The sequence below is a fragment of the Oceanicaulis sp. UBA6590 genome, from assembly GCF_002433705.1.
GTDB lineage: Bacteria > Pseudomonadota > Alphaproteobacteria > Caulobacterales > Maricaulaceae > Oceanicaulis.
Genome location: NZ_DJIQ01000006.1, coordinates 1 through 54,618, shown reverse-complemented (window position 1 = coordinate 54,618; position 54,618 = coordinate 1). Strand labels below are relative to the sequence as shown.

Annotated in this window: 58 protein-coding genes and 2 tRNA genes; 29 read left to right on the top strand and 31 right to left on the bottom strand. The window is 64.5% G+C overall.

Annotated elements, in window-relative coordinates:
• Positions 1-11: 11 nt before the first annotated feature.
• The 7 genes from B2Z70_RS01470 to B2Z70_RS01440 all read right to left on the bottom strand — a co-directional run bounded on the left by B2Z70_RS01470 (position 12) and on the right by B2Z70_RS01440 (position 4,844).
• A complete protein-coding gene (locus tag B2Z70_RS01470; protein ID WP_009803312.1) occupies positions 12-629 on the bottom strand; it encodes an energy transducer TonB in 618 nt (205 codons plus the stop codon).
• Between the two features lie 9 nt (positions 630-638).
• The gene (locus B2Z70_RS01465) at positions 639-1,043 is read right to left on the bottom strand and encodes an ExbD/TolR family protein (RefSeq protein WP_009803311.1); all 405 of its coding nucleotides are present in this window, start codon (positions 1,041-1,043) and stop codon (positions 639-641) included.
• A 23-nt stretch (positions 1,044-1,066) separates the two neighbouring features.
• Entirely contained in the window at positions 1,067-1,477 is a 411-nt protein-coding gene (locus tag B2Z70_RS01460) for an ExbD/TolR family protein (protein WP_009803310.1), read from the bottom strand.
• A 3-nt stretch (positions 1,478-1,480) separates the two neighbouring features.
• Positions 1,481-2,002: a MotA/TolQ/ExbB proton channel family protein gene (locus B2Z70_RS01455; RefSeq protein WP_009803309.1), complete on the bottom strand. Its 522-nt coding sequence runs from the start codon at positions 2,000-2,002 to the stop codon at positions 1,481-1,483.
• 12 nt (positions 2,003-2,014) lie between these two features.
• Positions 2,015-3,412, bottom strand: coding sequence for a MotA/TolQ/ExbB proton channel family protein (locus tag B2Z70_RS01450; RefSeq protein WP_009803308.1), 1,398 nt, complete (start codon positions 3,410-3,412; stop codon positions 2,015-2,017).
• A gap of 22 nt (positions 3,413-3,434) precedes the next feature.
• Complete coding sequence (locus B2Z70_RS01445) at positions 3,435-4,196, bottom strand: DUF3450 domain-containing protein (RefSeq protein WP_241760717.1); 762 nt, start codon at positions 4,194-4,196, stop codon at positions 3,435-3,437.
• A 573-nt stretch (positions 4,197-4,769) separates the two neighbouring features.
• Positions 4,770-4,844 (bottom strand) — tRNA-Gln (locus tag B2Z70_RS01440).
• Positions 4,845-4,994: 150 nt separating this feature from the next.
• Here B2Z70_RS01440 and B2Z70_RS01435 point away from each other — a divergent pair.
• Both B2Z70_RS01435 and B2Z70_RS01430 read left to right on the top strand, forming a co-directional pair.
• A tRNA-Pro gene (locus B2Z70_RS01435) sits at positions 4,995-5,071 on the top strand.
• Positions 5,072-5,278: 207 nt separating this feature from the next.
• Complete coding sequence (locus B2Z70_RS01430; protein ID WP_292980171.1) at positions 5,279-7,066, top strand: S49 family peptidase; 1,788 nt, start codon at positions 5,279-5,281, stop codon at positions 7,064-7,066.
• Here the strand turns inward: B2Z70_RS01430 and B2Z70_RS01425 are convergent.
• Both B2Z70_RS01425 and B2Z70_RS01420 read right to left on the bottom strand, forming a co-directional pair.
• Positions 7,063-8,457, bottom strand: coding sequence for a DUF3667 domain-containing protein (locus tag B2Z70_RS01425; protein ID WP_292980169.1), 1,395 nt, complete (start codon positions 8,455-8,457; stop codon positions 7,063-7,065). The genes B2Z70_RS01430 and B2Z70_RS01425 overlap by 4 nt on opposite strands.
• Before the next feature lie 23 nt (positions 8,458-8,480).
• Positions 8,481-10,100: a peptide ABC transporter substrate-binding protein gene (locus B2Z70_RS01420; RefSeq protein WP_009803304.1), complete on the bottom strand. Its 1,620-nt coding sequence runs from the start codon at positions 10,098-10,100 to the stop codon at positions 8,481-8,483.
• A gap of 198 nt (positions 10,101-10,298) precedes the next feature.
• Between B2Z70_RS01420 and B2Z70_RS01415 the strand changes: the two genes are divergently transcribed.
• On the top strand, positions 10,299-10,913 hold the full coding sequence (locus B2Z70_RS01415) for a hypothetical protein (RefSeq protein ID WP_009803303.1): 615 nt from the start codon (positions 10,299-10,301) through the stop codon (positions 10,911-10,913).
• A gap of 72 nt (positions 10,914-10,985) precedes the next feature.
• Here the strand turns inward: B2Z70_RS01415 and B2Z70_RS01410 are convergent, their stop codons facing one another.
• From B2Z70_RS01410 to B2Z70_RS01400, 3 genes are all read right to left on the bottom strand, one after another.
• Positions 10,986-11,891, bottom strand: coding sequence for an ABC transporter permease subunit (locus tag B2Z70_RS01410; RefSeq protein ID WP_009803302.1), 906 nt, complete (start codon positions 11,889-11,891; stop codon positions 10,986-10,988).
• Positions 11,891-12,823, bottom strand: a complete 933-nt coding sequence (locus B2Z70_RS01405) for an ABC transporter permease subunit (protein ID WP_009803301.1) — start codon at positions 12,821-12,823, stop codon at positions 11,891-11,893. The genes B2Z70_RS01410 and B2Z70_RS01405 overlap by 1 nt, the downstream gene beginning before the upstream one ends.
• A 134-nt stretch (positions 12,824-12,957) precedes the next feature.
• Positions 12,958-13,158, bottom strand: a complete 201-nt coding sequence (locus B2Z70_RS01400) for a hypothetical protein (protein WP_009803300.1) — start codon at positions 13,156-13,158, stop codon at positions 12,958-12,960.
• 134 nt (positions 13,159-13,292) lie between these two features.
• Between B2Z70_RS01400 and B2Z70_RS01395 the strand changes: the two genes are divergently transcribed.
• Positions 13,293-14,222: an ATP-grasp domain-containing protein gene (locus B2Z70_RS01395; protein WP_292980165.1), complete on the top strand. Its 930-nt coding sequence runs from the start codon at positions 13,293-13,295 to the stop codon at positions 14,220-14,222.
• Between the two features lies 1 nt (position 14,223).
• On the top strand, positions 14,224-15,123 hold the full coding sequence (locus B2Z70_RS01390) for an MBL fold metallo-hydrolase (RefSeq protein ID WP_292980163.1): 900 nt from the start codon (positions 14,224-14,226) through the stop codon (positions 15,121-15,123).
• A 9-nt stretch (positions 15,124-15,132) separates the two neighbouring features.
• On the opposite strand, the gene B2Z70_RS01385 is transcribed toward B2Z70_RS01390, so the two are convergent.
• Positions 15,133-15,954, bottom strand: a complete 822-nt coding sequence (locus B2Z70_RS01385) for a DUF1499 domain-containing protein (RefSeq protein WP_009803297.1) — start codon at positions 15,952-15,954, stop codon at positions 15,133-15,135.
• A gap of 62 nt (positions 15,955-16,016) precedes the next feature.
• Entirely contained in the window at positions 16,017-16,685 is a 669-nt protein-coding gene (gene pdxH / locus B2Z70_RS01380) for a pyridoxamine 5'-phosphate oxidase (RefSeq protein WP_292980161.1), read from the bottom strand.
• 98 nt (positions 16,686-16,783) lie between these two features.
• Between pdxH and B2Z70_RS01375 the strand changes: the two genes are divergently transcribed.
• Both B2Z70_RS01375 and aroC read left to right on the top strand, forming a co-directional pair.
• Positions 16,784-17,374 (top strand): J domain-containing protein, encoded by a 591-nt coding sequence (locus B2Z70_RS01375; RefSeq protein ID WP_009803295.1) that lies wholly within the window; start codon positions 16,784-16,786, stop codon positions 17,372-17,374.
• A 62-nt stretch (positions 17,375-17,436) separates the two neighbouring features.
• A complete protein-coding gene (gene aroC / locus B2Z70_RS01370) occupies positions 17,437-18,525 on the top strand; it encodes a chorismate synthase (RefSeq protein ID WP_292980158.1) in 1,089 nt (362 codons plus the stop codon).
• A gap of 275 nt (positions 18,526-18,800) precedes the next feature.
• On the opposite strand, the gene B2Z70_RS01365 is transcribed toward aroC, so the two are convergent.
• Positions 18,801-20,072, bottom strand: a complete 1,272-nt coding sequence (locus B2Z70_RS01365; RefSeq protein WP_292980156.1) for a class I SAM-dependent RNA methyltransferase — start codon at positions 20,070-20,072, stop codon at positions 18,801-18,803.
• 164 nt (positions 20,073-20,236) lie between these two features.
• Between B2Z70_RS01365 and B2Z70_RS01360 the strand changes: the two genes are divergently transcribed.
• Positions 20,237-21,358: a hypothetical protein gene (locus tag B2Z70_RS01360; RefSeq protein WP_292980155.1), complete on the top strand. Its 1,122-nt coding sequence runs from the start codon at positions 20,237-20,239 to the stop codon at positions 21,356-21,358.
• Between the two features lie 279 nt (positions 21,359-21,637).
• Complete coding sequence (locus B2Z70_RS01355) at positions 21,638-22,441, top strand: hypothetical protein (protein ID WP_292980153.1); 804 nt, start codon at positions 21,638-21,640, stop codon at positions 22,439-22,441.
• Here B2Z70_RS01355 and B2Z70_RS01350 read toward each other — a convergent pair.
• On the bottom strand, positions 22,435-23,172 hold the full coding sequence (locus B2Z70_RS01350) for a TlyA family RNA methyltransferase (protein WP_292980151.1): 738 nt from the start codon (positions 23,170-23,172) through the stop codon (positions 22,435-22,437). The genes B2Z70_RS01355 and B2Z70_RS01350 overlap by 7 nt on opposite strands.
• A 100-nt stretch (positions 23,173-23,272) precedes the next feature.
• On the opposite strand from B2Z70_RS01350, the gene B2Z70_RS01345 reads away from it, so the two are divergent.
• Both B2Z70_RS01345 and B2Z70_RS01340 read left to right on the top strand, forming a co-directional pair.
• A complete protein-coding gene (locus B2Z70_RS01345) occupies positions 23,273-23,860 on the top strand; it encodes a TetR/AcrR family transcriptional regulator (protein ID WP_292980149.1) in 588 nt (195 codons plus the stop codon).
• A gap of 63 nt (positions 23,861-23,923) precedes the next feature.
• Positions 23,924-25,309 carry a S41 family peptidase gene (locus B2Z70_RS01340; RefSeq protein ID WP_292980147.1) on the top strand — a complete coding sequence of 462 codons (1,386 nt, stop codon included), beginning with the start codon at positions 23,924-23,926 and terminating at the stop codon, positions 25,307-25,309.
• Here the strand turns inward: B2Z70_RS01340 and dxs are convergent.
• The 9 genes from dxs to B2Z70_RS01295 all read right to left on the bottom strand — a co-directional run bounded on the left by dxs (position 25,306) and on the right by B2Z70_RS01295 (position 32,380).
• Entirely contained in the window at positions 25,306-27,213 is a 1,908-nt protein-coding gene (gene dxs, locus B2Z70_RS01335) for a 1-deoxy-D-xylulose-5-phosphate synthase (RefSeq protein WP_292980145.1), read from the bottom strand. The genes B2Z70_RS01340 and dxs overlap by 4 nt on opposite strands.
• Positions 27,214-27,249: 36 nt before the next feature.
• Positions 27,250-28,140, bottom strand: a complete 891-nt coding sequence (locus B2Z70_RS01330) for a polyprenyl synthetase family protein (protein WP_009803287.1) — start codon at positions 28,138-28,140, stop codon at positions 27,250-27,252.
• A complete protein-coding gene (locus B2Z70_RS01325) occupies positions 28,137-28,493 on the bottom strand; it encodes a tRNA-binding protein (RefSeq protein WP_009803286.1) in 357 nt (118 codons plus the stop codon). Before B2Z70_RS01325 ends, B2Z70_RS01330 begins: the two co-directional genes overlap by 4 nt.
• Positions 28,494-28,497: 4 nt before the next feature.
• Positions 28,498-28,746 carry an exodeoxyribonuclease VII small subunit gene (locus B2Z70_RS01320; RefSeq protein WP_009803285.1) on the bottom strand — a complete coding sequence of 83 codons (249 nt, stop codon included), beginning with the start codon at positions 28,744-28,746 and terminating at the stop codon, positions 28,498-28,500.
• A 75-nt stretch (positions 28,747-28,821) separates the two neighbouring features.
• Positions 28,822-29,409 carry a histidine phosphatase family protein gene (locus B2Z70_RS01315; RefSeq protein ID WP_292980141.1) on the bottom strand — a complete coding sequence of 196 codons (588 nt, stop codon included), beginning with the start codon at positions 29,407-29,409 and terminating at the stop codon, positions 28,822-28,824.
• 318 nt (positions 29,410-29,727) lie between these two features.
• Positions 29,728-30,156 carry an SET domain-containing protein gene (locus B2Z70_RS01310; RefSeq protein WP_009803283.1) on the bottom strand — a complete coding sequence of 143 codons (429 nt, stop codon included), beginning with the start codon at positions 30,154-30,156 and terminating at the stop codon, positions 29,728-29,730.
• A gap of 170 nt (positions 30,157-30,326) precedes the next feature.
• Positions 30,327-31,199, bottom strand: coding sequence for an SDR family oxidoreductase (locus tag B2Z70_RS01305; protein WP_292980138.1), 873 nt, complete (start codon positions 31,197-31,199; stop codon positions 30,327-30,329).
• Between the two features lie 75 nt (positions 31,200-31,274).
• Positions 31,275-32,030, bottom strand: a complete 756-nt coding sequence (lepB, locus tag B2Z70_RS01300; protein ID WP_292980136.1) for a signal peptidase I — start codon at positions 32,028-32,030, stop codon at positions 31,275-31,277.
• Positions 32,027-32,380 carry a YbjQ family protein gene (locus B2Z70_RS01295; RefSeq protein WP_009803280.1) on the bottom strand — a complete coding sequence of 118 codons (354 nt, stop codon included), beginning with the start codon at positions 32,378-32,380 and terminating at the stop codon, positions 32,027-32,029. The genes lepB and B2Z70_RS01295 overlap by 4 nt, the downstream gene beginning before the upstream one ends.
• A gap of 216 nt (positions 32,381-32,596) precedes the next feature.
• Here B2Z70_RS01295 and B2Z70_RS01290 point away from each other — a divergent pair, with 216 nt between their 5' ends.
• Positions 32,597-32,986 carry a DUF4870 family protein gene (locus B2Z70_RS01290; protein WP_009803279.1) on the top strand — a complete coding sequence of 130 codons (390 nt, stop codon included), beginning with the start codon at positions 32,597-32,599 and terminating at the stop codon, positions 32,984-32,986.
• A 3-nt stretch (positions 32,987-32,989) separates the two neighbouring features.
• Here the strand turns inward: B2Z70_RS01290 and B2Z70_RS01285 are convergent, their stop codons facing one another.
• Complete coding sequence (locus tag B2Z70_RS01285) at positions 32,990-34,774, bottom strand: acyl-CoA dehydrogenase (RefSeq protein ID WP_292980133.1); 1,785 nt, start codon at positions 34,772-34,774, stop codon at positions 32,990-32,992.
• A 146-nt stretch (positions 34,775-34,920) separates the two neighbouring features.
• Between B2Z70_RS01285 and B2Z70_RS01280 the strand changes: the two genes are divergently transcribed.
• The 9 genes from B2Z70_RS01280 to B2Z70_RS01240 all read left to right on the top strand — a co-directional run bounded on the left by B2Z70_RS01280 (position 34,921) and on the right by B2Z70_RS01240 (position 42,479).
• On the top strand, positions 34,921-35,532 hold the full coding sequence (locus B2Z70_RS01280) for a YceI family protein (RefSeq protein ID WP_292980131.1): 612 nt from the start codon (positions 34,921-34,923) through the stop codon (positions 35,530-35,532).
• Positions 35,533-35,535: 3 nt separating this feature from the next.
• Complete coding sequence (locus B2Z70_RS01275) at positions 35,536-36,141, top strand: cytochrome b (RefSeq protein WP_292980129.1); 606 nt, start codon at positions 35,536-35,538, stop codon at positions 36,139-36,141.
• Between the two features lie 117 nt (positions 36,142-36,258).
• Positions 36,259-36,813 carry a YceI family protein gene (locus tag B2Z70_RS01270; RefSeq protein WP_292980127.1) on the top strand — a complete coding sequence of 185 codons (555 nt, stop codon included), beginning with the start codon at positions 36,259-36,261 and terminating at the stop codon, positions 36,811-36,813.
• A 37-nt stretch (positions 36,814-36,850) separates the two neighbouring features.
• Positions 36,851-37,834 carry an L-threonylcarbamoyladenylate synthase gene (locus tag B2Z70_RS01265; protein ID WP_292980125.1) on the top strand — a complete coding sequence of 328 codons (984 nt, stop codon included), beginning with the start codon at positions 36,851-36,853 and terminating at the stop codon, positions 37,832-37,834.
• A 49-nt stretch (positions 37,835-37,883) separates the two neighbouring features.
• Positions 37,884-38,207, top strand: a complete 324-nt coding sequence (locus tag B2Z70_RS01260; RefSeq protein ID WP_009803271.1) for a GrlR family regulatory protein — start codon at positions 37,884-37,886, stop codon at positions 38,205-38,207.
• Positions 38,208-38,266: 59 nt separating this feature from the next.
• Positions 38,267-39,667 (top strand): FAD-binding oxidoreductase, encoded by a 1,401-nt coding sequence (locus B2Z70_RS01255; protein WP_292980122.1) that lies wholly within the window; start codon positions 38,267-38,269, stop codon positions 39,665-39,667.
• Between the two features lie 82 nt (positions 39,668-39,749).
• Positions 39,750-40,529, top strand: a complete 780-nt coding sequence (gene yaaA, locus B2Z70_RS01250) for a peroxide stress protein YaaA (protein ID WP_292980120.1) — start codon at positions 39,750-39,752, stop codon at positions 40,527-40,529.
• A 106-nt stretch (positions 40,530-40,635) separates the two neighbouring features.
• Positions 40,636-41,436 (top strand): 3-hydroxybutyrate dehydrogenase, encoded by an 801-nt coding sequence (locus B2Z70_RS01245; RefSeq protein WP_009803268.1) that lies wholly within the window; start codon positions 40,636-40,638, stop codon positions 41,434-41,436.
• A 2-nt stretch (positions 41,437-41,438) separates the two neighbouring features.
• The gene (locus B2Z70_RS01240) at positions 41,439-42,479 is read left to right on the top strand and encodes a patatin-like phospholipase family protein (protein WP_292980118.1); all 1,041 of its coding nucleotides are present in this window, start codon (positions 41,439-41,441) and stop codon (positions 42,477-42,479) included.
• A 58-nt stretch (positions 42,480-42,537) separates the two neighbouring features.
• On the opposite strand, the gene B2Z70_RS01235 is transcribed toward B2Z70_RS01240, so the two are convergent.
• Positions 42,538-43,236: an SOS response-associated peptidase gene (locus tag B2Z70_RS01235; protein WP_292980116.1), complete on the bottom strand. Its 699-nt coding sequence runs from the start codon at positions 43,234-43,236 to the stop codon at positions 42,538-42,540.
• Between B2Z70_RS01235 and B2Z70_RS01230 the strand changes: the two genes are divergently transcribed.
• The 3 genes from B2Z70_RS01230 (at position 43,235) to B2Z70_RS01220 (ending at position 46,145) form a co-directional block, all read left to right on the top strand.
• Entirely contained in the window at positions 43,235-43,636 is a 402-nt protein-coding gene (locus B2Z70_RS01230) for an NUDIX hydrolase (protein ID WP_292980114.1), read from the top strand. The genes B2Z70_RS01235 and B2Z70_RS01230 overlap by 2 nt on opposite strands.
• 104 nt (positions 43,637-43,740) lie before the next feature.
• Positions 43,741-45,705, top strand: coding sequence for a methyl-accepting chemotaxis protein (locus B2Z70_RS01225; protein ID WP_292980112.1), 1,965 nt, complete (start codon positions 43,741-43,743; stop codon positions 45,703-45,705).
• A 47-nt stretch (positions 45,706-45,752) separates the two neighbouring features.
• Positions 45,753-46,145: a TIGR02301 family protein gene (locus B2Z70_RS01220; RefSeq protein ID WP_156776279.1), complete on the top strand. Its 393-nt coding sequence runs from the start codon at positions 45,753-45,755 to the stop codon at positions 46,143-46,145.
• 2 nt (positions 46,146-46,147) lie between these two features.
• Here B2Z70_RS01220 and B2Z70_RS01215 read toward each other — a convergent pair whose 3' ends face one another.
• The gene (locus B2Z70_RS01215; protein ID WP_292980109.1) at positions 46,148-47,110 is read right to left on the bottom strand and encodes a glycosyltransferase family 9 protein; all 963 of its coding nucleotides are present in this window, start codon (positions 47,108-47,110) and stop codon (positions 46,148-46,150) included.
• 91 nt (positions 47,111-47,201) lie between these two features.
• On the opposite strand from B2Z70_RS01215, the gene ygfZ reads away from it, so the two are divergent.
• The 4 genes from ygfZ (at position 47,202) to B2Z70_RS01195 (ending at position 50,964) form a co-directional block, all read left to right on the top strand.
• Positions 47,202-48,029, top strand: a complete 828-nt coding sequence (ygfZ, locus tag B2Z70_RS01210) for a CAF17-like 4Fe-4S cluster assembly/insertion protein YgfZ (RefSeq protein ID WP_292980107.1) — start codon at positions 47,202-47,204, stop codon at positions 48,027-48,029.
• Between the two features lie 68 nt (positions 48,030-48,097).
• Positions 48,098-48,664, top strand: coding sequence for a DNA-3-methyladenine glycosylase I (locus B2Z70_RS01205; protein WP_292980105.1), 567 nt, complete (start codon positions 48,098-48,100; stop codon positions 48,662-48,664).
• Positions 48,665-48,755: 91 nt separating this feature from the next.
• A complete protein-coding gene (locus B2Z70_RS01200) occupies positions 48,756-49,901 on the top strand; it encodes a beta-ketoacyl-ACP synthase III (RefSeq protein WP_292980103.1) in 1,146 nt (381 codons plus the stop codon).
• 1 nt (position 49,902) lies between these two features.
• Positions 49,903-50,964, top strand: a complete 1,062-nt coding sequence (locus tag B2Z70_RS01195; protein WP_292980101.1) for a zinc-binding metallopeptidase family protein — start codon at positions 49,903-49,905, stop codon at positions 50,962-50,964.
• A gap of 101 nt (positions 50,965-51,065) precedes the next feature.
• Here the strand turns inward: B2Z70_RS01195 and B2Z70_RS01190 are convergent, their stop codons facing one another.
• The 3 genes from B2Z70_RS01190 to B2Z70_RS01180 form a co-directional block, all read right to left on the bottom strand.
• Entirely contained in the window at positions 51,066-52,277 is a 1,212-nt protein-coding gene (locus B2Z70_RS01190) for an ammonium transporter (protein ID WP_292980099.1), read from the bottom strand.
• A 217-nt stretch (positions 52,278-52,494) separates the two neighbouring features.
• Positions 52,495-52,875, bottom strand: coding sequence for a hypothetical protein (locus B2Z70_RS01185; RefSeq protein WP_009803256.1), 381 nt, complete (start codon positions 52,873-52,875; stop codon positions 52,495-52,497).
• 34 nt (positions 52,876-52,909) lie between these two features.
• Complete coding sequence (locus tag B2Z70_RS01180) at positions 52,910-53,746, bottom strand: universal stress protein (protein ID WP_292980096.1); 837 nt, start codon at positions 53,744-53,746, stop codon at positions 52,910-52,912.
• A gap of 95 nt (positions 53,747-53,841) precedes the next feature.
• On the opposite strand from B2Z70_RS01180, the gene B2Z70_RS01175 reads away from it, so the two are divergent.
• On the top strand, positions 53,842-54,498 hold the full coding sequence (locus B2Z70_RS01175; protein ID WP_292980094.1) for an HD domain-containing protein: 657 nt from the start codon (positions 53,842-53,844) through the stop codon (positions 54,496-54,498).
• Positions 54,499-54,618: the final 120 nt, after the last annotated feature.

Sequence of the window (54,618 nt, the reverse complement as noted above, 5' to 3'; positions counted from 1 at the left end):
CGCCGCACTGCTTAGTCAGCCAGCTGGTAGTCGAGGCGCGTCTGCACGCCGCGACGCCACACAGCATTGCCGTTCTGGATCTTCGGCTCGTACCGCCAGCGTTCCACGGCCCGTACGGAGGAGCGTTCGAACAGCGAGCTGGAGCAATCCAGCGCGATGATGTTCGTCGGCGTCCCGTCCGGGGTCACGTCGAACTGCATCAGGCAGTACCCTTCCGTGCCGCGCTCGGCCGCCCGGGGCGGGTATTGCGGCGGAATGCGGACCATCGGCTGGGCGTCACGGTCGGACACGTCAAAGCTGACGTCGCCGCTGCCCAGGTCCGGAGCGTCGAATTCCGGGATTTCACCGGCGATGGTGTTCATGTCCTCGGACGGAGCCTCGGCCACCTGACGCTCGATCTGAGGCGGCGGGGGCGGAGGTTCGACGTCGTTCACGTCATCCATCGTCACTTCGCGCTGACGGACCTGCAGATCTTCCACTTCCTCGGAAATGGAAATGCGCAGCTCGTCACCAGCCTCTTCGATCTGGACCTCTTCGGTCAGGATCAGACGCTGCATCAGCATGAAGAGCAGGAAGGTGATCACGGCGGCGATCGGCACGCCGACGAGAAGACGGATTAAGCTAGCCATCGCGTCCTCCTATCCTTCCTCGGTTGAGATTTTGACGGGGATATCCATGTCCATGAGCAGTTCCTGGATATCGAGAACCGTACCGGCCGGCGCGCCAAGATCACCCTGGATCATGGCTTCGGCGCGGGGGTTCTCCTCCCGGAGCTGTTCGAACACGTTACGAAGCTGCGCGAGCTCGTAAACGTCCCCATCCACGTAGATTTCGTCATTGGCCGATACGGCCACGAGCAGGGTCGGCTTCTCGCGTTCCTGAAGTTGGGTTTCAGGACGTTCGACTTCGATCCCCGGCTCTTTAACGAACACGGCTGTCACGATGAAGAAGATGAGCAGGATGAACACGACATCGAGCATCGGCGTCATGTCCAGCTGGACCTCTTCATCATCTCCCAGCACGCGGCTTTGTCGGCGAGCCATAGCTTGTCTCCTCTCCCGATCCGTTATCCCTCGCCGCCTTCGGCGCGAGTGATTGAAACGGGAATGCTGTTCGCCTTCATCTCATCCCAGATCAGCACGATCGTGCCGTGACGAGCTTCGTCAGCGACTTCGATCAGCACTGCGGAGTCAGGCTGTTCAGCCCGAATCCGGGACACAGCCGCCAGAACCCGCAATTCACTGGTGGGTTCCTGGTTGACGAAGACCTGATTGCGGTCGTTCACCTGGACCAGGATCACAGGATTGCTTTCAGAAGGCGGCGTATCCGAAGGAGGCGGCGGGCGCATGTCGACGCCCTGCTCCTGCAGGAATGTGGCGGTGACGATGAAGAAGATGAGTAGGATGAAGACGATGTCCAACATCGGCGTCATGTCGATGTCGGCCTGATCGTTTCCGCGTTTTGAACGTCTACGCATGGCCTAGTCCACCTCCAGCTCGTCTGCGAGTTCATGGACCTTCTGTTTGGCCATGCGCTCGATCTGGTTGGAGAAAAGCAGTCCGGACAAGGAAGCGACCATGCCCGCCATGGTCGGGATGGTGGCGCGAGCCACCCCCGCCGACATGGCGCGAGCATCGGATGAGCCGGAGATCGACATGACGTCGAACACCGAGACCATCCCGGTCACTGTGCCCAGCAGACCAAAGAGGGGAGCGACCGCGACAAGCGTCTTGATCAGTTCCACATTCTGGTCGGCCTTGGCCTTAACTTCGCTAATGAGCTGATCCCGGATGGCGTGGGCGTGCCAGGAATGGTGATCGCTGCGCGCGCCCCATTCCTGTCTTGCCCGATCGGCTGCGCCCTTATGAGCGAAACCGAAATACGCCAGACGTTCCAGGATAAACGCCCACATCACGAAGGTCAGGGCCATGATCCAGGTCAGGATCGGACCACCGCGTTCCAGGAACTCCTGGAGACCTGTGAGGGCGCCTGAAATATCCATAGGTCTGTTTCCTTAACCTGCGGATTTCTCTTCGGCGTGACGGGCGATGATGCCAGCAGCTTGTTCTTCCAGGGTCTGCTGTGCGCCACGAGCGAAGCTGGCGGCGAACGAGTGGATGAACAGGAGCGGGATCGCCGCGATCAGACCGGACACCGTGGTCACCAGGGCCTCGGAGATGCCGCCCGCCATGATGCGGGGATCGCCGGTGCCGAAGAGGGTGATCTGGGTGAAGGTCCGGATCATGCCGGTCACGGTGCCGAGCAGGCCGAGCAGCGGAGCCACGGCAGCCGCCAGCTTGATGAAGTTCAGGCCGAATTCGAGCTTCGGAGTCTCGCGAAGGATGGCTTCGTCGATCTTCAGCTCGATGGTTTCGGTCGGACGGTCCTTGACCTCTTCGTACGCCAGCATGATGCGGCCCAGCGGGTTGGAGTTCGACGCGGTCGAACGACGCTTCTGGGCGTTGATCGCCGAGTTGGTCAGCAGCAGGCTCACCAGACGGAACAGACCGAACACGGCGGAGAAGATCAGCAGGACGGCGATGATCTTGGCGACGATGCCGCCTTGCTCGAAGCGCTCGGACAGGCTCGGCACGTCACGATAGATGCGCAGCAGCGCGCCACGGGACGGGTCGACCGGACCGGAGACGATTTCGCCCGGCTCGGCATTGATCAGGTTGGACGCCGCGCTCAGCAGACGGGCCGGGGGCTGACGCTCCAGGTTGGCCAGACGATAACCCGCCGCAGCGTTGTTCTCGTCGGAGGTCCACTGCACGTAGACCGGGCCGCCGTCATCAGCCATGGCGATGAACGGACCCACGCGGGTCACGGCCACCGGCTGACCTTCGTTCAGGCCCAGCACGCGGGTGTTGAAGGTGGTGACTTCAGCCTGGCCGCGCATCTCGTTGAGAACGGTCTGCCAGATGGAGTCCAGCTCGTAGCGTTCCGGCAGGGTGCGGCTCTGCGCCAGATCCTGCAGCGGCTCGGCGCGGCCCGGATACTGGGCGGACACCAGGGACGCTTCGATGGTGGAGCCGAATTCGCCGGCCGCCTGACGGGCGGCGCCGAACAGTTCGCCGAAGGCGCCCTGTGCTTCACGCAGCTGAGCGTCGAGCTCGGCGATCTGCTGGTCGTTGGCGTCGAACTGCTCCTGCAGACGCGCGGACTGGGCCTCGAGGGACGCCAGTTCGTTGCGGGCCTGGCTCAGCAGGGCGGCCTGACGGTCGCGCTCGGAGCGGAACTCCTGCAGGCGACGCTGGTTCTCCGCCTGCGCGTCGCGGCTGTCTTCACGGACGCGCTCGAGCAGTTGGGAAATGGAAGAGACCGGTTCGCGGTCGGCTTGTGCGAAGGCCGGAGCCGACGCCGCACCGGCGATCAGCGAGACGGCCGCAATCGAGGTAAGAATGCGTTTCATCGTAAGGATCTCCCGTCTCAAACTATTGCGCCGTCGGGCCCGGCAGCGGGGCCTCGAAGACTTCCGGGGTGGTCACTTCGTTCGCGATCCGGAAGGCGCGCTGAACGTTGGACGCCATGGAGGACGGAACCGGACGCCAAGTCTGGTTGTCGTGGGTCATGATGGCGAGATCGTCGCCAACCTGACGGATCATGGCCACACGGCCGATCTGCAGGATGTTGGCTTCCTGCGGCACGCCGTCGACGAGCACTTCTTCCGAATAGGCGTTCAGCGAACGGCCGTACGCGGATTCAATCTCGAAAGCGTTCAGCAGCAGGCGATACTTCTCGGCCGGAGACACGTTGGCCTCGCCCAGAACTTCGCGAATGTTGTCCAGACGCTGGGTGCGCTGGTCGAGACGGAACGGCAGGTCCGACGCGATGAAGTCTTCCAGCTCGTTGAACATCTGGAGCATCATCGGGGCCAGGTCGACCTCGATGTTGCCCACGCGCTCGAGCTGGCTTTGCAGACCGGCGAGCTCGTTTTCCTGCGAGCGCAGGAACACGTTCTGCTGCGCGATGAACACGCGCTGGGATTCGATCTGCTCACGAACCGCCAGATATTCGCGTTCCGCGTTGTCGGCGGCGTCCGCCAGCGTGTTGATCTGCTCCTGAGCGCGAGCGCCGTCCTGAGTGGACTGACGCGCCACTTCAAGCGCTCGGTCGAGCTGCGCATGCGCAGCGCCCGCAACAACGAGCGCGGCGGCGCTCGCCGCAAGCGTCGTGCGGATTCCTTTGAACGTCATGGACATATTTTGCCTCACAGTAGCCGGCGCGATCACAATGACTGCGCGCTCCGTTTCCCTCGCTTAATCGGTGCGCCGATCGTCTCCGCGACGGCATCGGCCCCCCAAAACACAAATACCGCGGCGCACCGCGCGATGATCCCTGAACCTCAGGGACCAATAAACAGTAAACGAGACCGACGTCATGGGACGTCGCCCTCATCAGATAACGCGGCGTGGTCCGCCGTCTCTATAGTTTGGTTGAACGCTAGCACCGGCTGAGTTCGCCAATCAACCGCTCAAACACGAAGCCCCCTGTCCCCAACGGGCGCCGCTTAAGCTTCTAGCGAGGGTCCATCATGGTTTTACGACGATGTTCCATATTACCGGATCGTCAGAAATCGCCTGTGAATCAAAGGCGATTTGACGCACCCGCAAGTTCCGGGCGCGGTTTCGAGCGCGCTTGAAAATCGCCCGCGACATTAACTGCAATTGCCTGAAAGAGTGACGTTCCGAGCCCTCGCGTGGCCCAATGGCAACGCGAATCCGACCGCGACGCGGCGTAATATTCTCATACGGAGCAAGGAAAAAGGTTGGCTGGGGCGCCAGGATTCGAACCTGGGAATGGCGGTACCAAAAACCGCTGCCTTACCACTTGGCGACGCCCCAACCGGGTGACCGCTTGGTCACGGGCCGCGGTATTTATCCCGGCCCGCGGCAGGATGCAACGGCTCTGCTGCACTTTCATCAGCTGCATTCCAGCTGCGAAGATATCATTGCCTTTTTCCGGGGCTTCGGTCTATAAGCCCGGCCTCGGTTCGGAGTATAGCTCAGCCTGGTAGAGCACTGTCTTCGGGAGGCAGGGGTCGCAGGTTCAAATCCTGCTACTCCGACCATCTATTTCCCGCCCTGTTTACAGGACATGCGCGCCCTCCTTCGGAAGGCGCGTTTTTGTTTGTCCTGACCGTCTGAGTCGCCTGCGGGCCACACTGGCCCGGCAACCGCCCCGCTCCGGCGCCGCCCCTGTCGACCCGCGACTCACGCTTCGTTAAGGTTCAGGCAAGGTTCTAGGGGGGCATGCAGGTCAGGCCTGCATGGCGGGCATGAAACAGTTCTGGCTTACAGTCTTCGGGTCCATTGTCGGCGTGATCGCCGGCGCGCTGATCTGCATCACTTTCCTGATTTTCCTGATCGGCGGACTGATCGGCGCCGCGCTTGAAGACGCCGGCGACGCCGCCCTGACCTCGCCGGGCCGCAATATGGTCCTGACCCTTGATCTCAGGACGCCGCGGCTCGACCAGCCCTCCGCATCTCCCTTCGCCTTCGCTGAACCGCTTTCCATGGTGGAGCTGTCCCGGGCGCTCGAGCACGCCCGGACGGATTCGCGCGTGTCCGCCGTCTTCGTGCGCGCCAACACGCTGAGCCTGCCCGCCGCCCAGGCGGAGGAGATCAGCGCCCTTCTGGCGGCGCTGTCGGACGCCGGCAAGCCGGTGATCGCGCATGCCCAGGGGTTCGAGGGCGGCTCTGTCCTGCCCTATCTGGCCGTGGGCGGGGCCGACGAGATCTGGATGCAGGACACCGCCAGCTTCACGGCGGTCGGCCTGGCGGTCGAAACCCTGTTTCTGGGCGGCCTGTTCGAGCAGTTCGGCGTGGAGCCGCAGATGATCCAGCTGCATGAATACAAGAACGCCGCCGATACGCTGACCCGGGACGGGTATACCGACGCCCATCGCGAAGCCACGCTGAGCTGGCTGGGCTCGATCTATGAGGTCGCGCTTGAAACCATCGCCCCGGCGCGCGGTCTGGAGGTTGAAACCCTGCGCAGCCGCCTCGAGGCGGGCCCCTATTCCGCGGAAGAGGCGCTGGATCTGGGTCTGATCGACCGGCTTGGACATGCCGCCGAGGCCCGCCAGAGCGTGCTCGACCGGGCCGGGTCCGGATCCTCCCTCGTCGAGATTGCGGTCTATCACCGCCAGATGACCCCGCCCGCCGCGCCGCAGGCGCCGGTCATCGCCCTCATCGAAGCCCAGGGCGACATTGTCACCGGCGCGTCCGAGGCCGGGTTCGGCGCTGTCAGCGTGGGCGGGGACACTCTCGCGGACGCCCTCGACGCCGCCGCCCGGGCCCCGGACGTGGCCGCCATCATCCTGCGGATCGATTCGCCCGGCGGCTCACCCATCGCCTCTGACCAGATCTGGGACGCCGTCATGCGCGCCCGCCAGTCCGGCACGCCCGTGATCGCCTCGATGGGCGCGATGGCGGCGTCGGGCGGGTATTACATCGCCGCGCCCGCTGACCGGATCATCGCCAACGCCTCCACCCTGACCGGGTCGATCGGCATGTTTGGCGGCAAGTTCGTGATTGACGAGGCGCTGGGCCGGGTCGGCCTCAATCTCGAGCCGCTGCATGTGGGCGGCGAATACGCCCTCGCCCAGTCCGTCTCCCAGCCCTGGAGCGAAGCCCAGGAGGCCGGCTATCGCGCGCTGGCCGAGGATGTCTATGAGGATTTCACCCGCAGGGCGGCTGAAGGGCGGGACCTGCCGCTGGCGCGCATCCAGACCCTTGCCCGGGGCCGGGTCTGGACCGGTCGTCAGGCGCTGGAGCTGGGCCTGGTCGACGAGATTGGCGGGTTCGGCGCTGCGCTCGCCAGCGCCCGGGAGCTGGCCGGTCTGAGCGCAAACCAGCCGGTGCGCCTGAAGCGATACCCGGCCCGGCCCGACGGGCTGGAGGCCCTGCAGGCCCTTCTGGGCGTCAGCGTCGAGGGGGTGGAAAGCGCCGCCGCGCTGAACCGGCTAATCCGGAGCCCGCAAGCTCAGGCGCTGTTGCGCGCCCAGTCTCGCCTGGAGGCTGAAGAGGCCAGCCTGACCGCGCCGCAGGAGGCGCCCCGCTAGCCCAGGATCGCGCCCAGCAGGAAGACGGCGAACAGGCCCAGCATGAGCACGAAGCCGTACATCATGGTCAGGACGAGCGTGCGCACGACGGACTGGAAGCGGCCGCGCTCATAGACCACGCGATGCAGCTTGTAGAGATAGGCGTTGGAATAGCAGATCATCGCGAAGGTGGCCCAACCCGCGCCGATCAGCAGACTCGCCTTGCTCAGGATCGCCATGGACAGGAACAACGCGGCATGAAAATGCAGCGATACGATCATGTGATCATAGAGATAGAAGCCGCGCCGCCAAGCATAGACCAAGCCCAGCAGCAGCGCATAGACCGGCACCATCACGAACATGACCCGCGGCACCCAGTCGACCGCGGATTCCAGCCAGTCTCCCGGATCGTTGGCCACATGGGCGAAGCGCTGTCCCAGATACCGGCGCAATTCCAGGGGCCAGACCGTCTGCGGCGCCGGCTCGCCGAAATCCTCCGGCGCGAAGAAGCGTTCGATCCGCTCTCCGTTCACTGACAGGTCGAGCGGACCGCTGCCCTCATCGCCCCCCTCGCCCGTCATGGGCTCTGCCCCTGTCACGACAATGTCTCCCGCCTCGGCAGGCGGGTTTTCCGTCAGGGCGAGCTTGTCCTCGAAGCTGAGGGCGAGCGGATCGGGGACGGGAGGCGCGAATCCGGCTTCAGCCGTCTTCTCAAGGGGGTCGAGCCGCTCGGCCCCGCCGGGGATTTTGGGGCCATAGGGCGTCAGATGGGTGATCTCGGCGCCTTCCCCCTCTTCCCCGAGCCGCACACCCATCATGCCCAGCGTGTTGAAGGTGGCCAGCGCACGCTCGGCGTCTTCTTCAGACATTGTGCCCGCCGCCACCTGATCGTCGATCGCGGCGCGCGCTTCATTCATGCCACGGGCGGCCGCTTCCTGCCCGGTCTCGGCGTTGTTCCAGCCTTCGCGCATGTCGCTGGCCGCCTGATCGAAGCCCGAATTCAGCGGGACGAGCAGGAAGAAGATCAGCGAGGCGATGATGTAGACCCGGAAGGGCGGCATGTAGCGCATGCGCCGGCCCTTCAGGAAGGACCGCGTCACGCGACCCGGAAACAGCAGCAAGGCCGGGATCGTCCGGGCGACGCGACCGTCCAGAGCGAAGAGCCCTTCGATGATTTCCGAGAACAGGCCGCGGACCGGACGGTGGTATTCATCGTCGACCTGGCCGCACATATGGCAGACCGGGCCTTCCAGCCTGGTCTCGCAATTGGCGCACACCCCCTCGGGAGTGTCCGCGCGCAGGACGGCCGGGCGGGAGGGGCGGCGACGCGCGGATCCGCGGCCGGCCGCAATTCCCATGGCGATGGCGTGGTCGGCGACGACTTGCGCCGAAGGATCAAAATTGTCGCTCACACGCCCCCCAGCCCTGACGCGGTCTAGCCTGCGTCAGCCTTGCACAGATAACGGGTGCGGTGAATGTGGGTCAGATTGTCTTCCCACCCCGTGACATTCGGGTTCACCAGCGCCTTGTTCACGTAATAGACGATCGGCATGTACGGGCTCTCGTCGAGCAGGATCTGCTCGGCGTCCGACAGCAGGTCGCCGCGTTCCTCGGCGTCCAGCGTCCGGTTGGCCTGCTCGACCAGCGCGTCATATTCGGGGTTGGACCAGCGCGCATAGTTCATCGGCACCGAATCCGTCTCGCCCAGGAACAGGAAGTTGTAGGCGTCATTGTAATCGCCGATCCAGCCGCCATCGCCCAGGGTGTAGTCCCCGGCTCGCAGATTGGCGTAGTGGATCTGGGTCTCGATGCCGACGATTTCAGGCTGCACCCAATCGGCGATCAGCGACCAGTCCTGCTGGACCACCGGCGCCACTCGCGGATTGTCGCCCGTCGTGCGGTGGGAATATTCAAAGCGCAGCGGATTGTTCGGGCCGTACCCCGCTTCGGTCAGCAGCTCGCGCGCCATCTCGCGGCGTTCTTCCACCGGGATCTCCTCCCAGGTCACCCGCGCATCGCCCGGATAGCCGTTCACGCCTGGCGGCACGAAGGAATAGGCCGGAATCTGGCCGGCGCGCAGGATGTCGGTGGCGATGAAGTCGCGATCGACCGCCATGGACAGCGCATTGCGCACGCGCGGATCGTCGAAGGGCGGCTCGGTGGTGTTGAACGCAAAATAGACGATGCCGAGATAGGGGTGCACGCGGACATAGTCCGGGATTTCACGCTGCAGGAATTCGAGATTCTGGCCGGCGAACTCGGTGTTCAGGTCCAGCTCGCCATTGCGCACGCGGCGCTCGGCGGCGGGATTGTCCACGGTCGGATAGTAGAACACCTCGTCCACGCAGACATTGGCGTTGTCCCAGAACAGCGGGTTGCGCTCGACATACACGAAGTCGTTCGCGCGCCAGTTCACCAGCTTGTAGGGACCATTGGTGACGATGTTCTGCGGCTGGACCCAGGCGTCGCCATACTGCTCCACCACGTGCTGGGGCACGGGGAAGGTGGTGTAGTGGGTCAGAAGGCCCGGCAGATAGGGCGCCGGAAATTCCAGGTCGATGCGCAGGGTGTGGTCGTCAATGGCGGTGACGCCCAGCTCTTCAGGCGGCAGTTCGCCGGAATTGACCAGACGCGCATTGCGGATCGGGTACAGAAGCGAGGCGTAGTTCGCGAGGGTCGCCGGGTCGAGAATGCGGCGGAAGGCGTATTCGAAGTCAGACGCCGTGACCGGCTCGCCATCGCTCCACACCGCGTCGCGCAGGGTGAAGGTCCAGCTCAACCCGTCCTCGGTGACGTCCCAGTCGGTCGCCATGCCCGGAACCGGCTCGGCGGCGGCGTTCTCGGTGAACAGGCCGATGAACATGTCGCCGATGATATTGTTTTCCCAGGTGCCCGACGCCTTGTGCGGGTCGAGCGTCAGCGGTTCGGCCACATTGCCCCGGTGCAGCACGACCAGATCACTGTCAGCATTGTCGCCGCCTCCTCCGCATGCGGTGAGAGCGAGCGCGGATGCGCCTGCCGCTAGAAGTAGGCTCAGCTTACGAGTGATGGTCATTATGATCAGGCTCCCCAGAGATCTGTTTTCGCTTCTGCGTGCAATTGACCGCGTTCCATAGCATCATCGCGTCGAGATGATGCTGAACCTAGCTGCCTTGCCCAGTCAATTCACCGGGTGATGTAAGCGCTATGGTTGACGCCTTCTTAATTTCCTAGGGAAATGGGTGAGAATTCAAGTGAAAATCGGACACGAGACATGCATCTGAGACCGCTGGCCGCCGCTTTTGTCCTGCTGGGCGCAGGTTTTCCGGCCCTGGCGCAGGATGTTCGCACCGATTCCGACACCCTCAACAGCCTGCTCGCCTGCCGCGCGATCGGCGATGACGCGGCCCGGCTCGCCTGTCAGGACGAACAGCTCGACGCGCTGGCGCAGGCGACCGAGGCCGGCCGGGTGGTGGTGGTCGAGCGCCAGGCGCTGCGGCAGGTGGAGCGGGAGGGCTTTGGTCTGAACCTGCCCAGCATGGGGCGCCTGGGCGCTTTCCTGCGCGGGTCGGACGCCGAACGGGTCGCTGCGGCGGACAGCGAGACCTTCGAGGATGGCAGCATCGCCACCTATAACGCGGAAGGGTCTCTGGAAGCTCTGACCGGCCTGCCCGTCGAGACGGTGGAGCGGGTGCGCGGCAAGCTGCGCGTCACGCTCGCCAACGGCCAGGTCTGGGCCCAGACCGATTCCACCCGCCTGCCGACGATTTCCGACCGCGATGTGCGCAATGGTCTGACCGCCGAGATCGAAAGCGGGCTGATGGGCGCCCATTTCATGAGCCTGAGCAGCAATACCCGCCGCCGGTTCCGCGCCGAACGCATCCGCTAGCCGGACGGGGCGCAAGAAAAAAGCGGCGCTGATCCAGCGCCGCTTTTGCATGTCCGGGTCTGTCCGGGCGGTCTATCGATCCTTGGGATCGATGGCGTCGCGCAGACCGTCGCCGATGAAGTTGAAGCAGAACAGCGTCAGCATCATGGTCAGGGCGGGGAAGATCAGCGTCCAGGGCGCGATTTCCATGTCGCGCGCGCCGTTCGAGATCAGATTGCCCAGCGAGGTCAGCGGCTCCTGCACGCCAAGGCCCAGGAAGCTCAGGAAGCTTTCCGCCAGGATCACCACCGGAATGGTCAGCGTCACATAGACCACCACCGGTCCCAGCACGTTGGGCACGATATGGCGGCGGATGATGGCGCCCTGGGACACGCCGGCGGCATGGGCCGCCTCGACGAATTCCATGCTCTTGAGCGCAATGGTCTGACCGCGCACGATCCGCGCCATGGTCAGCCATTCCACCGCCCCGATGGCGACGAAGATGAGGATGATGTTCCGCCCGAACACCACCATCAGGATGATGACGAAGAAGATGAAGGGCAGCGAATACAGAATGTCGACCACGCGCATCATCAGCTGGTCGAGCTTGCCCCCGACAAAGCCGGCGATCGCACCCCAGGTCACCCCGATCAGCAGCGACACGAAGGTCGCCACCACGCCCACCATCAGGGACATGCGCAAGCCCACGAGCACGCGGGCGAACAGGTCGCGCCCCTGGGCGTCCGTGCCGAATATGTGCAGGTCCGTCAGGGTCGGGGCGATCTGCACCTTGTCGCGATAGATGAAGGTGCTGTCGTGCACCCAAATCAGCGGGCCGACCAGCGCCAGAAGGACGAGAACGCCCAGCAGGATCAGGCTGGCCACCGCCGCCTTGTTGCGCAGCAGGCGCGTGCGCGCGTCATCCCAGAGCGAGCGGCCCTTGACGGCGCTCTGTTCCATCAGCTCGGCTTTTTCTTGCGGCGTGGAGGTCAGAACCATCAGTCGAACTTCACTTTGGGATTGAGCACCGCATACAGCAGGTCCGCAATCAGATTGAGAAGGATGATCAGGCTGGCGTAGAGGATCACGACCCCCATCACCACGGTATAGTCGCGCTGCAGCGCGGCGAAGACGAACTGTCGCCCGACGCCCGGCAGGGAGAAGACCTGTTCGATGACGATGGAGCCGGTCAGCAGCGCAGCGGTCGCCGGACCCAGATAGCTCACCAGCGGCAGGATCGCGGCGCGCAGGGCGTGACGTGTGATCACCGCGAACGGGCTCAGACCCTTGGCGCGCGCGGTGCGGATGAAGTTGGAGCGGATCACCTCGATCATGCTCGCCCGCATCAGGCGCGAGATGATGGCGATCTGCGGCAGGGCCAGGGTCACCACCGGCAGGATCAGGCGCTCCAGCGTCATGCCATGCCTTGGATCCAGACCGCCCGAGGGCAGCCAGCCCAGATAGATGCCGATGACCAGCGCCAGAATGGGTCCCACCACAAAGGGCGGGATGACGATGCCCACTGTGGCGAAGCCGACCACCCCGTAATCTGCAGCCGTGTTTTGCCTGAGCGCGGCTATGGATCCGAGCGCGGTGCCCACAATCACCGCCAGCGCCATGGACAGAAGCCCCACGGTGGCGGAAACCGGAAAGCCTTCGGAGATGATCTGGGCGACGGTCTTGTCGCGGAATTTCAGCGACGGGCCCAGATCGAACTGCGCCAGATCGACCAGATAATCGAGATATTGCTTGGCGACCGGCTGGTCCATGCCATAGCTCGCCAGCAGGTTCTGACGCGTCTGTTCCGGCATGGGACGCTCAAGATCGAACGGCCCGCCGGGCGCAAAGCGCATCATGAAGAACGCCAGCGTGATGATCACCAGCAGGGTGGGGATCGCAACGAGAATACGGCGGGCGATGTAACCGATCATGGGGCGCTTTTTGACATCTGGATGAAGACCGCTTTGTGGGCGTTACACTCTATCGGATCAAGGACGACCCGCAGTCAGCAACATTTAGAATTGTTTTTCAACAACTTCTCTGTGAACACATAGTCTATGCCGGGTCAGTTTTTGTCCGGACTTTGAGCGCGTTCAGCGTTTGAATCACGCACGATATCCGCTCCCGCATGAACCGGTCCTGACTGAACCGGCCCGGTCGCAGGCGGCTCGAGTCCCAGTTTGAGACACCCGATCACCACCGCCGCCATCACCAGAAGGCGCATGCGGCGGCTGACGAAAACGCTGGCGGCGTTCAGGCGTGTCATGGCGGCGGTCCTCGGCGGCGTCTCAAGGGCGGACACGAAAGCGTGACGCAAAAAGCGCGCCGGTGTGATCAGGCGTGAATTGCGCCCCTCCGGTGGCGCGGTATCGTGTAACCGGAATCGAGAGGGGCAGCTCTATGACGACGACCGCCTGGTGGCGCGACTTTCATCTGGACGGACATGTGGTGCAGGTCAGAAAGACCGGCGCCCGCATCCCGATAGATGGCGGGATCGTTTCTGAATGCGTGGCCTGGCTCGGCTATCATGCCCGCATCGAACTGGCGCGACGCTCCGTGCCGTCAGACGGGCCGCGAGTGTGGTTCACCCCGGACCGGCCGCGTCCATGGTATCTGATCTGGCCGGTCGTGCAGCTGGCCGGCCTGCAGATGGCGGCCTCGCCCGAGGCGGCGGATCTGGTCTTCAGCTTCGAGGACGTGACCTGTGTCCCCGAAGCCGCCCCCTTTGCGCGCCCGCATCTGAACGCGCACTGCCTGGACACCTCCAAATCCCGGGTCGCCGCCGTGTTTGAAGCCGTCAGCGGACGCGCCCTGGCCGTGGACCCCGCACGCTGGGCCGGACCGATGGCGGTGAAGTCTGAAACCAACGGCGCCCATGACGGGCGCGTGCTGACCGGGCCGGTCGCGCCCGAACCCGGTCTCGCCTATCAACGCCTGATCGACAATGTCGCGGAAGACGGCTGCGTCGAGGATTTGCGTTGCCCCACGGTGGGCGGCGAGGTTCCGGTCGTGTTTCTCAAGCGGCGTCCCCTTGAAGACCGTTTCGCCAATCACAACAGCGAAGTGCGCCTGCTGGATCCTGACGCCGTCTTCACGCCCGAGGAACGCGACCTGATCCGCCGCTTCTGCGCCGGGATGCGCCTGGACTGGGGCGGCATAGACGTCCTGCGCGACCGCAAGACCTCTGATCTGTGGATCGTGGATGTGAACAAGACCGATATGGGCCCGCCCATCGCCCTGCCGATGGCGGACAAACTCAAGGCGACCCGCACGCTGGCGCACGCCTTGCGCGCCCATGTGGACGCCCGCCTGACCTCTGTGGAGACCTGATATGAGCGCCATCCCCTTCGTGCGAGACTTTGATTTCGAATACGGGCGCTGTGACCGGATGAGCCCGCGCATCCGCCGGGTCATCGCCCCCAATCCGGGCAGTTTCACCTTCACCGGCACCGGCGTGTTCATCATCGGGACCGGCGAGGTCGCCGTTCTGGATCCCGGTCCGGCCATGCCTGAACACGAGGCCGCGCTGGACGCCGCCCTGAAGGGCGAGCGGGTCAGCCATGTCTTCGTCACCCACCATCATCTCGACCATTCCCCCCTCGCCCACACCCTGGCGCAAAAGCATGGCTGCAAGGTCCATGGCCGCATGCCGAAGGTCACCGAACCGGAAGGCGGCGAGGTGCGCATGGAGGCGGGCGATGATCTGGGCTTCCGCCCGGATGTGCAGATCGAGGATGGCGACGTCTTCACCGGTCCGGACTGGACGCTGACGGCGCTCCACACCCCGGGGCACACCTCCAATCATCTGTGCTATGCGCTGAAAGAGGAGAACGCCCTGTTCTCGGGCGATCATGTGATGGGCTGGTCCACGTCTGTCGTCAGCCCGCCCGATGGGTCCATGAGTGATTACATGGCTCAGCTGCGGCGCATCCGGCTGATGGATTTCGACACGATCTGGCCCACCCACGGCCCCCAGATCACCGACACGAAGCCCTTTCTGGACGCCTATATCGCGCACCGTGAAAACCGCGAGGCCCAGGTGCTCAAACAGCTCGAGAACGGCCAGACCACCATCAAGGCGATGGTCTCGGTGATGTACGCCGATGTGGACAAGCGCTTGCACCCGGCCGCGGCCCATTCGGTGCTGGCGCACATGATCCATCTGGTGGAGCAGGGCAAGGCGGTCTGCGAGGGCGCGCCGGGGCTGGACACCCGCTACGCCCTCGCCTGACCGGTTCGCCTAGGCGCCCTCGCCCAGCGAGCTGCGCAGGCGCGTTTCGAACTGTTCCAGACGCGCGGCGTTCGCGCCCAGATCGGACACGCCGACCCGGCTGACCGAGCGGGCGTCGACCCGGCTGCCGCCGTCTTCGAGCGCGGTCACGCGCACCACGACATCATCCTTGAAGCCGAACCAGAAGGTGGTGTCGGTCGCTTCGAACAGGCCCGCTTCGGGCGAATCCGTGCCGATCTTCCATCCCAGATCACGCGCCGTGTTCAGCGCCGCCTCGTAAACCAGCTCGGGTTCGACCGCGAAGGTCATGGGTTGGATCTGCGGATAGGCCTCGGCCTGCACTTCGGGCAGCGGGCGTTCGGAGCGCGGATCGATCTTGCTGGCGTAATCGATCGAATTGGCGTCCGGGCCCCGCCGGTCGATCAGGGCCGCGGAGAATTGCGGCGGGTTCTGGGTGTCGGTGGTGATGTCATGAATGGGCGGTATCGTGGACGCGTATTCGCGCACCGACGCAGCGTAGCCCAGCCCGCCTGCGCCAACCGCGATGGCCAGCACCGCCGCGACCCAGCCGCCTGCGCCCGGCGCATTCGCCTTGCCGAAGACGAAGCGGAAGACGATCAGCAGCACGAGGCTGAGAGCGCCCGCCCCCAGAGCGGCGAACAGGAAGCGCGGTCCCCATTCAAACGTCATCACGCCCAGACCGAAGCGATAGCTCCAGAAGTCAAAGCGGGTGCCCAGCCCTGCAGCCGCAAACCAGAGCGGTGTGAAAATGGCGAGCGCCGCGGTCACACCGACCACGAGATGCCGAATGGCGCGAAAAACCGAAATCATGACAAAGCCCCGAGCGTCACTGAATGGATGTGATGGCAGTCTAGTCCGACACCCGCCCCGTTTTAAGGATAGAGCCGGCTCACCGACCATGTTTCACGCGATTGTGTCCGTTCGAACACCATCCGGTCGTGCAGGCGGAAGGCGCGATCGCGCCAGAATTCGATCCGTTGCGGATCGAGCCGGTATCCGGTCCAGTTCTCCGGGCGGGGAATTTCGCCGATATTGAACTTCGCCGCGTACTGAGCGACGCGCTTCTCCAGCGCGAACCGGCTTTCCAGTTCATGGGACTGCTTGGACGCCCAGGCGCCGATCCGGCTGTCGCGTGCGCGGGACTTGAAATAGGCGTCCGCCTCTTCAGCGCTGACCTGGCTGATCGGGCCGCGAATCCGGATCTGGCGGCGCAGGCTCTTCCAGTGAAAGCACATGGCCGCATTGGGATTGGCCTCGAGCTGCAATCCCTTGGCGCTGTCGGTGTTGGTGTAGAAGACAAAGCCGCGCGCATCAAAGCCCTTCAGGAGCACCATGCGCACATCGGGACACCCCGCCTCATCCGCGGTGGCCAGCGCGACCGCATTGGGGTCGTTGGGCTCTTTCGCCTTCGCATCCTCGAGCCAGTGCTCGAACAGGGCGAACGGGTCCTCTCGCGCGAAGATGTCTTCGGGCGGATTCGCCTCGGACTGTTCATAGTCATGCTGGCTGGGGCTGGGCGGGATGACGGACTTGTCGCTCATGGCACGCTCCTCAGGCCCGATCGCGGGCTGACCCTGAATTAGTCACGCCTCGTTAGAGATCAACGATTCGACAATAAAAGCCGTTTATTCTGTACAGTATGAGTGAGCCGCACGAAGCGATAGTCAAAGCGTACAAGGTGTTCGGCCTTGAGGGCGACGAGGATTTCTCCGTCGTCCGTGATCGCTTTCGCAACGTGATCAAGGAGGTTCACCCCGACACCGCCAAGGATGGCGACGCCAAGACTGTGGCCAGGCTTCAGCGCATGCTGAAGGCTTATGAAGTGCTGCGCCGGTTCGCGCCGCGCCGGCATGACATCACCATTACGCCTGAAGAGGCGCGCAAGGGCGGCATCCGCACCATCAAGATCCATGACCGTGAAGCGATGATCCGCATTCCGGTGGCGGTGAAGAACGGCACGGTCGTCGTGCCCATCGGCGACCCGCTCTGGCGCGTGCATATCAAGGTTCAGGACGTCATGGTGGACGCCGACCTCAACCAGCAGGGCGAGGCCGAGCTCAAGCGTCTGGCGGCGATGAAGAAGAAGTTCGAGGACACCAAGGTCAGCGAGGCCGAGGAAGACGCGGACGCGCATACGAACCTTTTGAAGGCCTTCTGCGAGCGCTTTGTGAAAGCCTCGCCCGCCGCCCGCTTCGCCAAATGGGTTCGCGGGGGCAGCAACGCGGCGTGACGGCTGCGCAAAGCCTCTCTAGAGTGCCGCGCCTGTAACGAAGTCTGCCTGGCGTCTGCATCATGTCCCATAATTCCTTCGGTCATCTGTTCCGCTTCACGACCTGGGGCGAAAGCCACGGCCCAGCGCTCGGCTGCGTCATTGACGGCTGCCCGGCGGGGATCAGGCTGACCGAAGACGATATCCAGCCCTGGCTCGATCTCAGAAAGCCGGGCACGTCGCGCCATGTCACACAGCGCCGGGAGGCCGATGAGGTGAAGATCCTCTCCGGCGTGTTCGAGGACGAACGCACGAACGGACAGGTCACCACCGGCGCGCCGATCTCGCTGATGATCGAGAACACCGACCAGCGCTCCAAGGACTATTCCGACATTCGCGATAAATGGCGGCCCGGCCACGCCGATTTCACCTATGACGCCAAGTATGGCGTGCGCGATTATCGCGGCGGCGGGCGCTCCTCCGCGCGTGAAACCGCCGCTCGCGTCGCCGCGGGCGCGGTCGCGCGCAAGGTGCTGGGCGAAGACATCCGGATCCGCGCCGCGCTTGTGCAGATTGGCGAACGCAGGATCGACCGGTCCCGCTGGGACTGGGATCAGGTGCGCGAGAACGACTTCTTCTGCCCGGATGCCGAGACCGCGAAGCTCTGGGAAACCGATATGGACCTGATCCGCAAGGACGGCAGCTCGGTCGGCGCCCTCATCGAAGTCGTGTGCTCGAACGTGCCTGCAGGCTGGGGCGCGCCGGTCTATGGCAAGCTCGATGCGGACTTGGCGAGCGCCATGATGTCGATCAACGCCGCCAAGGCCGTCGAGATCGGCGCGGGGCTTGAAGCCGCCGCCATGCGCGGCGAAGTCGCCGCCGACCAGATGCGCCTGGGCCCGGATGGCCAACCTGAGTTCCTGTCCAACAACAACGGCGGCGTGCTGGGCGGCATTTCGACCGGTCAGGACCTGGTCGTCCGCGTCGCGATCAAGCCCACCTCCTCGATCCGCATTCCGCGCCAGACGCTGACCAAGGACCTTCAGGAAACCGAAGTGGTCACCAAGGGCCGCCACGATCCCTGCGTCGGCATTCGCGGCGTCCCCGTGGCCGAAGCCATGGCCGCCCTCGTGCTCGCCGATCACAAGCTCCGCGCGGCGGCTTACGGGTAGGACTTACAATACCCTCTTTCCCGGCGAAGGCGGGGAGAGAGCATAGCACCCAATGTCCCTCCATCGTCATCCCGGACGCGAAGCGATCCGGGATCTACCGGAATCACTCTGTTCTGATCACAGAGACGCCTGCAGTAGATCCCGGCTCAAGGCCGGGATGACTGTATGTTTTATGGCAAAGTCCGAATGGGACTCCTGATCAAGTCCGAAGGCCGAGAGGTCTTCGCTCTATGATCTCGGTCCTCGGGCTTGACCCGGGGACCCATTCCAGCGCCCTACCGCCGCCGAAACACCGCAACCGACTCCACATGGCCGGTCCATTTGAACTGATCGACCGGGGTGACAGGACCCATCCTGTAGCCGCCCTCAATGAGGATCGCGGCGTCGCGGGCGAAGGTGGCGGGATTGCAGGAGATCGAGACGATCACCGGAACCAGGCTATCTGACAGGCGCTCGGCCTGCGCTTTCGCGCCCGCCCGCGGCGGATCGATGACCACCAGCGAATAGCCTTCCAGCTCCTTGGAGGTGATGGGTTCGAGCGCCAGATCCCTCACCCGCGCATCCACAGGCTTGAGCCCCGGCGTGCGTTGGGCGGCGCGTTGCAAAGCGTGCAGCAGCCCGCTTTCCCCTTCCACGGCCAGCACGGGCATGGTCCGCGCCAGACGCAGCGCGAAGGCGCCCGCCCCGGCAAACAGATCCGCCGCCTTGAACGGGCCCTTGCCCTCAAGGCTTTTGACCGCCTCGTCCACGAAACTGGCGAGGACCGCTTCGCCCTCGGCGGTGGCTTGCAGGAAGCCGCCGGGCGCGGGGGTGACATTCGTATCGCCGAACTTGACGACCGGGGCCTCGAACTCGATCAGCGGATCGCCGCCAATGGTGACGCGGGTCCAGTTGTACTTGCCCGCGAGCTCGGCTCCGGCTTCGCGCAAGGCCAGGCTGATTTCCTTGACGCCCTGGATGGAGACATCGAGCCCCGGCTCGCAATCGAGCACATGAATGTCGATCCGGCCCTTCTTGGGCGTGGCGACTTCAGCCAGCTTGCGCAGGCCCGGCACGGAGGCGCGCAGGCCGGGCGTCGAGACCGGGCAATCGGTGATGTCGACAATCTTGTCGCCGGCCCGTTCGGCAAAGCCCACCACCAGCTTGGCGCCAAAGCGTTGGGCGTGCAGCGTCATGCGGCGCCGGCCCTCGCCATGGGCGTCCACCAGCATGCGCACCTCGGCGTGCACGCCGGCTTTCTCGAGCGCATCCACCACGAGATGGCGTTTCCACAGCCTGTAGGCGCTCTCTTCAAAGTGCTGCAGCGAGCAGCCGCCGCAGCGCTCCGCCACCGGGCAGAACGGCTCGACCCGGTCCGGGCTGGTGCTGATGCGTTCTAGCACACGTCCCCGCTGGCCCTGCACCTCCACCTTCGCGCCCTCTCCCGGCAGCAATCCGGGCGTGAAGACGGGACCTGCCATGACGGCGTCCCCCCGTGCGCCGAGGCTGTCGGCGATCAGGGTTTCCACATGGACGGGTTTGGGGGCGGCTTTGCGACGTCTGTTCATGCGCATGCTGATGCAGGGCGAGAGCTTTGCGGTCAAGCGCCCAGAGCAAGTCCGGTCCTCGCCCCATTTCTGACAATCGTGTTCATGTCCGGCTCAGCTTCGGGGTTTTAGGGTTTGTTTACATTAAGGCCGAACCCCGCCGCAGCACAGGAAAGGGCCATGCCATGCGCCTGAAAACCCTCGCCGCCTCATGCCTTCTGTCGACCGCGATCGTGACGCCGGGCCTCGTGCTTGCGCCGACAGCCTATGCGGCGGAGGCCGTGATCGAAACCGTTCAGCAAGAACGCCAGGAGCGCCGTGAAGCGCGCCGCGAGGCGCGACGGGAGAACCGTCTGAACCGCCGCGAAGACGGGCAGGACGCCCGGAATGGACGGCGGGGCCAGCGCGACGAGGCCCGCGGAGACCGCCGGGGCGAACGCGGCGAGCGACAACGCGAGCGTCGTCGGGATCAGGATCGAGGCGACCGCACTCGTGACCAGCGCCGGGACCATGATCGAGGCGGTCAGCGCGGAGACCATCGCGGCCGCGATCATGATCGGGGCGGTCAGCGCGGAGATCATCGCGGCCGCGATCATGACGGCCGTCGGGACGGGCGCGGTCACGAGCAGCGCCGGGACCGGCATTGGGAGAACCGGCGCGACCACGACCGCCGCGATTATGACCGCAGCGACCAGCGTCGTGATCACGGCTGGAACCGTAATGACCGCCGGGACCATTATGACCGTCGCGACCAACGTCGCTGGGGTCATGACGACCGCCGGGGCCATCGTCGCTATGCCCCGCCGCCGCGCCGGGTGATCCACTATCATGTGGACCGTCGCCCCTCCTATGGCCGCAGCTGGCGCTATCACGACAGCTATCGCCGCTATAACAGCCACAATTTCTATTATACCGACCAGTTCTGTCGTTCGGATGGCGACGCGGTGATCGCGGGCGCGCTGATCGGGGCCTTGCTGGGCGGGGCGGTCGGTGACGGCGATGGCGGCGCCTGGCTCGCCGGCGGGCTGGTGGGCGCAGGCCTGGGCGCCGCGCTCAATGACTGCGACCGCGGCCAGTATCGCTATGGCCTTCAATCCGCCTTCATCACCGACCAACCCTATTACTGGGCCAACCCCTATTCAGGCGTGCGCGGCGTGGTGCGCGCAGGCGACTGGCACCGCTGGGGGCCCCGGCAGTGCCGCTGGGGGGATGCGGAGATCTTCCTGCCCAATGGCCGGGTCACCTATGACCGCGTGCGCATGTGCCAGGACGCCTATGGCCGCTGGGAAGTGGCGCGACGCCAGTAATCTGGCTATAACTTTCGTGGCTTGACGCTCTCTCTCGCGTCAGCCGCTGTTCCGGGCGGACGCTCTATCCGCGCCGGAACCTTCCGGCGCCTGTGGGGACATGCGCCGGGGACAGGAGCGGGCCCGCCATGTCTTCGTGGCGGGCCCGTTTCTGTCCGGGCGGGGCAAACTCCACGCAATCGCCCCAAACTGTTCATCTCCGGCTCATGGCCGCTGGCCTAGGGTTTGCGTAGATTGAAACACCGGCGCCCGAACGCGCCCTGCAAGGAGGGTCCGACCATGATCCGCTCACGTTTCGCCATCTCCGCCCTCACGGGCGCCGCGCTGCTGCTGCCGCTCGCCGCTTCCGGCGCGCAGGCGCAGAGCTATCGCACCTATTCCGCACAGTCGCAGGTCCAGTCCGCGCCAACCTATGAATCCTGCATGGCCGCCCAGCGCAACCGCCAGGTCGCCGGCGCCGTCATCGGCGGGGTGCTGGGCGCCGTGGTGGGCGCCGAGATCCATGACGACCGTCAGGACCGGGATCGCGAGCGCCATTACCGGGGCCGCGACCGTCATCGCGACCATTACGGACGCGGGTCCCGTCGGGGCGACCGGTATGATCGCCGCGGCCGGGGCCGTTATGAGGAAGACGGCAATGACGGCGCGGTTCTGGCCGGCGCCGGTCTGGGCGCCCTCGCCGGCGCCGCCGTGGCGGGCCGCTCCAATGGCTGCGAGCATCTGCGCAACTCGGGATATGGCTATTCCAGCAACGGCTACGGCAATAGCGGCTATGACACGGGTTATGGCTATTCCGGTCAGGGCTATGACGACGGATACGGCCAGCAGGGCTATTCCTATCCGTCCACGAGCTCCGGCGAGCTTCTGGGCGGCGAGAGCTATGGCTATGACGAGCCGGCCCAGCCCTATCAGAACCAGCCCTATCAGCCGCAATCGCAAACAGGCTATGAGAGCCGCAGCTATACCGCCAGCGCCAGCGCGCCCCGCGCGAACGCCTGCCGCAACATGCAATCGGGCAATGGCGCGGTGACCTGGATGTGTCAGGGCGCGGACGGGGTGTGGCGTCCGGCGAACACCTACTGATCCGCTGACGCCTTGCGTCCGTAGAACAGATATTCGCGGTTTCCGTCCCCCCCGCGAATAGGGCTGCCGGTTTCCCCGAGAACCGGAACTGACGCCCGCGCGAAAAACGCGCGGGCGTTTTCCTTGGCCAGCTCCACCGCCGCTTCATCCTTCACCAGTCCGCCCTTGCCCACGAATTTCGGGCCGACCTCGAACTGGGGCTTGAAGAGCACGATCATCTCACCGCCCTCACCCAGGAGCTCAAGCGGGCGGGCGAGCACCTTCTCGAGGCTGATGAAGCTGGCGTCGCAGACCAGAAGCTCCGGCGCAGCATCCTCGATCAGTTCGCGGGTCAGATTGCGGGCGTCCGTCCCTTCAAGGCTCAGCACCTGCGGATGCGCTCTGAGGGCCGGGGCGAGCTGATCGCGTCCCACATCCACAGCAACAACCCGGGCGGCGCCCCGCTCCAGCAGCACCTCTGTGAAGCCGCCAGTGCTCGATCCGATATCCAGACACCGCTTGCCCGCCGGATCGACATCGAAAGCGTCCAGCCCCTTCACGAGCTTCAGGGCCGCCCGACTGACATAGGGGTGGGCCGCCTCGGCGACGATCTCCGCCCCTTCCGGGATGGTCTGGGAGGGTTTCACGAGGATGACATCGTTCACGGACACCTTGCCCGCCGCAATGGCGGCCTGCGCCCTAGCCCGGGTGTCAAAATAGCCGTGCTCAACAAGGTATTTGTCTGCGCGCATCGCGTCCTCGCCTTCAGGCGGCTGCTTTTATCCATGCCCGGCTGAAAAACCAAATCCCCAATTGAGTGACCGCAGTCACCTTTTCTGGCATCCTGATCCGATGACCGGATTACGTGACGCCAAGAAAGCCCAGGTGCGCGAAGCGCTCTATCAGGCCGCGCTCGAGCAGTTTCGCAGCTGCGGCTATGAACAGACCTCGATTGCCGACATCTGCAAGGCGGCAGGCGTCGCCAAGGGCACCTTCTTCAACCACTTTCCCACCAAGGCGCATATTCTGGCGGACTGGTATGATGCTGCGATGCAGGCTGCGGACTTCATGACCCGCGCCAACACGGACCAGACGCTGAAGTCCGCCTTCCTCAGTCAGGCCCAGAATGCGGTGACCTTCGCCAGCAACGAACCTGTTCTCTGGCGCGCCAAACACGCTTACGCGCCCCAGTCAGACGATATCCAGCGCACAGAGCGCGACACCGATCTTCGCGTCCAGACCCAGGCCGCCACGCTGGTCAAAACAGCGCAGGAGCGCGGCGAGATCCGTCGGGATATCGAGGCGGATGCGCTCGCCGCACTCTATATTTCCACGGTCACAGGCGTCATCCGTCAATGGCTCAACACCGGTGAGAGTTTTGACCTGAAGGCGGCGCTGGATGACCGCATCCTCACGATCCTGGCCCTCGCCGCCGCCTGAGCGCTTGACTTTCCCGTCGCGCAAACCCAAAAGGTGACCACGGTCACTTTTTCGGGTTCGCCAATGCTGCTTCTCCTCACGCTCCTGTTCGCGCTTTTCCAGGGGGCGACGTCCGCCCATCCCATCTTTGACGAGAACGGCGCGCTCGACCCGCGCGCCCAGGGCGTCTGGTACAGCCGGGAAAAGGGCTGGATCCTCGAGATCGACGAGCGCGGCGTCACCCGATGGCAAGATACGCAAGCCGGCTGCTACGCCAGCCCTGCCCCCGATGAGAGCACGCCGATGATGGGTCAGGTGGAGTACCGCCTGTTCCGGCCGTCCCGCAACGGCCAGTCTATCCGCCTGAACTATCTGCCCGGCGACGCCTCGGCCCATTTCGAGCGGCTCGACGCCCTGCCGCAAGCCTGCGGGGCCGAAGATCTGAGCTCTGAAACCGCTGTCTTCGACGTTTTCACCAGCGTGATGGCCTCTCATTACAGCTTCTTTCAGGCCCGCGGGGTGAACTGGGACGCCCTTGTGGCTCGCGCACGTCCGCAAGTGCATGACGGCATGGGCCAGGCCGCGCTCTGGGATGTCCTGGCGGGCCTTCTGGAGCCGCTGGGCGATTCCCACACCAAGATGGTGGGGCTGGTGAACGGCGAACCCCGCCGGGCCCAGGCCGGGCTGGGAACCACCCTGCCGATGATCCGGGAGGGCATGGGCGAAGGCGCCTGGCTCAATGGCCTTGTCGATCAGCTGTTCAATGACGTGCTCGACCCCGGCGCAGAGCTGATCGCGGACCGGGTGATCGTGGGCGAGATCACGCCTGATAGCGGCGCGCCCATCGGCTATATCCAGATCTTCACCATGGGCGGCTTCACCCATGAGCACACGCCCGGCACGATCGAGTGGTCTCAGGCGGAGCTCGCGGCGCTGTCCGACATGCTGGATGACGCCCTCACCCGCTTTGCGGATGACCAAGCCATCATTCTGGACCTGTCCAACAATCGCGGCGGTTATGACGCCGTCACCCGCGCCATCGCGGCGCGCTTCACCGATGAGACGTTTCTGGGATATCGCGTCAGCGTGCCGGGCGCGCCCGAGGCGGATCAGGACTATGTCATCACCCCTTATGACGGCGTGCGGTACACGGGTCCGGTCTATGTCATGACCAGTGATGTGACGGTGTCTGGCGGCGAGATCACCACCCTGATGCTGCGCCAACGGCCGAACGTCATTCTGGTGGGTGGAACCACGCGCGGCGCCTTCTCGACCCCGCTGGCGAAGCCCCTGCCCAATGGCTGGTATCTGGAATTGTCCAACGAGGTGTTTGAAGACAGCGAGGGCCATGTCTTTGAAGGCCGGGGCATCCCGCCCGTGCTCGCCTTCGACATCTATCCCGAGGACGCACCCGTCGCCGGCCACAAGGCCGCCATCGAGCGCGTCGTCGCGATGATCGAGGCGGGTTAGGCCAGCGCCGCCGCCGCGTCCGCCTGCCGACCAAGCGCATCCAGCACTTTCGCGGTGATGTGCTTGGCGTTCAGACCCGCGGTTTCGTACATGCCGTAGGGGCTGTCCTGATCCTGGAAAATGTCCGGCAGGGTCATGGTGCGGATCTTCACGCCCGCATCGAGCGCGCCGTCTTCGGCCAGGAAGTGCAAAACGAAGGCGCCAAAGCCGCCCACTGCGCCCTCTTCAATGGTGATCAGCACTTCATGCTCACGCACCAGCGTGCGGATGAGATCATGATCGAGCGGTTTGGCGAAGCGGGCGTCCGCCACGGTCGGGTTCAGGCCATAGGCCGCCAACTCGTCCGCGCTCTTGAGCACTTCGCCCAGACGCGCGCCAAAGGACAGGATGGCGACGCCCGCGCCCTCGCGCACGATGCGGCCCTTGCCGATCTCGAGCGGGATCAGCTCTTTGGGGATTTCAACGCCCAGCCCCTCGCCGCGCGGATAGCGGAAAGCGCTTGGACGGTCGTCGATCTCGTTGGCCGTGGCGACCATGCGCGCGAGCTCCGCCTCGTCGGCGGCGGCCATCAGCACCATCCCCGGCAGGGCGCCCATATAGCCCACATCGAACGCGCCGGCATGGGTGGCGCCATCCGCGCCCACAAGACCCGCCCGATCGATGGCGAAGCGCACCGGCAGGGACTGGATCGCCACATCGTGGACGACCTGGTCATAGCCGCGCTGCAGGAAGGTGGAATAGATCGCCGCATAGGGTTTGAGGCCCTCCGCGGCGAGGCCCGCGGCGAAGGTCACCGCATGCTGTTCGGCGATGCCGACATCAAAGGCGCGGTCGGGATAGGCGGCGGCGAATTTGTCCACGCCCGTCCCGCCCGGCATGGCGGCGGTGACAGCGCAGATCTTCTCGTCGGTTTCAGCGAGCTGGATCAGCGCATTGGCGAAGACGCCGGTATAGCTCGGCGCCGCCGGTTTGGATTTCTGCTGCTCGCCGGTGACGACGTTGAACTTGGCGACGCCGTGATACTTGTCGTCCGCCGCTTCGGCGGGGGCATAGCCCTTGCCTTTTTGCGTCACGGCGTGGATCAGGATCGGCCCCTCGCCGGCATCACGCACATTACGCAGCACGGCGACGAGCTGGTCCATGTCATGGCCGTCGATCGGGCCCACATAGCGGAAGCCCATTTCCTCGAACAGGGTGCCGCCCATGGCCATGCCGCGCAGATATTCCTCGGCCCGGCGCGCGTGCTCCTTCACGCCCAGCGCCTCGGCGACGCCGCGCCCGAGCTTGCGGATGGAGTTATAGCTTTTCGAGCTGACCTGACGAGCGAAGTAATGGCTCATCGCGCCCACGGGCGGGGCGATGGACATGTCATTGTCATTGAGGATGACAATGAGATCTTTCTTCATGTCCCCGGCATTGTTCATGGCCTCATAGGCCATGCCCGCGGACATGGAGCCGTCGCCGATGACCGCGACGACCTTGCGGCCCTCTTCGTGCTTGAGGTCGCGGCCCACAGCAAAGCCCAGCCCCGCAGAGATCGAGGTCGAGGCGTGCGCGGCGCCGAAGGGGTCGTAGTCGCTTTCAGAACGCTTGGTGAAGCCGGACAGGCCGCCGCCCTGGCGCAGGGTGCGGATGCGATCGCGCCGCCCGGTCAGGATCTTGTGCGGATAGCATTGATGGCCCACATCCCAGATCAGGATATCGCTGGGGGTATCAAACACATGGTGCAGGGCGACGGTCATCTCGACCACGCCCAGACCGGCGCCCAGATGCCCGCCCGTCACCGAAACAGCGTCGATGGTTTCCGCCCGCAACTCCTCCGCTACGGCTTTCAGGAAGGAAAGGTCGCGGTTCTTCAGATCCTGCGGTGAGCTGATCTGATCAAGATGCGGGGTATCGGGCATGCGCCGTGTCCTTGTTGTCTTGTTCTAATCTAGGCGTCAGGACTGCCGGGCCAAAACAAAATCCATCAGTTGACGCAGCATGTCGGCGTCCTTGCCGAACACGTCAAGATGGGCTTTCGCCTGATCGGCCAGCCTTGCGGCCCGGTCACGCGCGTCCTTCACCCCGAGTATCGAGACGAAATTGGCTTTTCCTTGACCGGCGTCCTTGCCGGTGCGTTTGCCGGTCAGGCTCTCATCGCCTTCCGCGTCCAGAAGGTCATCGACGATCTGGTAACACAGACCAAGGTCATGTGCGAAACCTTCCAGCGCAATGCGCTGAGCGCGGTCAGCATTGGCGATCACCCCGCCCGCCTCGGCGCAGAAGCTGATCAGGGCGCCGGTCTTCATGCGCTGACAGCGGGTGATGATGCCGATATCGCTCAGCTCGCCCGCCTCGACGGCCATGTCGATCATCTGGCCGCCCACCATGCCGCGCGGTCCGGACGCTTTCGAGAGACGCAGCACCAGCTCGGCGCGAACCGCGGGATTGGAGTGGGTTTCAGGATCCGCCAGCAGCTCGAAGGCCTGGCTCTGCAAGGCATCGCCCGCCAGAACCGCGGTCGCCTCGTCGTATTCCTTGTGGACGGTCGGACGACCGCGACGCAGATCATCATCATCCATGCACGGCAGATCGTCATGAACCAGCGAATAGGCGTGCACGCACTCCACCGCGCAGGCGGCGCGCAACAGGGCGCGTTCATCCGCGCCCACCAGGAACCCCGCCTCGATCAGAAGGAAGGGCCGCAAACGCTTGCCCGGACCGAGCGCGGCGTAGCGCATGGCGGAGATGACCCGCGCTTCCGGACCATCCGGACGCGCCAGCAGCGCATCCAGCGCGACCGTGACCCGGTCTGCGGTCTCGGTGAGATGGGTGTCGAACGCGCTCATGACACCCGCGCCCCGTTCGGCGCATCCCCATCGGCGTTGAGCAAGAGGATCGAGCCGTCCGTATCGGTCACGCCCAGCACCAGCACTTCGGACCGCACCGGACCGATCTGACGCGGCGGGAAGTTCACCACCGCCAGCACGCGGCGGCCGATCAGCGTCTCCGGCTCATAATGCACGGTGATCTGGGCGGAGCTTTTCTTCTCGCCAATCTCGGGACCGAAATCGACCCACAGCTTGATCGCAGGTTTTCGAGCTTCGGGGAAAGGCTCGGCGCGCACAATGGTTCCAAGCCGGATATCGGTCTTGAAGAAGTCCTCGGGCGCGATGTCAGGCTGGACCGGTTCGGAGGTCATGCGCCTAGCCCAGGTCCGCCGGTTCAGCGCTGAGGGCGCCATCAGCCTGCTCGACAATCTTGTCGACCTTGAGCTGGGCTTCGCGCAGGCGCGCCTCGCAATGGGCCTTCAGGGCCGCGCCGCGCTCATACATGGCGATGGACTTTTCGAGCTCCACCTCGCCGCGCTCAAGCTGAGCGACAATGGTCTCGAGCTCTTTCAGCGCGGTCTCAAAGCTCATCTGGGCGATTTCAGCGGAGGGGGCGTCAGTCATCGCTACAGCCTTCTGATCAGGAATACATGAGCCCCACAATCGCGAAAGATCGCCGAGGATCAAGCCGCCTGTGCGCTAGCGCTTCAGCTCATAGCGGCGCCAGGACCAGTATCCGTCCCCGCCATCGCGCACGCAGGTCCAGCCCTGACGCTTGAGTTCAGGGCGCAGCATGCGGTTGAACCAGCCATGGGCGAACAGGGCGACGCCGCCCGTCTGGGCCGCATTCACCAGCTTTTCCGCCGCGGCCGCTGCGCGCACCTCGGCCTGGGCGCGGCTCTCGCCATCCCGGGAAAAGCCAAGCCACCATGAACAGCGTGCGAACACGCCCCAGGTCCGCGCCTGCATTTTCCAGGGCAGAGAGGGCGGCGGCAAAGGCGCCTCGACAAACAGGCTGTCATGCTCGATGGGGCGGTCGCCCACGGTGGCGCGCGCTGTTTCCATGGCGCGCGGCAGCGTGGAGGAGAACAGCGTGTCCGCGTATTCCGCCTGCTCGACCAGGCTCGGCGGAGAGACCTGTCCCGGTTTCAACCCGGCCCGATCATACGCCGCCCACCAGTCCACATAGCCGCGCCAGTCCATAACCGCGCGCCGATCCGCGTCGGGCTCGCCATGGCGTGCGATGATGATGGGGCCCGGCCCGGTCTGGCTGTCGGCTTTGGTCATGAACGGTCTTGAGCGATCTCATTGAACACGTGCTGACAGCCGCCCCTCGCCCGGACAGACCGACTGCAGTCCCACGCCCCCCGTCGTGAGAGCCGCGGCCCCCATGAGTCAAGCGTGACGTCTTGGTACCCGCCCTCCCCGCGCGGCACAAGCAAGGATGACGCGGCCGTGTGCGATGAGGCCCCTGAGGGCTTGTCCGCCTGAAGAGAGGATAACGGAACCCAGCCTGCGACAGGCACAGGTTCCGCCGCAGCCGCTTTCGACCGATGAGATCCGCGCGTGCGATTCGTCGCGGGCTGTCAGGACGCTCCCGACACCCTAACCGGCATGGGACGGATCGCTGCCGTTCGCCCGGGCATGCGCCGCCACGAGCGAGGGCATCATTTCAAAGCCGGGTTCGAACTCGGAATAATTGCAGGTGATCTCCTCGCCCGGGGCAATGTCGGCGATGGCGTAGCCATAAACGGAATCGCGAAAATCCGTGTTCGGGGTCAGCGAGTGGTTCATGTGGCGGCCATTATCCGCATCGAGCACCAGAACGTCGGGTTTGCCCGGATAGGGATAGGTGTAGCGGTCGACAAAGCGACGAATGGACTCGGGCAGGGAGTCCAGCTCGGCGAGCGCGATCAGCCGGTCAAACTCCGGCGCGAAACGATAGATCATCTGGCCGGCGCGGATCGGTTCGGCGGCGAACACGCCGACGCCCTCGATCGCACTCGGTCCGACATAGGTGTCGATGAGCAACATGGGTCAGAACGCCCTGGGCTCCGCGCGTCGACGCGGATCAAGGATACAGCGCGGCCTGACAGGCAGGACCGACGCAGAGTGCGACGCTCCAGCGCCTATGATGCTCCATTGGGGAAAAATGCAAGCGGATTGTTGGCCGCGCCCCTGAGACGCGCGGCCAAATCCTTGATCTAATGGCCCAGCTGAACATCCATGATCTTGACGCCCTCGGGCGCCGCCGGTTCTTCAGGCACGAAGAAGTCCGGCAGAAGCTCTTCACCCGGGGTGACGCTGAACTGATCGAGATCGGTGACGCCTTCGCTGACCAGGAAGCTGTCATCAATCAGGAAATTGCCGGTGAACTCCGCCGCCGGCTTGGTGAGCACGCGATAGGCGGTCTCGGCCAGGATGTCGGGCTTGCGGCAGTTTTTGAACGCATCCTCACCCGCCAGCACATTGGCGATGGCGGCGGTGGCGACGGCGGTGCGCGGCCAGATGGCGTTCGCGGCGATCTTGCCCTTGAACTCGCCCGCCCAGCCCAGAATGCACAGGCTCATGCCGTATTTGGCCGAGGTGTAGGCCACGTGCGGCGCGAACCATTTCTCGCGCATGTCGAGCGGCGGGGACAGCGCCAGAATGTGCGGGTTCTCGGCTTTCTCGAGATAGGGCAGCGCTTTCTGGGTGACGAGGAAGGTGCCGCGCGCATTCACCTGATGCATCAGGTCCCAGCGCTTGATCGGCGTGTCCTTGGTGGGCATCGGGAAGATGGCCGATGCATTGTTCACGACGATATCGATGCCGCCAAAGGTCTCCACCGTCTTGGCGATGGCGGCGTCCACACTGGCTTCGTCGCGAATGTCGCACACCAGCGGCAAGGCCTGGCCGCCCGCCTTTTCAATGGCTTCAGCGGCGGTATGAATCGTGCCTTCGAGCTTGGGGTGCGGTTGATCGGTCTTCGCCGCAATGACGATATTCGCGCCATCCTGCGCACAGCGCTCGGCAATGGCCAGACCAATGCCGCGGCTTGCGCCCGTAATGAAAAGAGTCTTGCCCTTCAGGGACATGCTTTCCTCCCGCTCCTGAATGAAGCGAGAGGATAACACTGTTATATCCAGAAAGACAGCCCCGAGGCTGAAGGACTAGATCGGCCGCCAGACGCGCCAGCCCGGACAGGTCATGCCTTCCTCACGGCGACAGGAGGCGAAGGTGAACAGGACGGTCCAGGCCTTGCCGACCACCAGATCGCGATGGACATAGCCGATCCCGCGCGAGGCGCGGCTGTCGAGCGAGGCGTCGCGATTATCGCCCATCAGGAAGAGATGGTTCTCGGGCACGTTGAACGGCCCCACATTGTCCAGAAGCGCATTGTCGGACCGCTCATAGATCTCGTGCACCTTCCCGCCCGGCAGGGTCTCGAGATAGACGGCGGCCTCGACCTGGGCGCCCTCACGGTCGCGATAGCGCACCACGCCTTCAGGATCGCGCGGCACCAGCTCGTCATTGATGTAGAGCCGTCCCTCGCGCATCTCGATGCGGTCGCCGGGCAGGCCGATGACGCGCTTGATCAGGTTGATGCCCTGGGCGGGATCACGCACCACGACCACATCGCCGCGCTTGGGCGTGGAGCCGAACAGCCGCCCCGACCAGCTGTCAGGCAAGCGGTAGCCGAGCCCAAGCGGCAGGGAATGCCGTGAATAGCCGTACGCAAATTTCGACACCAGAACGCGATCGCCCACCTGGATGGCGGGCTGCATGCTTTCTGAAGGGATGTGGAAGGCGGCGAACACGAACGTGACCAGCACGAACCAGACCGCCACCACCCCGGCCAGGAAGCGGATCGTTTCCCCCACTTCCGACATCGCCTTGCCGCCGAAACGACGTACTTGCTCATTCATTTCAGTTTTACCGCCGTTCCATAGGCGAGCACTTCAGCCGTGCCTTCCATGACCGCCGCGGTGGAGAAGCGGAAGGTGACCACCGCGTCTGCGCCCATGGCTTCTGCATGACTGACAAGACGGCCCAGCGCCTGTTCCCGCGCCTCGGCCATCAGCTTGGTGTACTCGCTGACTTCGCCCCCGACCAGATTGCGCAATCCAGCCACAAAATCACGTCCAAAAAAACGCGCGCGAACCACGCTGCCGCGCGCAATGCCGATGACAGCCTCGACCTCACGACCGGGAATATCATCGGCCATGGTGACGAGAACAGGGGCGCGCGTCGCGGGATGTTCAGGGGTGTTGCTCATGGAAAGCCCTTTTAAACAAACCTGTTAACCCAGCACATTGATCGCGCCACAATCACACGGAGAAAGTTAAAGATTAACTCGCAAGCCCCAGTTCACAATGCTTATTGGCGCCTGACAAGATGACAGCTGACAGGGTCTTCACTTGACGCAACCAAGCCGTGACGGCTGAGTTATAAAGGTCACAGAAGGCGCAGCGGCAAATTGCGGAGATCCGGCATGGCCCCCACAGACACCTCTCCCCCGAACCCCGATGACGCACCCGACAGCGCGCGCGACCAGAATAGCGACCGCGTCCTGGCCGTCATCAACTATGCCTTGCTGCTGGTTGGCATCAGCAATGGCGTCACCGTTCTGATTGCGGCCATCCTCGCCTATGTGCGCAAGGACAACGCCGATCCGCTGGTGAAGAACCATTTTCAGTTCCAGATACGCACCTTCTGGTACTGGCTGGCGATGGTGGTGGTCGGCGCGCTGACCTGGATCTTCCTGATCGGCGGGCTGATCCTGCTGCTGGCGACCATCTGGCTCGCCATCCGGTCAGCGGTGGGGCTGATCCGTCTTGTGGACGGCCGCCCGCACCCTGACCCGACCGGGTTCTGGATCTAGCGCCTAGGCGCTTTCCAAGACCGTTTCGCCCGGCGCGAAGATCGGGTCGTAACCGATCTGGATCTCACCCAGCAGGCCCTGGGCCCCGGTGAGCACGCTCTGGGCGAAGATATTGGCGATGGAGATGCGCGCCTGCGCGTAGCTTTCATCGCCATCGGCTTCCTTGATCTTGCGCTGGGCCGCCACGGCGCCCACGCACAGCAGCCAGCCGCCCGTCACATCGCCCGCAAGCTTGAGATAGGCCGTGGCGCCGGCAAGCCGGTCCGCGTCAGACGCCTTGAGCATGAAGGCCGTCGCTTCTTCCAGCGCATCGCAGGCGGGTTTCAGCGCCTCGGCCAGCACCGGAAGCTCGGGGTTCGAGCTGGTGATGCAGTCCTCGATGGTCTGACGTACATCCTCGATCAGCTCGCCCATGGCCGTCCCGGCATCGCGCGCCAGCTTGCGGCCCACAAGGTCGATGGCCTGAATGCCGTTGGTGCCTTCATAGATCGGAGCGATCCGGGCATCGCGCAGGTGCTGGGCGGCGCCGGTCTCCTCGATGAAGCCCATGCCGCCATGCACCTGAACGCCCATGGAGGCCACGTCCACGCCCATATCGGTGCACCAGGCCTTGGCGATCGGGATCATCAGATCCTCACGGCGCTTGGACCAGGCCTTCTCGTCGGCGTCGTCATGGTGCTCGCCCAGATCGGCTTCGACGGCGGCGTGATAGCAGATGGCGCGACCGGCCTCGATCTTCGCCTTCATCACCGCCAGCGTGCGGCGCACATCGGGGTGGTGGATGATCGCGTGCGGGCCGTGATCGTCCATGTTGATGGCGCGGCCCTGCTTGCGGTCCTTGGCATAGGCCAGCGCCTGCTGATAGGCGCGCTCGGCGATGCCGACCCCCTGCACGCCCACATTCAGGCGCGCGGAATTCATCATGATGAACATGGCGGCCATGCCCTTGAACTCGTCGCCCAGAAGCCAGCCCTTGGCGCCGTCATATTCCATCGTGCAGGTGGGCGAGCCGTGAATGCCCATCTTGTGTTCCAGCCCGATGGCCTGCAGCGCATTGCGCTCGCCCGGATTTCCGTCCGCATCGGGGATGAATTTCGGCACGATGAACAGCGAAATGCCCTTGGTGCCCGCAGCCCCGTCCGGCGTGCGCGCCAACACCAGATGGATGATGTTCTCGGCGCAGTCATGCTCGCCCCAGGTGATGTAGATCTTCTGACCCGAAATCGCCCAGGACCCGTCGCCATTGGGTTCCGCCTTGGTGCGCAGCGCGCCCACATCCGACCCGGCGCCCGGCTCGGTCAGGTTCATGGTCGCCGACCATTCGCCCGAGAGGATCTTGCCCAGATAGAGCGCGCGCTGTTCCTCAGAGCCGACGGCGATGAGGGATTCAATCGCGCCAAAGGACAGCATCGGGCCCAGGCCGAACGCCATGTTGGACGATTGCAGCATCTCCATCAGCGCGCAGCCCAGCGCCTTGGGCAGGCCCATCCCGCCCATATCGGTGGGGAATTGCAGACCCTGCCAGCCGCCTTCAACGAACTGGGCGTAGGCTTCCCTGAAGCCGTCCGGCGTGGTCACGACGCCGTCCTTGAGCGTGCAGCCCTGCTGGTCGCCGCTGCGGTTGATCGGGGCCAGAACGTCATTGGCGAGCTTGGCGGCCTCATCCAGAATGGCGGGCGTCAGGTCCGAGGAGAATTCCGGAAAGGCGCCTGTGGCGTTGACGCTGTCGAGCGCGGCAACTTCTTCCAGGGCGAAACGGATATCGCGAACCGGGGCGCGGTAGCTCATGGTGAGGTTTCCCTTCCAGCGTTACATTTGGTCCGAACATAGCGCGTTTGCTGCAAAGCGGGAGTCGGACTTCAGGCTTTTGGACAGGACCGCATGTCGCATGGCGACGTACACCATGTGAAAGCTGAAGCCGAAAGAGTCGTTCAATGATGCTGCGATTGCTTCTATCCGTTCTCATCACTCTCAGTCTCGCCGCCTGCGTCTCCGCTCCCACGCGCGACCCCGCCCGCCTGCCTTCCGGCCAGTGGGCGCTCGACCCGGCGCATGCCAGCACGCACTGGCAGGTCCGGCATATGGGGCTGTCCTGGTATACAGGACGGTTCGAGGAGATTGACGCTCGTCTCGACTTTGACCCGGCGAACCCCGAAGCAGCGCAGCTGACCGCAATCATCCAGGCCGATTCCGTTTCCACGGGCGATCCGGACTTTGATCAGACCCTGTGCGGCGGCGGCTGGTTTGACTGTGACGCCCACCCCGAGATCGTCTTCACCTCCGACCGGATCGAGGTGACCGGGGAGGACACCGGCCGGGTGCACGGCCAGCTTCAGCTCAAGGGCGTCACACGTCCGGTCATTCTGGAAACCCGGTTCTATGGCGGCGTGTTCAACCCACTCGAAGGCCGGCAGGCCCTGGGATTTCACGCGGAGACGACAATTGACCGCACCCAATTCGGCGTCGGACGTCTTCCCGGAAATCTGATAGGCGATACAGTACGCATACACATCGAGGCGGAATTCCTCCGCGCCCGACAGGAGTAAGTCATGACTGCCGCCCCTGAGTCCTCACGTTACACCACGGTCGCCATCATCCTGCACTGGCTGATCGCCATCCTTCTGGTGAGCCTGATCGCTGTGGGCTGGTGGATGGAGGATCTAGGCGAGGCCGCCCGCGCCGGCGAGATCAGTTTTGATTTCACTCGCGCCGTCTACAACTGGCACAAGACGATCGGCATTCTGGTCCTGCTGTTGTCGCTGGCGCGCCTGGGCTGGCGTTTCACCCATCCGGTACCGGCCCTGCCCTCGACCATGAAATCCTGGGAGGCGCTCGGCGCGCGCGCGGCGCATATCGGCTTCTATGTCGTGATGATCGGCATGCCGCTGATCGGCTGGGCGATGGTGTCCCACAGCTCCCTGCCCACGCGCCTGTTCAATGTGGAGGGTTTCAACCTGCCGGGCCTGCCGGTGCCGGAGAGCGAATTCCTGCACGAGGCGCTTGAAAGCGCGCACAGCGCGGGCGCCTGGGTGATCATCGTCCTGCTGGCCCTGCATGCAGGCGCGGCGCTCAAGCACCATTTCCTGGATCGGGACGGCGTTCTGAACCGGATGGTTCCGGGCCTGAACGTGCCGCCCCAGAACACGACGGACTGATCCTTTCCGATCCGGAAGCACCCCCTTTCGCGAAGCGCGGCTTGTTTGCCCGCGCCGCCATCGTATCTCTCTGGCGGACAGCGCGGCGATCCAGCCCGCTTCGCAAAGGAGGTCCCCATGCGCAGATTTTCCCTGATCGCCCCGCTCGCGGCCGCTCTGGCGCTTGGCGCCCCGGCCCTCGCACAGGACTGGGTGCTGGATGAGGACGCCAGCCAGATCCGCTTTGAAACTCAGGCGTTCGGCAGCACGGTTGAGGGCGGGTTCGAGGATTTTAGCGCCGAGATCACCCTGGATCCGGACAATCTTGACGCCGCCCGGATCCACGCCGTCGTCCAGACAGGCTCCGCCATCATCGGCAATTCAGATTACCGCGAGACCCTGCGCGGCCGAGCGGGCCTGAATGTGTCGGGTTTTCCCGAAGCGGTGTTTGACTCCTCTTCCATCACCCGGGAGGGCGAGACCTACCGCGCGGACGGCGTGCTGACGATCAAGGGGGAGGATAACCCCGCGGTTCTCACCTTCACCCTCGAGATCACGGGCGACCGGGCGGTGGCGAACGGCGAGATGACCGTGATGAGTCGCAGCTTCGGCGTGGGCGCCAATGACTGGGACGGCGCCGGGGAGGAAGTGACCTTGCAACTTCATATCGAGGCGGACGCGGCGCAGGAGTAAGATTGCACCCCGGACGGGCCGCAGCTACCTAACCGGGATGAACCGCCCGATCCCGCCTTCCGATACGCCGATCCTCAGTGCGACCGATCCCGCCGCGCTTGAGGAGGCCGCGCGTCTTATCAAAGCGGGCGGGTGCGTCGCGCTTCCCACCGAGACGGTCTATGGCCTGGCCTGTGATGCGACAAACGCTGACGCGGTGGCGGGCGTGTATGAGGCCAAGGGCCGCCCCAGCTTCAATCCGCTGATCTGTCATGTGGACACTGTCGAGCGCGCCCGGGCGCTGATAGATCTCGATGAGACGGGCGAGCAGCTGGCTGACGCCTTCTGGCCCGGTCCGCTGACGCTTGTCGCTTCCAAACGCGCGCCCTCTCCGGTCAGCGATCTGGCGGCGGCGGGCCTCGACAGCCTGGCGGTGCGATTGCCCCGGTCAGAGGCGCTGCGCGCGCTGGTCAGCCGCCTTGATGCGCCGCTGGCGGCGCCCAGCGCCAATGCATCCGGCACGATCAGCCCCACCACGGCGCAGCATGTCAAAGACAGCCTGAACGGGCGCATCCATCTTATCCTGGATGGCGGCGCCTGCCCGGTCGGTGTGGAGAGCACCATCGTCTCGCTCCTGGAGCCCGGACGCCCCACCCTCCTGCGCCCGGGCGGCGTGGCGCGTGAACAGCTCGAAACGGTGTGTGGCGCACTGGGCCGGGCCGGAGCGGCGAATCAGGCTGCGCCGACCGCACCGGGACAGCTGACCAGCCACTACGCGCCCAACGCGAGTGTGCGCCTGAACGCAACCGCCCCGCTAGCGGGCGAGTCCTATTTGGGGTTTGGCGCGCAACCTGAAAGCGACGATATTGTATTTTTTAATCTTTCCCCGAAGGGTGACCTAGTCGAAGCCGCCACGAATCTGTTTACTGGTCTACGTTGGCTGGATTCAGCCAGTGACCGCATCGCTGTCGCCCCCATTCCGGAAACCGGACTGGGCGAAGCGATAAACGACCGCCTCAGACGTGCGGCTGCAGAGCGTTAGAACAACTGCTCAAGGTTGCATTCAGATTCTGGATGATAGAACGCTCGCCATGAACAACGGTCTCTACATCGCCTCCTTCCGCACCCCGCTGGATGACGCCAAGGGCGTGATCATGATCCAGGACCAGAAGGTCATGGGTGGAGATTCCGGCATGTACTATGTCGGCTCCGTGTCCGGTCCGGATAATGATCTTCAGGTGAAGATGGTCGTGACCAATCATGACCCGTCCCGACTGTCGGTCTTCGGCGAATTCGACAAGTTCGCCCTTACCCTGACCGGCAAACGCGAAGGCGATTCCTACGTCTTCCAGGGCCGCGCCGACGCCGCGCCGTCCATGCGCTTTGAAGCGGTGCTGGAAAAAGCCGCGGATTAGTCTCAAACAGCGCGGATCGGGTCTTGTTCTCCCCGATGCGGCGGTTGCACACTGCCGCCATGAGCACGAACACCCTCACCCGCCTCAAGTCCGTCCTCGATCCCAAAGCGTGGAGCGAGGACCCTGACGAGCTCGCCCCGCATGCGCGCGACTGGCGCGGACGCTATCAGGGCGCCTCGCCGCTCCTTCTCAAACCCTCGACCACCGAGGAAGTGAGCCGCATCCTGTCGCTCTGCAATGCAGGCGGCGTGAAGGTGATCCCGCAAAGCGGCAATACGGGACTTGTGGGCGGATCGACCCCGCAGGGCGAGGTGGTGCTGTCGCTCAAGCGCATGAACCAGATCCGCACCATCGATGCGGCCAATGACTCCCTCACCTGCGAGGCGGGCGCCATTCTGGAAAGCGTGCAGGAGGCCGCGAAGGCCCGCGGCAAGCTCTTCCCCCTGTCGCTGGGCGCCCAGGGCTCCGCGATGATCGGCGGATTGATCTCCACGAACGCCGGCGGCGTGCATGTGCTGCGCTACGGCATGATGCGCGAGCTCGTACTGGGCCTCGAAGCCGTCCTGCCCGATGGCCGCGTCCTGTCGGACCTGACGGGCCTGCGCAAGGACAATACGGGCTACGACCTCAAACAGCTCTTCATCGGGGCGGAAGGCACGCTGGGCGTGGTCACCGCCGCAACGCTGAAACTCTTCGCCCGTCCCGCCTCGACCGCGGTCGCCATCGCGGCGGTTGAGAGCCCGGCTCAGGCGGTGGAGCTTTTAGGGCATATGAAGGACGCCACAGGCTCGGTCGCGGCCTTCGAGCTGATGCCGAAGATCGGGCTTGATCTCGCCGTGCATCACCTGCCCGGCGCGCGCCATCCGCTGGACTCGGACCCCGCCTGGACCGTGCTCATCGAGCTTGTGAGCCCGGAAACCGACCGCGCCCAGGCATTGATGGAAAGCGCGCTCGAAACCGCCTTTGAAAAGGGCATCGTCTCGGACGCGGCGCTGGCGCAGACCGAAGCGCAGATGGCGGAATTCTGGGCGCTGCGCGAGGGCATTCCCGAAGCGGAAAAGGCCCATGGCAAGGCCGCCAAGCACGATGTCTCCGTTCCGGTCTCGCGTATGCCCGCCTTCATGGAGGAAGCCGCCGCCAAGGCCGAAGCCATGATGCCCGAAGCCCTGATCATAGCCTTCGGCCATGTGGGCGACGGCAATGTGCACTTCAACGTCGCGCGCAAGACGCCCGGATCAGGCGATGACTTCGTCGCCGCCTGCGCCCCGGTCACAGAAGCGATCTATGACCTTGTGGACAAGCATGGCGGCTCGATCAGCGCCGAACACGGCGTGGGCGTCCTCAAGCGTGAAGAGCTGGCCCGGCGCAAGCCCGTCGAGGTGGCCGTCATGCGCGCCATCAAACAAACCCTTGACCCCAACGCCATCATGAATCCCCGGGTGATGCTGGGTATAGACTGAGCCTATGAGTCTGACCGGTTAAATTCATTGGCGCCGCAGGGGGCTCGCCCCTATCTCTGCCTCATTGATGACGGAGACGCCCATGCTGATTCTGCTTTCGCCCGCCAAGAAGCTCGACTTTTCCGAACGGGGTCACGCCCCGACCGCGACCCGTCCGGCCCTGATCGAGCGGACCAAGGAGCTGTCAAAGACCACGGCGAAACTCTCAGCCTCCAAGATCAAGTCCCTGATGCATCTCAGCGATGATCTGGCCGAGCTCAACCGTGAACGCTTCAAGGCGTTTGATCCGGATAGCACCGAGGGCCGCCCGGCGGCGATGGCGTTCAATGGCGAGGTCTATTCCGGCCTCGATGCGCCGACCCTCAGCTCTGAAGACCTGCAATGGGCGCAACAGCGCTTGCGTATCCTGTCGGGGCTTTATGGCGTGCTGCGGCCGCTCGACACGATCCAGCCCTATCGCCTGGAGATGGGCACGAAGCTGAAAACGCCCAAGGGCGGCAATCTCTATGATTTCTGGGGCGCGGATATCGCCAGCCAGCTTGAAGCCGATCTCCAAGGTCATCCGTCCAAGGCCGTCGTCAATCTGGCGTCCAACGAGTATGCCAAGGCGGCGAAGCTCAAATCGCTGAGCGTTCCGGTGATCAGCGTCGACTTCAAGGAAGAGAAGGACGGCCAGCTGCGCGCCCTGATGGTGTTCGCCAAGAAGGCCCGCGGCATGATGGCGCGCTGGATCATCGAGAATCGCATCGAGGACCCCGAGCGCCTGTCGGAGTTCAATGAAGAGGGGTATCGCTTCGACCCTGAGGGGTCGACGGCGGACACCCTGCTCTTCACCCGGCCCCAGCCGCCGAAGAAAAGCTAGCCCGAGCCCCTGCCAAAGCGCATGTCAGGCGCGTTCCGGACTTGACGCGGCTGCGAAATTCATCACCTGTTGAAGCTCTGCAATCCCCTTGTCTGGAGACCTGTTCATGAGCTCGATCCGTGTGGACCTGTCCGGCCATGCCGCCGTCATTACCGGCTCTTCATCCGGCATCGGCCTGCATATGGCCGAGGGTCTGGCCGCGAACGGCGCTGACATCGTGCTTAATGGTCTGGGCGATGCGGATGCGATCGAGACAGAGCGCCAGCGTCTCGCCGACTCCTATGGCGTGAAGGTGCTGTATCACGGCGCCAACATGCTCAAGCCGGATGAGATCGAGGATCTGATCGCCTTCACGGCGAAGGAGCTGGGGCGTCTCGACATTCTGGTCAATTGCGCCGGCATCCAGCATGTGGCGCCCGTGGATGAATTCCCGACCGAGAAATGGGACGCCATCATCGGCATCAACCTGACCAGCGCTTTCCACACCACCAAGCACGCCGTGCCGATCATGCGCAAACAGGGCCGGGGCCGCATCGTCAACATCGCTTCCGCGCACGCCCTGCGCGCCAGCCCGTTCAAGGCGGCCTATGTCTCGGCCAAGCACGGGCTGATGGGGCTGACCAAGACCGTCGCGCTGGAAACCGCCGAAGACGGCATCACGGTGAACTGCATCAATCCGGGCTATGTGAAGACGCCGCTCGTGGAGAACCAGATCGCCGACACCGCGAAGGCGCGCGGCATTTCCGAGGAAGAGGTGGTGCGCGACGTGATGCTATCCGCCCAGCCCACCAAGAAGTTCGTCACCTATGACGAACTGACCGGGGCCCTTCTCTATCTCGTCAGTGATGACGGCGCGAATGTGAACGGCAACGCCATCACCATTGATGGCGGCTGGACCGCGAAATAGCGATGACCGGGTCGGCTTCCTCCTCGTCGACCCGCAAACGGTCGAACGCGCCCCGCCCGGTCTCTCTCGCCCTTCAGGGCGGCGGCGCCCATGGCGCCTTCACCTGGGGCGTTCTGGACGCCCTTCTCGAAGACGGTCGCATCGCGCCCAAGGCCATCAGCGCCACCAGCGCCGGCGCCATGAATGCCTGCGCCCTCGTCATGGGGCGCGTGCGCGGCGGCGATGAAGGGGCGCGGCAAGCGCTCGATGAGTTCTGGCGCGCCGTCTCCCGCGCAGGCGGCGGATTCCTGCGCGCGCCGGGATGGTCGCGCCTCGCGCCCTGGTTTGACGCCCTGACCCGGCTGACCAGCCCTTATGACACCAATCCGTTCGGCTATGATCCCCTGCTCGACATCCTCGACAAGCAGATCGATTTCGACGCGATCCATGACTGCGCGGAAATCCAGCTCTTCATCGCCGCCACCTGCGTGACCACCGGGCGCAGCAAGGTGTTCTCCGGCGACGAGGTCACGCGCGACGCCGTGCGCGCGTCGGCCACCCTGCCCTTCATCCATCAGGCTGTGGAGATTGACGGCCAGCCGTTCTGGGATGGCGGTTTCACCGGCAATCCGGCGCTCTGGCCACTCTTCTATGCGGATGCGCCGCACGACCTTCTGATCGTGCACATCAATCCGATGGAGCGCCCGGGCACGCCCAAATCCGCTGAGGACATTCTCAACCGGGTCAACGAGATCACCTTCAACGCCAGCCTGCTGGCCGAATTGCGCGCTGTCGCCTTCGTCCAGCGCCTGATCCGCGATGACCTCCTGAAGGATCCACGCAAGGCCCAGCTGCGCAATATGCGCGTGCACTCGATCCGGGCTGATGACGCGATCTCGCAATACCCCGCCTCCAGCAAGTATGAGACGAGCTGGAGCTTCCTGACCGAGCTGCGCGATCGGGGACGAGAGACCGCCAGGGCCTGGCTGGACAGCTGTTCAGACAAGGTTGGCAAGGAATCGAGCGTGGATCTGCACGCCGAGTTCCTCAGCCAGCGCCGCTAGAACCTGTCGGGCAATCCTGCAGACCGGTTTCGCGGCTCCGACCGGCGCCCGGAAACGTCTACGCTTCCCCCTCGATCAGCCCCGGATCGTCCTCACGCACGCCATTCACGCGCCTTGACGCCTTGCGCAGGCCAAGCGACCCGTCCGGCGGCGCCGTCAGGAAGGGCCGCGGATCCGTTTCGGGATTCAGCCAGTCCGCAAACCGGCCTTCGGGGATGAATACCGGGCTGCGGTGATGGATATGAGCGATGTCATTGCTCGCCGCGGTCGTCAGAATGGCGAAGCTGTCGATGCGGTCCGCGCCCTCGCCCCAGCGCTCCCAGACCCCGGCCATGACCATGGGCTGTCCGTCCGTGCGAGTGATGTACCAGGGCTGCTTGGCGCCGGACTCGTCCCTGGACCATTCATAGAACCCGTCCGCCGGGATCAGCGCGCGGCGCCGCTCGAGCGCCTGCCGGAAGCTGGGCTTGTCGGCGGCGGTTTCCGATCGGGCGTTGATCAGCGGTTTGGCGCCGTCCGGGCCGGTTTTCGACCAGTGCGGCAGGAGCCCCCAGCGCACCTGGGTGAGGCGGAAGTCCTGCTGCCGTCCCAGACGGATGATCGGCAGGGCCTGCGTGGGCGCAGCGTTCCAGCTGGGTGGAAAATTCAAACGATCCAGCTTGCCGAACAGGGCTTCGAGCTGGACGAGGCTCAAACTCATGACATAACGACCGCACATCCCCGTTTCCTCACCCCGGAACCGTGAGAGGTCAAGCATGAAGGATCTGCCCCGCATCAGCGTCGGCCTTGTCGTCTGGCGTGAGGACGAGGTTCTCCTGATCCGCCGCGCCAACCCGCCCTCCCAGGGCTGCTGGTCCATTCCCGGCGGCAAGGTGGAGTTCGGTGAAACCCTGCATCAGGCCGGGCTTCGGGAAGTCCTTGAGGAGACCGGAATCCGCGCACAGGTCGACACCCTGATCGATGTGTTCGAATCCATTACCGAGCATGGCCATTACGTGATGGCGGATTTCTCGGCGCGCTGGCTCGGCGGCGAGCCGGAAGCTGGTGATGACGCGCTGGAAGCCGCCTTCTTCTCGCTTGAGGACGCCCTGAGACTGGTCGCCTGGGACGACACCCGGACCGCGCTCCGGCAAAGCGCTCAAAAACGCATAGGATAAAGGTCTTAGGCACAATCCAATGCGATGGTGTTTGACGGTCTGTTAAGCCGCACGCCCCGAGTATCGCGTATATTCCTATACCTGCGCGAGCCGTGAGGGCGATCATGAAACTGACCTTGAAGCACAAATTGCTGGCGGCCTTTGCTGGCGTCGCGGTGCTGGTTCTTGTCGTAGGCGCCTTCGGCTCCCTTGGGGCCCGCACCCTGGGTCAGATTTTCACCGACTACCGCCAGACCGCCCAGGCGAGTCTGATCTACAATGACATGAAACTCCGCCTGGAGGCCGCCCGGCGCTCCGCCTTCATCTGGCGCACCACCCAGAGCCCCGAGCATGCCCGGCGCTTTGACGAGCAGATCGAGATTTTCATTCACGACGCCGATCTGCAGGGCATGGCGGAAGAGCACGAATATGCAGACGCGTATCGCGCGTCTTTCCAGGAGGCTTTCGGACATCAACAGGTCCGGGACGGGCATTACGCCATCCAGACAGCGCTAGGCCCCCAGATCCGCATGCAACTCAGCCAGGTCATGCGTTCGGCCTATCAGGAGGGTGATGTGGAAGCGGCCTACCGGGCCGGCGTCGCCCAGGAGCATCTGATGCTGGGTCGATATTATGCCGAGCGCTTCCTGCGCACCAACGCCGCCAGCGACTCTGACCGGGCCATGTCCGAGTTCGAGATCGCCCGATCCGAACTGGATGGCCTGTTCCAGCAACTGGAATCCCCGGATCGCCGGGAGCAGACAGCCTCCATCCTTGAGGAACTGACTGCGTTCGAAACGGCGTTTGGCGCTGCTGCTGACGCCATTTTCGCCCGCAACGCTTCACTCTCAGAACTCGACCGGATCGGCCCCGTCATGGAAGAGGTCGCCGAAGAGGCGCGCCTTGAGAGCGTCAATCACCAGAACGAGCTGGGCCCGCGTGCAGCCTCTGAAGTCCGTCAGACGGAGATGATGGTGCTGATCGCATCCGGTCTCATCCTGGTGCTGTCCATCGCCATGGGTCTGTTCGTCTCCGGCAACCTTTCCGGCATGATCCGCAAGATCACCCAGGCGATGACCGATCTGGCAGGGGGCGACAAGTCCGTTGACGTCGCAGGGGCAGACCGACGCGACGAGATCGGCGACATGGCGCGTGCGCTGGTGGTGTTCCGCGACCAGGCGCTGGAGGTTGATCGATTGCAGACCGAACAGGCGCAGGCCGAAGCCCGCGCGGCCAAGGAACGCAAGGCCGCCATGATGGAGCTTGCGGACCAGTTCGAAACCCAGGTCGGATCCGTCATCCGCGCCCTCTCTGATGCGGCGAGTGAAATGCAGTCCCGCTCGCACACCCTGAACACCAATGTGGACAGCACCAATGCGCGCGCGGCGTCCGTGGCCGCCGCCGCCGAACAGGCTTCGGGGAATGTGGAGGCCGTCGCATCCGCAGCAGAGGAGCTGACCGCCTCGATCCGGGAGATTGCAGGCCAGGTCGCCACCTCCGCCAGCGCGGTTCAGGCCTCCAACGCCCGCGCCGAGATCAGCAGCCAGCAACTCGACCGGCTCAACACCGCGGTCGCCGGCGTGGACGAGATTGTGCAGGCGATCAATGCGGTGGCCGACCAGACCAATCTTCTGGCGCTGAACGCCACCATCGAGGCCGCGCGCGCCGGCGAGGCCGGCAAGGGCTTTGCGGTCGTGGCCAGCGAGGTCAAGCAGCTCGCCACACAGACCCAGAAACTGACCGAACAGATCGCTGAGCGCCTCAGCGAGATCGGCTCAACCTCCAATGACGCCATCTCGGCCACGCGTGACATCATTGGCCAGGTCCAGGAAATCGACCGCACGACCCAGGCCCTGGCCTCGGCTGTCGAGGAGCAAAGCGCCGCGACCGGCGAGATCTCGGCCAACGCCCAGCAAGCGGCGGAAGGCGCGCGATCGGTGACCAGCGACATCACCGGCATTCAGGGGTCGGTCCAGACCACCTCGACGGTATCGGACGAAGTGAACACGGCGGCCGGCGTGCTGAAGTCCAATTCCGAGAACCTTCGGCTGGAGGTCGAACGCTTCCTGAGCACCGTCAGGGCGGCCTAAAGGTCAAAAGCCTTGAATTCGCCCTGTTCGACGTACAGGAACAGGGCATGCGTATGAGACCCCTGATCCTGGCCTTCGGGCTGATGCTCGCCTTCGCCCCGCTCGGCGAAGCGCAAAAGCTTGTTCGTCCGCCTGAGTATCAAGACCCCTACCCGGTGGAATCCCTCGCCCGGGTCATGGGCGAGATGCATTATCTCGATTTCGCCTGCAAGGGTCGGCAGTCCCAGGCCTGGCGCGACGCCATGGTTGAACTGCTCGATCACGAAGCCCCGACCCGCGGCGGATATCGCCAGCGTCTTGTGGACCGCTTCAATGAAGGTTTCCGGATCCAGGAGCGCCGCTCCCCGCGCTGCGGCGCCGAAGAGGAGATGGTGCGCCAGACCCTCGCCATCGAAGGCGAAGCGCTGAGCGAACAGCTGCGCCGGACGTATCTGCAATAAGGTCAGGCCTTCGCGCTCTCCGCCATGAGTTCGGCGGCGGCGCGCTCCACCGCATCCACCTGCAAGGCGCCCATTAGGGATTCGCGCGAGGTGTCGGCCAGGGCGCGGCGCTCGCGCTCGTCAAACCTGTCGCCCGCGCGCACGATGCGGGCCTTCTCCCCCCAAGGCGCATAAAGCCGCTCATCGGTCGGGCCGAAGAGCCCCAGCGTCGGCGTTCCGGCCGCCGCCGCCATATGCATCAAGCCGCTGTCATTGCCGACAAACAGCGCCGCACGTTTGAGACAGGCGGCCGCCTCGACCAGATCAAGCTGGCCAGTGAGGTCGATCACGGTGCGCGCTTCCAGCCCGGCCTTTACGGCCTGCGCCCGCGCTTCATCGCCGGGACCGCCGAAGATCGCGATGGCGGCGCCGGGCAGCAGCCCGTCCTCGGCGGTCAGGCGCAAGGCCAGTTCGGAAAAGCGCTCCGGCGCCCATTCCTTGAAGACGGCGGAGGCGGCGGGCGACAGGGCGAGCACGGTCTGGCCTTGGGGCAATTCGGCATCGGCGCGGGCTTCGCCAGCGGCATCGATCCACAACCGCGTGCCGGGCGCTGCGCCCAGTCGCAAGACTTCAGCCGCTTCCTCGACCCGATGGCGGACGCCGGCCCTGGGATTGGGGCGCTTGACGAAGCGCTGCCCCGCCCAGAGAAACCAGCTTGTCAGCGAGCCGCGCAGGTCCACGACCATGTCCCAGCGATGACCCACGCTTTCACGCCAGAGCTTGAGCCAGTGTCCGCCGCCCTTCTGCTTCTTCATCACGATCACCCGCTCCACCTCGGGAATGGCGCGAAAGAGCGGCGCCGCCAGCGGGCCGCAGCCCACCGTGATGCGCGCATCGGGATGGGCGGTGATCAGATGATCGAGCACGCCCATATTCATGATGGCGTCGCCGATACGGGTGGCGGTGATGAAGAGGATGCGCGTCATGGGGGGACGCACTTAGCCTGACATGAGGCCGGGCGCCAGTCTGAAGCGCGCCCTCTTGATCGCCGGACCGCTTCACCCCCATCTAGCGGACATGACCGAACCCTATCTCACCACCCTGCCCGACCGCGCCGTCATCGCCATAACCGGCGCCGAAGCGCGCGGCTTCCTCCAGCGCGTCCTGACCCAGGGACCTGAAGGCGTCAAACCGGGCGCGGCGATGTTCTCCGCGCTGCTGACGCCGCAGGGCAAGGTGCTGGCCGATCTCTTCATCCTTGATGATGGCGAGGGCGGGCTGCTGTTTGACGTTCCCGCCAGCGAGGCGGACGCCCTGCTCAAGCGCTTCACCCTCTATCGGATGCGCGCGGACGCGACGATCGAGCGGCGCGAGGATCTCAGCGTGATCGCGGCGGCGGGTGAACCGGCGGAGGAATTGCGCATGGTGGCGCTGAGCGCGGCGCCCGATCCGCGCAACGCCGCGATTGGCTGGCGCGGCGTCGCGCCCGCCGGCGGTCCCGACAGTGATCGCGACTTGTATGAGCGCGCCCGCATTCAGGCCGGCGCGCCGGAATTGGGCAGCGATTATGGTCCTGCAGAGGTTTTCTCGACCGATGTGAACCACGACCTTCTGTCAGGCATCAACTACAAGAAGGGCTGCTTTGTCGGCCAGGAAGTCGCGAGCCGCATGCATCGCAAGGGCGGGGTCCGCAAGCGCAGTGTGCGGCTTCAGGGTGATGGACTGAAAGCGCAGGATGAAGTGAAGGTCGGCGAGACTGTCCTTGGCCCCGTCAGCAGCGTTTCGGGCGACCATGCCCTCGCCCGCTTGCGGATCGATCGTTTGAAGGACGGGGTGCAGGCCGGCGACACCCTGAAAGTGAACGGCGCCCCGGTCACGCTGCTTGACGATCTCGACCGGCTTTGACCCCCTCGCCTTTTGATCTTGCCAGTCCGGGCCGCACGCGGCTAGAACCGGAACAAAAGGAGACCGACATGACCGAGCGCTGCCCCTGGTGCGGGGATGACCCGCTCTATGTCGCCTATCACGACACCGAATGGGGCGTGCCCGAATGGGACTCCCGGGCTCTGTGGGAAAAGCTGATCCTTGACGGCTTCCAGGCCGGGCTCGCCTGGATCACCATATTGCGCAAGCGCGATACGCTGCGTGAGGCCTTCCATGGCTTCGATCCGGAACGCATCGCCCGCTATGACGAAGCGGACATGGAGCGTCTGCTGGCCAATCCCGGCATTATACGGTCGCGGTCCAAGATCAGCGCCGCCATCGGCAATGCGCAGGTCTATCTGGACATGGCCGAGCGGGGCGAGGACTTCTCGGGCTATCTATGGGGCTATATGGACGGCGCGCCGAGAGTGAACCGGTTTGTCGCCATGTCCGATGTGCCCGCCCAGACCGAGCTCAGCCAGAAGATCGCCAAAGACCTTAAGAAACGAGGCTTTAAGTTTTGCGGACCGGTTATTGTCTACGCCTTCATGCAGGCGGTGGGCATGGTGAATGACCATCTTGTCGGCTGTCATCGTCACACCGAGGTTACAAAATAGCCTTTCGCTGCGTGGAAGCGGTTGGCGCTGCGGCGCAGGTGCGGCTAAGTTGCGCTCCTTCAAATGCTAGAATCTTGCGTCGGAGCCTTTCATGACCGCGGCCGTTATTCGTTCCACTGGCTTGTGGACGCCAGCCAACTCCATTTCCAATGAAGAGCTGGTGGAAAGTTTCAACGCCTACGTCGCCCAGTACAATCAGGAGCATGCGGCCGCCATCGAGGCGGGCGAGCTTGCCCCTCTGTCTCCGTCCTCGGCCGAATTCGTCGAGAAGGCCTCCGGCATCAAGTCGCGCTTTGTCATCGACAAGGAAGGCGTGCTCGACACCAAGCGCATGAAGCCCTTCATCCCGGCGCGAGACAATACCGACATCTCCATCCTCGCCGAGATCGGCGTGAAAGCCTGTCACAACGCGCTGGAACGCGCCGGCAAGACCGCATCTGATGTGGACGGGGTGATCGTCGCCGCCTCCAACCTGCAGCGCGGCTATCCGGCGGTCGCGGTCGAGATCCAGGACGCGCTCGGCATCGAGGACGGGTTCGGCTTTGACATGAATGTCGCCTGTTCGTCCGCCACCTTTGGAATCCAGACCGCCGCCGACCAGATCGCCGCCGGCCATGCCCGCGCCATTCTGGTGGTGAACCCGGAAATCTGCTCGGCGCACCTGAACTGGTGCGACCGCGACAGCCATTTCATTTTCGGCGATGTGGCCACGGCGATCCTGCTGGAGCGCGAAGACCTTGGAGAAGGCGGCTGGCGCATCATCGGCACCAAGCTCAAGACCAAGTTCTCCAACAATATCCGCAACAATTTCGGCTTCCTGAACCGCGCCGAGCGCCCGACAGGCGAGGCCGGACAGGAAAACCTGCTGGCGCCCAAGGATGACAAGCTGTTCGTCCAGGAAGGCCGCAAGGTGTTCAAGGAAGTCGTGCCGATGGTGTCGGACATGATCCGCACCCATATGGGCGAGCTGGGCCTCGAGGCCGACGACATGCGCCGCGTCTGGCTGCACCAGGCGAATATCAACATGAACCTGATGATCGCCAAGAAGGTGTTCGGCCGCGAAGCCGGCGGCGAGGACGCGCCGACCATTCTGGATGAATACGCCAACACCTCTTCGGCGGGCTCGATCATCGCCTTCCACAAGCATTCCGATGATTTCACCGCGGGCCAGAAAGGCGTGATCTGTTCGTTCGGCGCCGGATATTCCGCCGGCACCGTGTTTGTGGAGCGTCTGTGAGGTGAACCAGCCCGCCGATAGCACGCTTTTCGCCCGCGTGTTGGCGAAGACCAACGAGTATCTCGACTTCCCTTCAGTGGTCGGGCACGAGACCCCGTTTCTCGATCATCTCGCACGTGATTTCACGGCGCTGGGCTGCAGCGTCGAGCGTCCGCAGAATCTCTGCATCATCCGCCTGAACGAACCGGGGCCGGTCTATCTCGCGCACGCCGACCGGCACGGCGCGGTGATCGCCGAGGATGGCGCTGCGGTCTACGCCGCCCAGGCGGTCAAGAACACCAAGTATGCTGATGGCGCGACCCATACCGAGGCTTTCGCCGCCACCGTCTCCAAGCGCTATGAAGGCGAGGATGTCTTCGCCTATGACCGCAAGACGGGCGGCCGTCTGGCCTATGGCAACATCACTAGCGCGCGGATTGATGACCAGAACCGTCTCGTGGTCGAGATCGAGGACCTGCCGCCGCTTCCGGGCGGGACGCCGGTCGCCTTTGCGCGGGATGTGACGCGCAACAAGTCCGGCCATGTCTCCGGCCAGCTCGACAACCCGGTCTCCCTCGCCGCCTTGCGCATCGCCGCGGAGTTCGGTCTCAAGGGCACGATCATCGTCACCGCAGAGGAAGAGATCGGCCGTTCTGCGGGCCATTTCCTGAGCTGGGCGCAGGCGGGCGGCCTCAAGCCCACCAATGAGCTCGTGGTCTGCGACACCTCGCCCTTTGATGACGCCGCCGCCTGCATGGCGGGCGCGGTCATCCTGCGACGCCGCGACGCCACGTCGAGCTTTCATGACGCCATGGTGAACCGGCTTGAAACCGCCGCCAGCCGGGCCGGCGCACCGATGATCTTCAAGGACAGCTTCATCGCGCGTGAAAACGACGCCCGGGCGCGCCGCGAACTGCCGCTCAAATCCATGGGCCTGACCGAGCTCGGGCGCATCACCGCGGACAGCCAGGGCGACTATGCCGGCGCCACTCTGCAATTGCCGACCTATAACTACCATTCCAACGAAGAGACGACCTCGGTGAAGGCGCTGACCGCCTTTGTCCGCACCCTCCTGGCGATCTGACAAAAAAGATCCCGCTTTGGCGAAAGCCGAAGCGGGACCAGTCAGGGAGGAAAATGTGTCGCCCGGTCGCGCCTTGCGCCGCCGCCGGGCGAAACTCTGTGTCAGGCGCTTTCCCCGTGCAGCGCCACATCAAGGCCGGTGACCTCGTCCTCTTCTTCAACCCGCAACTTCATCACGCGTTCCATCAGCCACAGGATGGCGAAGGTGGCGATGCCGCACCAGGCCGCAGCCGCCAGCGCGCCCCAGGTCTGGGTGAAGACCAGCATGACATTGCCTTCCACGGCGCCGGGCGTGCCCCCGATGGCGGAGCTGGCGAAGACGCCCGTCAGGATCGCGCCGGCCAGACCGCCGACGCCGTGAAGACCAAAGGCGTCAAGGCTGTCATCATACTTGCCGAGCTTCTTCAGGCTCGTGACGCCCCAATAAGCGGCCAGCGTCGTCAGAACACCGATCAGGAAGGCGGCGTAGGGCTCGACAAAGCCGGCCGCGGGCGTGATGCCCACAAGGCCTGCAATGGCGCCGGACGCCGCGCCCAGCACGGACGGCTTGCCGCGCATGACCCATTCCAGGACCGCCCAGGTCAGGGCCGCGGCCGCCGCCGCGATCTGGGTGACCAGGGCTGCATGGGCCGCCAGCGCATTGGCGCCCAGCGCCGAGCCGCCATTGAAGCCGAACCAGCCCACCCACAGAAGACCTGCGCCGATCACGGTCAGCACGAGATTGTGGGGCGGCTGGCCCTCTTTGGGCCAGCCGCGCCGCGGGCCCAGCTTAAGCGCCAGCACCAGACCCGCTACACCGGCGTTGATATGGACCACGGCCCCTCCCGCGAAATCCAGAACGCCTGCGTCGTATAGAAATCCCTCTCCCCAGACCCAGTGCGCGATGGGCGCATAGACCACCAGCAGCCAGATGGGTGCGAACACCATCCAGGCCTTGAAGCTGAGACGCTCGGCCGCGCCGCCGGCGATGATCGCCACGGTGATGATCGCGAACGTCATCTGGAAGAGAATGAACACCGCCTCGGGCAGGCCCGCCGCCTCACTGTCCAGAGACAGCCCGTTCAGGAAGACCTTGCCAAAGCCTCCGAACAGCGCGCCGTCGCCGGAGAAGGCGAAGGAATAGCCGGCAATCACCCAGACCAGCGACACCACCATGGCCGCGCCCAGAGACTGCATCAGCGTGGACAGCACGTTCTGACGGCGCACCATGCCGCCATAGAACAGCGCAAGCCCCGGCAGGGTCATCATCAAGACCAGCGCGCAGGCCGTGAGAATCCACGCCACATCGCCGCCTGAAAACTGAACCTGATCCATCCTCGCGCTCCTCTTCGCCCGATTGCACGGACAAAACCTGCGCTCTGGCGGAAGGGGATGTCAGCGTCTGAGACCGATTTTGCGGTGCAGCAGATTGCAGCCGCCAAAAACTAGAGCGTGGTTGCACTATTATCGAGCAGAGCAGTCTTGCCCGCCCAAGAAAAACCCCGGCGTCTGCAGCGCCGGGGTTTTGTCATCTCAGCCGTGGAGGACGGGACTAGCCGTGAACCTCGGTCGCTTCGGTGATCTTGTAGACGAGGTCATCGCCATCGGCTTCATGGATGGTGACGTAATCGCCATGACGCAGGGTGTGCTCACCGAGCTTGTAGACCGGCTCATCCGGGCCCTCCTGCGCCTCATCATAGTGGAAGAACCAGTTGGCGCCGCGATGGGTCAGCCAGCCGTCCGCCTTCTCGTCCTCTTCAGGAGAAAAGCGCAGCACGGTGCAGGCCTTCTTGTGGGCGCGCCACAGTTCGGCGTCGAGCTTGCCGTCCTTGTCCAGCGGCGCAGTGATCACATAGCCGCGCGAATCATCGCCGCCGGGAAAGCCTGCATCAGGGTTGCGGCTCAGCCGCAGGGTCAGACGGGTCAAAGCCATTCCAGCCTCCTCAAATCGTCTTTTCTGTAAGGGTTCAATGCGCCATCAGCAGGGACGGGCCATGCTCGGCGGTCAGCAATTGGCGCGTCACGCCGCCGAACATGAACTGGGCGATGCGCGAATGGCCATAGGCGCCGGCGACCAGAAGATCGGCCGTATCCGCCGCATCCAGAAGCGCGTCTCCAAGGCCGCCCTTGCCGTCGATTTCCTGCGTCTTGGCCTTTACACCGCGCGCAGCAAGCCAGTGCGTCAGGCGGTTCGGCGCGGACGCCGCCCGGTCGTGATAGTCAAGATTGCGCGAGCTGTGCAGCACCGTCACCTCGACGCCCGGACGGAACAGGGGCGCAGCCGCGAAAGCGGCGCGGGACGCTTCCTTGGAGCCGTCCCAGGCCACGGCAATGGATTTGGGCGGAATGGCGCCCTGGCGCGGCACGTAGATGGGACACCCCTCCTCGACCATGCAGGCGGCGGTGAAGTCCGCCAGAGGCCCGCGCCCCGCCGCGGCGCGCGGACAGGTCACCAGAAGTCGCACCAGTCGCGCCTGCTCGGCGGCTTCAGACGGGCTGTCTGTGACGCGCTTGAAGCTTGCGGCATCGCCCAGGTCATGCTCGGCGATCGCGGCGTCGAAACGCTTCTTGGCGTCCTCGCACGCCTTGGCGGCCTCTTCGCGGACCGTGTCTATGGCCGAGGAGACCACGGATGCGCCTGCCGCCCCGGGGCCGGTCCACAGCATGTAGGCTGCAGGGTCGGGTTCCACGAACAGCCCCCGCACGTCCGCCTCATAGAGCGGCGCCAGCGCGCAGGCCGCTTTGAGGGGCGAGACATCACTGTCAGAGCCTTGCAGGGCGACCAGTATGCGTTCGGGCTTCATCAAATCCTCCCAAGGGGTTGTGACGCCGCCAATGTTCAGCAGCTCTTCTTGAACTTACGCTGTTTCACGATACGACGGAATTGAATGAAAGCCGAATGGAGCGGGACAAAGTGGCGCGGTCAGCACGTGGAGACGGCAAACCAGCGACCGAGAAACCGGTTCGCGCCTGGCAACGCATGCTGTCGGGGCGTCGGCTGGACCTTCTGGATCCCTCGCCCTTTGACGTGGAGATCGACGACATCGCCCAGGGGTTGGCGCGGGTGGCGCGCTGGAACGGGCAGACCATGGGCGACCATGCCTTTTCGGTCGCCGAGCATTCGGTTGTGGTGGAGCAATTGTGCGGCCTGCTGGAGCCCGACTGGCCCGCCAAATGGCGGCTCGCCGCCCTGCTGCATGACGCAGCCGAGTACGTGATCGGCGATATGATCTCGCCCTTCAAGGCCGCTCTGGGCTATGATTACAAATCGTTCGAAGCCCGGCTGGAGGGGGCGATCCACATGCGCTACGGCCTGCCGCCTGAACTGCCCAAGTCGATCAAGACCACGATCAAGCGGGCGGACCGGATCTGCGCCTATCATGAGGCGGTGCAGATCGCCGGCTTCACCGTGGAGGAAGGCCGCAAGCTCTTCGGTCGGCCGCCCGTGGAGGCGAAGGTGGAGATCAACCCGCTGCCCGTGAAAGCGGCGCAGGCCCTGTTTCTCGAGCGCTTTTCCGAGCTTCACACGCTGACCGAGGGAGAACTCGGTCGATGAAACCCGATCTCAACGCCGCCATCCAGCCGCTCGTGGTCGGACTCAACGCCGTGATCTTCGCGGCTTCCGAAGGCGAGTTGAAAGTACTGGTCACCGAGAGCGTTGAAGGCGGCGAGCCGG

Bases quoted from the DNA above. Each gene is read 5' to 3' on its own strand.
- B2Z70_RS01470 (WP_009803312.1), bottom strand. From the start codon at position 629: ATGGCTAGCTTAATCCGTCTTCTCGTCGGCGTGCCGATCGCCGCCGTG.
- B2Z70_RS01465 (WP_009803311.1), bottom strand. From the start codon at position 1,043: ATGGCTCGCCGACAAAGCCGCGTGCTGGGAGATGATGAAGAGGTCCAG.
- B2Z70_RS01460 (WP_009803310.1), bottom strand. From the start codon at position 1,477: ATGCGTAGACGTTCAAAACGCGGAAACGATCAGGCCGACATCGACATG.
- B2Z70_RS01455 (WP_009803309.1), bottom strand. From the start codon at position 2,002: ATGGATATTTCAGGCGCCCTCACAGGTCTCCAGGAGTTCCTGGAACGC.
- B2Z70_RS01450 (WP_009803308.1), bottom strand. From the start codon at position 3,412: ATGAAACGCATTCTTACCTCGATTGCGGCCGTCTCGCTGATCGCCGGT.
- B2Z70_RS01445 (WP_241760717.1), bottom strand. From the start codon at position 4,196: ATGACGTTCAAAGGAATCCGCACGACGCTTGCGGCGAGCGCCGCCGCG.
- B2Z70_RS01430 (WP_292980171.1), top strand. From the start codon at position 5,279: ATGAAACAGTTCTGGCTTACAGTCTTCGGGTCCATTGTCGGCGTGATC.
- B2Z70_RS01420 (WP_009803304.1), bottom strand. From the start codon at position 10,100: ATGACCATCACTCGTAAGCTGAGCCTACTTCTAGCGGCAGGCGCATCC.
- B2Z70_RS01415 (WP_009803303.1), top strand. From the start codon at position 10,299: ATGCATCTGAGACCGCTGGCCGCCGCTTTTGTCCTGCTGGGCGCAGGT.
- B2Z70_RS01410 (WP_009803302.1), bottom strand. From the start codon at position 11,891: ATGGTTCTGACCTCCACGCCGCAAGAAAAAGCCGAGCTGATGGAACAG.
- B2Z70_RS01405 (WP_009803301.1), bottom strand. From the start codon at position 12,823: ATGATCGGTTACATCGCCCGCCGTATTCTCGTTGCGATCCCCACCCTG.
- B2Z70_RS01400 (WP_009803300.1), bottom strand. From the start codon at position 13,158: ATGACACGCCTGAACGCCGCCAGCGTTTTCGTCAGCCGCCGCATGCGC.
- B2Z70_RS01395 (WP_292980165.1), top strand. From the start codon at position 13,293: ATGACGACGACCGCCTGGTGGCGCGACTTTCATCTGGACGGACATGTG.
- B2Z70_RS01390 (WP_292980163.1), top strand. From the start codon at position 14,224: ATGAGCGCCATCCCCTTCGTGCGAGACTTTGATTTCGAATACGGGCGC.
- B2Z70_RS01385 (WP_009803297.1), bottom strand. From the start codon at position 15,954: ATGATTTCGGTTTTTCGCGCCATTCGGCATCTCGTGGTCGGTGTGACC.
- pdxH (WP_292980161.1), bottom strand. From the start codon at position 16,685: ATGAGCGACAAGTCCGTCATCCCGCCCAGCCCCAGCCAGCATGACTAT.
- B2Z70_RS01375 (WP_009803295.1), top strand. From the start codon at position 16,784: ATGAGTGAGCCGCACGAAGCGATAGTCAAAGCGTACAAGGTGTTCGGC.
- aroC (WP_292980158.1), top strand. From the start codon at position 17,437: ATGTCCCATAATTCCTTCGGTCATCTGTTCCGCTTCACGACCTGGGGC.
- B2Z70_RS01365 (WP_292980156.1), bottom strand. From the start codon at position 20,072: ATGAACAGACGTCGCAAAGCCGCCCCCAAACCCGTCCATGTGGAAACC.
- B2Z70_RS01360 (WP_292980155.1), top strand. From the start codon at position 20,237: ATGCGCCTGAAAACCCTCGCCGCCTCATGCCTTCTGTCGACCGCGATC.
- B2Z70_RS01355 (WP_292980153.1), top strand. From the start codon at position 21,638: ATGATCCGCTCACGTTTCGCCATCTCCGCCCTCACGGGCGCCGCGCTG.
- B2Z70_RS01350 (WP_292980151.1), bottom strand. From the start codon at position 23,172: ATGCGCGCAGACAAATACCTTGTTGAGCACGGCTATTTTGACACCCGG.
- B2Z70_RS01345 (WP_292980149.1), top strand. From the start codon at position 23,273: ATGACCGGATTACGTGACGCCAAGAAAGCCCAGGTGCGCGAAGCGCTC.
- B2Z70_RS01340 (WP_292980147.1), top strand. From the start codon at position 23,924: ATGCTGCTTCTCCTCACGCTCCTGTTCGCGCTTTTCCAGGGGGCGACG.
- dxs (WP_292980145.1), bottom strand. From the start codon at position 27,213: ATGCCCGATACCCCGCATCTTGATCAGATCAGCTCACCGCAGGATCTG.
- B2Z70_RS01330 (WP_009803287.1), bottom strand. From the start codon at position 28,140: ATGAGCGCGTTCGACACCCATCTCACCGAGACCGCAGACCGGGTCACG.
- B2Z70_RS01325 (WP_009803286.1), bottom strand. From the start codon at position 28,493: ATGACCTCCGAACCGGTCCAGCCTGACATCGCGCCCGAGGACTTCTTC.
- B2Z70_RS01320 (WP_009803285.1), bottom strand. From the start codon at position 28,746: ATGACTGACGCCCCCTCCGCTGAAATCGCCCAGATGAGCTTTGAGACC.
- B2Z70_RS01315 (WP_292980141.1), bottom strand. From the start codon at position 29,409: ATGACCAAAGCCGACAGCCAGACCGGGCCGGGCCCCATCATCATCGCA.
- B2Z70_RS01310 (WP_009803283.1), bottom strand. From the start codon at position 30,156: ATGTTGCTCATCGACACCTATGTCGGACCGAGTGCGATCGAGGGCGTC.
- B2Z70_RS01305 (WP_292980138.1), bottom strand. From the start codon at position 31,199: ATGTCCCTGAAGGGCAAGACTCTTTTCATTACGGGCGCAAGCCGCGGC.
- lepB (WP_292980136.1), bottom strand. From the start codon at position 32,030: ATGAATGAGCAAGTACGTCGTTTCGGCGGCAAGGCGATGTCGGAAGTG.
- B2Z70_RS01295 (WP_009803280.1), bottom strand. From the start codon at position 32,380: ATGAGCAACACCCCTGAACATCCCGCGACGCGCGCCCCTGTTCTCGTC.
- B2Z70_RS01290 (WP_009803279.1), top strand. From the start codon at position 32,597: ATGGCCCCCACAGACACCTCTCCCCCGAACCCCGATGACGCACCCGAC.
- B2Z70_RS01285 (WP_292980133.1), bottom strand. From the start codon at position 34,774: ATGAGCTACCGCGCCCCGGTTCGCGATATCCGTTTCGCCCTGGAAGAA.
- B2Z70_RS01280 (WP_292980131.1), top strand. From the start codon at position 34,921: ATGATGCTGCGATTGCTTCTATCCGTTCTCATCACTCTCAGTCTCGCC.
- B2Z70_RS01275 (WP_292980129.1), top strand. From the start codon at position 35,536: ATGACTGCCGCCCCTGAGTCCTCACGTTACACCACGGTCGCCATCATC.
- B2Z70_RS01270 (WP_292980127.1), top strand. From the start codon at position 36,259: ATGCGCAGATTTTCCCTGATCGCCCCGCTCGCGGCCGCTCTGGCGCTT.
- B2Z70_RS01265 (WP_292980125.1), top strand. From the start codon at position 36,851: ATGAACCGCCCGATCCCGCCTTCCGATACGCCGATCCTCAGTGCGACC.
- B2Z70_RS01260 (WP_009803271.1), top strand. From the start codon at position 37,884: ATGAACAACGGTCTCTACATCGCCTCCTTCCGCACCCCGCTGGATGAC.
- B2Z70_RS01255 (WP_292980122.1), top strand. From the start codon at position 38,267: ATGAGCACGAACACCCTCACCCGCCTCAAGTCCGTCCTCGATCCCAAA.
- yaaA (WP_292980120.1), top strand. From the start codon at position 39,750: ATGCTGATTCTGCTTTCGCCCGCCAAGAAGCTCGACTTTTCCGAACGG.
- B2Z70_RS01245 (WP_009803268.1), top strand. From the start codon at position 40,636: ATGAGCTCGATCCGTGTGGACCTGTCCGGCCATGCCGCCGTCATTACC.
- B2Z70_RS01240 (WP_292980118.1), top strand. From the start codon at position 41,439: ATGACCGGGTCGGCTTCCTCCTCGTCGACCCGCAAACGGTCGAACGCG.
- B2Z70_RS01230 (WP_292980114.1), top strand. From the start codon at position 43,235: ATGAAGGATCTGCCCCGCATCAGCGTCGGCCTTGTCGTCTGGCGTGAG.
- B2Z70_RS01235 (WP_292980116.1), bottom strand. From the start codon at position 43,236: ATGCTTGACCTCTCACGGTTCCGGGGTGAGGAAACGGGGATGTGCGGT.
- B2Z70_RS01225 (WP_292980112.1), top strand. From the start codon at position 43,741: ATGAAACTGACCTTGAAGCACAAATTGCTGGCGGCCTTTGCTGGCGTC.
- B2Z70_RS01220 (WP_156776279.1), top strand. From the start codon at position 45,753: ATGCGTATGAGACCCCTGATCCTGGCCTTCGGGCTGATGCTCGCCTTC.
- B2Z70_RS01215 (WP_292980109.1), bottom strand. From the start codon at position 47,110: ATGACGCGCATCCTCTTCATCACCGCCACCCGTATCGGCGACGCCATC.
- ygfZ (WP_292980107.1), top strand. From the start codon at position 47,202: ATGACCGAACCCTATCTCACCACCCTGCCCGACCGCGCCGTCATCGCC.
- B2Z70_RS01205 (WP_292980105.1), top strand. From the start codon at position 48,098: ATGACCGAGCGCTGCCCCTGGTGCGGGGATGACCCGCTCTATGTCGCC.
- B2Z70_RS01200 (WP_292980103.1), top strand. From the start codon at position 48,756: ATGACCGCGGCCGTTATTCGTTCCACTGGCTTGTGGACGCCAGCCAAC.
- B2Z70_RS01190 (WP_292980099.1), bottom strand. From the start codon at position 52,277: ATGGATCAGGTTCAGTTTTCAGGCGGCGATGTGGCGTGGATTCTCACG.
- B2Z70_RS01185 (WP_009803256.1), bottom strand. From the start codon at position 52,875: ATGGCTTTGACCCGTCTGACCCTGCGGCTGAGCCGCAACCCTGATGCA.
- B2Z70_RS01180 (WP_292980096.1), bottom strand. From the start codon at position 53,746: ATGAAGCCCGAACGCATACTGGTCGCCCTGCAAGGCTCTGACAGTGAT.
- B2Z70_RS01175 (WP_292980094.1), top strand. From the start codon at position 53,842: ATGGAGCGGGACAAAGTGGCGCGGTCAGCACGTGGAGACGGCAAACCA.